The sequence below is a fragment of the Xanthomonas sp. WHRI 6106 genome (genome assembly GCF_040202405.1).
In the GTDB taxonomy this organism is placed as follows: domain Bacteria; phylum Pseudomonadota; class Gammaproteobacteria; order Xanthomonadales; family Xanthomonadaceae; genus Xanthomonas; species Xanthomonas cannabis.
Genome location: NZ_JBEGFC010000004.1, coordinates 104,136 through 161,806, shown reverse-complemented (window position 1 = coordinate 161,806; position 57,671 = coordinate 104,136). Strand labels below are relative to the sequence as shown.

Genomic DNA, 57,671 nt, shown 5'->3' with positions numbered 1-57,671 from the left:
CGGGCGCGCATCCGGCGCGGCACGCGCATGCGGCCCAGGCGGGTGTCGCGGCGGCTCCACATGCTCGACCACATGCCGCGCAGCGCCAGCGCAATCACCGGCACGTTGCGGCGCGCCAGGATTTTTTCGACGCCGGATTTGAACGGGGCGATCTCGCCGTCCTTGGTCAACGCGCCTTCCGGGAAGATGCACACCAGTTCGCCATCGGCCAATGCGGCATCGATGCGGTTGAAGGCCTGCTGCATCAACGCAGGGTCTTCGCGCGCGCCGGCGATCGGGATGGCCTTGGCGATGCGGAAGATCCAGCGCATCACCGGGATGCGGAAGATCTTGTAGTACATGACAAAGCGCACCGGGCGCGGAATCACCGCCGACAGGATCAGTGCGTCCATGTAGCTGACGTGGTTGCACACCAGCAACGCGGCCCCGTCGTCGGGCACGTGCGCGTCGATGTCGCGCGCACGCAGGCGGTACAACACGCTCACCAGCACCCAGCTGAGGAAGCGCATCAAGAACTCAGGCACCAGGGTGAAGATCCACAGCGCCACCAGCGTATTGGCGATGGCCAGCGCCAGGAACACCTGCGGAATGCTCAGGCCGGGCAAGGGAATACGCACCCCGAACAGCACGACCTGCGGCAGCTGCAGTGCGATACCGATGACGGCCGCGGCCACGATGAACAACGAGTTCTGGATGTTGAGCCCGGCGATCACGCGCGACAGCTCGGCCTTGGGCGTGCGGCTCTGGATCAGCGCAAACAACGGCACCACGAACAGGCCGGTGAACAGGCCGATGCCGACCAGATCGACGATCAGCCGCACGCTGCCAGGCTGTTGCACGAACTGCCTGATCGACAGCCCGGTAACCGGCGCTTCACCGGGACGGGCGAAATACAGATCCAGCAGGAAGGCGCTGATGCCGAACGCGCCCAGCGGCACCAGACCGATCTCCACGGTGCGCCCGGACAGCCGCTCGCACAGCAACGAACCGACGCCGGTGCCGATCGAAAACAACGCCAGCGCAAACACGTACAGGTCCTGCTGGCCGCCCAGATTGAGCTGCGCGTAGGTGGGCAACTGCGCGGTGAGCACGGTGCCGACGAACCAGAACCACGACACGCCCAGCACCGAGTTGCGCACCGCCGGCGTGCGCCGGGTCAGGCGCATGATGGCGCGCGATTCGGGGATGGGGTTCCAGTTGATGGTCAGCTCGGGCGCGCCGGCATCGACCCTGGGCACCAGCCGCGCCACCAGGTTGCCGGTGACCGCGATTGCGATCACCGCGGTGGCCGCCGCCTCCGGGCCATGGCTGCCGGCAATCTGGAAGATCAGCCCGCCGAAGATCATGCCGCACAGGATCGAGATGGAGGTGCCCATCTCGACCAGGCCATTGCCACCGGTGAGTTCCTCCGGCTTGAGCACCGAAGGCAGGATCGAATATTTCACCGGCCCGAACAGGGTGGACTGCAGGCCGGTGCAGAACAGCGCAATCAGCAGGATCACCATGTTCTCGGTGATGAAGCCCACCGCGGCCAGCGACATGATGGCGATCTCCATCGTGGTGGTGATCACGATGAGCTTCTGTTTTTCCAGTTTTTCGGCGATCTGGCCGGCCAGCGCGGAGAACAGGAAGTACGGCAGGATGAACAGTGCCGGCGCCAGATTGGTGTAGAGCGTGCGCTGCGCGGCATCGATGCCGAGATAGAACAACAGCCCGATGATGGCCTGCCGATAGACGTTGTCGTTGAACGCGCCCAGCGCCTGGACAGCGAAGAACGGCAAGAAGCGGCGCTGCCTGAGCAGGGCGAACTGACTGTGACCGGACATGCAGTTTCCTTTGCGAACGCGCGCAGCCTAGCAGGCTTCCACGGTGCGCTGGTGGATGCCGCCTCGCTCAGCGCGCTGCACGTGCTGCTGGCGTGCGGGGCGCGCGTTGGGCGCGCAGCAAGGCGACGAAGGCGCGCGCGGCCGGGGTGGGGTCGGGCCGCCACACGGCGTAGGTGAGAAAGCGGAAACGCTCCTTGAGTGCGATCGTGACCACACCGCGCATGGCGCCGGCCATGGTGTGCGGCACGATGCCCACGCCCAGGTTGGCGGCGACCAGTTCGCGCACCAGATCGGCATGGGTGACCTCGTACTGCTGGCGCTGCCGCAGGCCAGCCTGCGCGAAGGCGGCATCGATGATGCCGCGCACGCCGGCACCGGGAATCAGCCCGGCCATCGGTTCGTCGTCGAGCTCGGCCAGCGCCACCCGTTTGCGCGCGGCAAAGCGGTGGCCGGGGGCCACGATCAAGGCCAGCGTCTCTTCATGCAGCAGCAGGCGCTGCGCTGGCACCGCGACCTGCGGGCCAACGCCGACCAGGGCCACATCCAGCCGGCCTTCGCCCAGATCGAGCAGCAAGGCCTCGCTCATGGCAGTGCGCAGGTGCACGTCCACCCGCGCGTACGCACTGCGGAACTGATGCAGCAACGCCGGCAGCTGCACGGTGGTGAGCGAGGAAATCTGCCCCAGCGTGAGCCGCCCGCGCACCGTGCCCAGCGCCTGGGCCATTTCCTCGTGCAGGCGCTCGGCCGCGCGCAGGGTTTCGCGGGCGTTGTGCAGAAAGACCTCGCCGGCGGCGGTAGGCCGCACCTGGCGGGAGCCGCGTTCGAACAGGCGTGCGCCGAAGGCCTCTTCGATCTTGGCGACCTGGTGGCTGAGCGCCGATTGCACGGTGTTGCAGCGGCGCGCGGCCGCGGTGAAGCCGCCTTCTTCGGCCACGGCGACGGCAAATTCCAGTTGGCGCAAGGTCAGCATGCAATCTCGAAACGCGATGGACACGGTGAAAACAATACATTGGAAAGATGCATCGCCGCCGCCCACACTGCGCCCATCCTTTCGCCAGGCACACGCCATGACCCCCGAGCCGACGTTCCATCCGCCCTTGCCGCGCCGTCTGGTGCTACTGATGGCCGCCGCCACCGGTCTGGCGGTGGCGAGCAACTACTACGCCCAGCCCTTGCTGGAAACACTGGCGCAGGCGTTCGGAATCCAGGTGCGCAGCGCCGGTGCGGTGGTGACCGCCGCGCAGCTGGCCTACGCGGCCGGCTTGCTGTTGCTGGTGCCGCTGGGCGACCGGCTGGAGCGGCGCAGCCTGATCGTGGGCCTGTTCGTGCTGAGCGCGCTGGGCCTGCTGGTGAGCGCCAGTTCGCACAGTTTTGCGATGTTGCTGGTGGGCACGATCGTGACCGGCGCCAGCTCGGTGGCGGCGCAGATCCTGGTGCCGTTCGCTGCCACCCTGGCCGCACCGCACGAGCGCGGCCGGGTGATCGGCACGGTGATGAGCGGGCTGCTGCTGGGCATCCTGCTGGCGCGTACCGCGGCCGGCGTGCTGGCCGGTGTGGGCGGCTGGCATACGGTGTACTGGATCGCGTCCGGGTTGCTACTGGTCACCGCCTGGCTGCTGTGGCGTGGGCTGCCGCGGCATCCGGGCAATGCGCAATTGTCCTATCCGAAGCTGGTGGGCTCGGTGCTGACGCTGCTGCGCGACGATGCGGTGCTGCGCTCGCGTTCGGTGTTGGGCGGGTTGATCTTTGCCGGCTTCAGCATGTTCTGGACCACGCTGGCGTTTCTGTTGTCCGGGCCGAGCTATGGCTATGGCACCGTGGTGATCGGGCTGTTCGGCCTGATCGGTGCGGCCGGTGCGCTGGCGGCCAATCGCTCCGGGCATTGGTCCGATCACGGCCATGGCGACCGCGTGAGCTGGGGCGGGCTGGTGATGTTGCTGGTGTCATGGGGCCTGCTGGCGTTTGCGCCGCAGTCGATCGCGCTGCTGATCGTGGGCGTGCTATTGCTGGATATCGCGGTGCAGGGCGTGCATATCGCCAACCAGAGCGTGATTTATCAGCGCAACCCCACTGCACGTAATCGCATCACCTCGGCCTACATCACCTGCTATTTCATCGGTGGTGCGGTGGGCTCGACGTTGGGCACTGCGGCGTATGCACAGGCCGGCTGGATGGGGGTGGTGATCGGTGGCGTGGTGCTTGCTGCAGCGGCGCTGGGTTGGGTGGGGTTGAGCGTGGCGCGTGGGCAGTGGAAGTAGGCGTGGCTGATGAGGCGACGACGTGGCGATTGCACGAATGTGGCAGTTGCGCGGCATTGCATGGCTCGGTGTCGCCTTGCACAGGGACGCTGCGTTGGCTGCACGGCCACCGCACCTGTGCACAACACGCCGCTAAGCCTTGTTGATCGCCAGGCACGCCGTGTTCTCTGCCGGCGCGGTGGTCACCGCCAGCGCCGCAGCGCGCAGTTTGGGCAATAAGCGCAGCGTCAACGCCAGCTGGTCGCGCACCAGGCGCTGCTTGGGTGGCAATTGCACGGCGTGGTGTTCCAATGCGTCGGCGGTGGCGAGCTCTTCGCTTTCGTCGTGTACCGGCAGCGGATGGCGTTCGCGCAAGGCGGTGGCGATCTCGCCCAGCGCGCGCTGCAGGTAGTCGCCGGCCTGCGCGATGGCGGGATCGTGTTCGCCTTCCAGCGCGGCGCGGTGCGCGCCCAGTGCGGAGAGATAGCCGAGCAAGGTGTTGGACAGCGCCAGGAAGCGGAAACCCGCGTCCAGATTGCGCCGGTAACGGCCCGGTTCGCGCAGCATGTTGGACAGGGCCACCGACAACGCGGCATCGGCGTTGTGCATGTCGCGGCGTGCGATGCGGTAGGGCAGATCGTCGCGCATGCCGCTGGCGTACTGCTCCAGCACCTGGGTCAGGTAGCGCGCGCAACTGGCCAGCACCGTGGCCATCACCTGGTTGAGGCGGCGGCCCTGCCAGTCCGGCAGGATCAGGAACGAGGCCGCCGCGGCAATCGCGCAGCCGATCAGGGTGTCGATCAGGCGCGGCCAGATCAGCACGAAACCATCGCCGAGCAGGTTGAAGCAGAACAGCGCCATCACGGTGATGCCGGCGGTGGCGAGCATGTAGCGATCGGTGCGGGTGACGAAGAAGATCAGCGCAGCGGCCAGGGCCAGCAGCAATTGCACTTCAGTGCCAGGGAACAGCTGCATCAGCGCCCAGGTGGCGACCAGGCCGATCAGGGTGCCGGCGATGCGTTGCACCAGCCGGAGGCGGGTGGCGCCGTAGTTGGGGCGGCACACGAACGCGGTGGTGAGCAGGATCCAGTAGCCGTTGTCGGCATGGATGGACTGCATCACCGCATAGCCCACCACCAGCGCGATGGCCATGCGCAGGCCATGGCGGAACAGCACCGAGCCGGGCGTGAGCTGCTGGCCGAGCCGGGCGGCCATCTCGCGCAAGGTATGCGGCGAGGAATCGCGCAGGCGGGTGTCGAGGTTGTCACTGGTGGAATCGAATTGCGCCGCTTCGGACAACTTGCGCTCGATGCTCTGCAGGTTGGTGACCAGCAGTTCCAGCGCGCCGAGCAGGCGCGCCAGCGCCGGGTCGGCGCGCGCATGCAGGTAATCCAGCGACTGGCGCAGGTCTTCGGTGGCCAGGCGGCTGTTGTCGCCGTAGTCGAACGGCTGGCGCAGCCGGATCGCCTCGCCCAGCGCGGCGCAGGCCTTGCCCTGCAGCGCGAGCAGGCGCTGGCAGCGGTACAGCACATCGCTGTGGAAGAACGCGTCGGTCAGCGCTTCATACGGGTAATGCGAGGAGCTGGCGCGCTCGTGGAATTCCTGCGCCATGTAATACAGCCGGAAATACAGGCCCGATTGCACGCCCGGCCGCCCCGAGCGGCCGAAGCGGCTCATGATCGCGGTCTTGGCGGCGTTGAGCGCGCCGACCACCCTGGCATTCTGTTCGGCCAGCGCCAGCCGGCGCGCATGCAGGTCGCTCTGGCGCACCGGTTCGAACAGATCGGCCTTGAGCCTGAGGTAGCGGCCCAGTTCGAAGAACAGCCGCGACAGCCGCTCGCGCACCGGGCGATTGGCAAACAGGATGGTCCACAGGATCGACAGCACGCCATACCAGGTGGCCCCGATCATCAGCAGCGCTGCGCCATGCCAGGCAATACGCGGATCGTGGCTGCCATGCTGGTCCATGCCGATCATGGCGTAGATCGACAAGGCCACCGTGGCCTGCGCGATGGACGCGTAGCGCTCGCCCAGCGCGCCCAGCAGGGTGAGCGAAAAGGTCGCCAGGGCCATGCCGATCACGAACGCCAGCGGATACGGGAACAGCAGCGTCACTGCAGCCGCGGCGGCGGCAAAACACAGCAACGACAGCAGCACCGATTTGATGCGGCCCAGCCAGTTGTCGTCGGTCTCGGCGATGGCGCTGGCGATGGCGCCCAGGAACAGCGCCGGTACCGCGGTGAGTTGATGCCAGTGCCAGCACACGCCCATCGCCACCGCCAGTGCGATGAACACGCGCAGGCCATAGCTGGCCTTTTCATGGGCCCACAGGCGGCTGAGGCGGGTTTCGAAGGTAGTGGCGGCCACGGTCTCTGAAGGGCAAGCGTGCCCGGGCATTATTGCCGCAGCCACGCGCCGCCGGTGTGCAGGGCGGCTAGTCCTTTGTCAGTAGCCGGCATGGGTGCGGACTGGAGCGACATGCGCGATTGCACCGCAGCCCCGCTGCACGACCGCTTACCGCGCTTGGTGGCCTTGCAACCTGTTGAACACTGCCTTCTCGACGACCACAAGCGAGCTGTTGCTCTATTCGGCCGACAACCAGCGGATGTCTGTGCTTGCCCCCATCCGCCCTTCGGGCACCTTCCCCCGCCGGCGGGGGAAGGACGCTGCTCAGCCCTGCGCGTCGCGCTCGCGGGCGATCGCGCGCCAGCCGATGTCGCTGCGCTGGAAGGCGTTGGGCCAGTGGATCGGCCGCAGGCCGGCGTAGGCGTTGCGCTGCGCTTCCAGCACGCTGTCGCCGAGCGCGGCAACGCACAGCACGCGGCCGCCGGCGCTGATCACCTGGCCATCGGCGTTCAACGTGGTGCCGGCATGGAAGACCTTGGCGGTGGCTGGCACTGCGTCCAGACCGGTGATGACCTCGCCGGTGACCGGGGTCTCGGGGTACGGCCTGGCGGCGATGACCACGCCCAGCGACGGGCGCGGGTCCCACTGCACCTGCGCGCCGTCGAGCGTGCCGTCGATGGCCGCGTCGAGCAGATCGACCAGATCCGACTGCAGGCGCAGCATCACCGGCTGGGTTTCCGGGTCGCCGAAGCGCACGTTGAACTCGATCACCTTGGGCGCGCCATGCGCATCGATCATCAGCCCGGCATACAGGAATCCGGTAAACGGCACGCCGTCGGCGATCATGCCCTGCACGGTCGGCTCGACCACTTCGCGCATCACCCGCGCATGCACCTCGGGTGTGACCACCGGGGCTGGCGAGTAGGCGCCCATGCCGCCGGTGTTGGGGCCGGTGTCGCCGTCGCCCACACGCTTGTGGTCCTGGCTGGTGGCCATCGGCAGGGCATGTGTGCCATCGACCATGGAGATGAAGCTGGCTTCTTCGCCGTCGAGAAATTCCTCGATCACCACGCGCGCACCAGCGTCGCCGAACGCATTGCCCGAGAGCATGTCGCGCACCGCGTCTTCGGCTTCGGCCAAGGTCATCGCCACGATCACGCCCTTGCCGGCCGCCAGGCCATCGGCCTTGACCACGATCGGTGCGCCTTTCTCGCGCACGTAGGCCAGTGCAGCGTCTATGTCGGTGTGCACGGCGTAATACGCGGTGGGAATGCCATGACGCGCAAGAAAATCCTTGGCGAAGGCCTTGCTGCCTTCCAGCTGCGCGGCCTTGGCGGTGGGCCCGAAGATGCGCAACCCGGCGGCGTGGAAGCGGTCGACCACGCCCAGCACCAGCGGCACTTCCGGCCCGACCACGGTGAGCGCGACATCCTCGCGCTGCGCCAGGGCGAGCAGGCCGTCCAGGTCGTCGACCTTGATCGCGACATTGCGACATTTGGCTTCCGTAGCAGTGCCGGCATTGCCGGGTGCCACCAGCACCTCGCTGACGCGCGCGGACTGCGCGATCTTCCAGGCCAGGGCATGTTCACGGCCGCCGGAGCCGATGACGAGGATTTTCAAAGGGGCTGCTCGCTAGTACGGGGGAAAGGGGGCGCTACCTGCAGCCTTCGCGCTGCAGTGCGTTGGGGAATGGGTAGGTCCAGGTCTTGGTGTCGAGCGCGAACACGTGCGTCTTATCCAGGGCAACACCGCAATCGCTGCCGTGCTCGTGGATGCGCAGCGGCCAGGTGCGCGCCTGCGGCTTGCTGTTGTCCACCTCCAGCGCGAAATCCACATCGAAGGCTTCGGCAAGGCATTGCGCCTGCGTCTGTTCCGGCTCGCGCGCGTCGTCGTCGCAAGCCAGTGCGCCGCTATTGTCGATGTGCGCACGCAGCGAGCCGGCATTGACCAAGCCTTTGGGGCCGGGCACGACCAGATCCTGCGATTCCAGCATCAGGCCCTGACCCATCCAGAAACTGTGCACGGCAAAGCCGTAGAAATCGCTGCCCAGCCGCAGGATGTCCACACTGCCGGGTTGGCCATCGCTGCCGTAGCCATCGGCGAGCCGTTCGACCACGACCTTGAAGCCGTCGCCATCGCCACGCAGCACGAAGAAATCGACCAGGCCGGGGTTGCCGTGGCCGCCATCGAGGAGGCTATGGCAGACCGCCAGCAGTTGCTGCACCTGGTCGCCCACCACCACTGGCTGTTCGGCGCAGACCTGGCTGTCGGCCTTGAATCCGTCCGCCTCGCCACTCCATTGCGCGGCCAGGCCGGCTTTGGCGCCATAGCGCGTACGCAGAAACCCATCCAGCCGCTCGGTGCGGCTCAGGTGAGCGCTGTTGGCGGGCGCTGCAGGGGCCGCTGCAACCGGCGCCGCAGCCGGCGCAGGCGCCTGCTTGCAGGCGCTCAACAGCACGGCGGCGGAAATAAACGCAGCAAGACAACGCAAACGGTGCATCGACCTATCCCTGTGCCGGTGACATCAGTGCCGGAAGTGACGCACGCCGGTGAACACCATCGCGATGCCGTGTTCGTCGGCGGCGGCGATCACTTCGCCATCGCGCATCGAGCCGCCGGGCTGGATCACTGCCTTGATGCCGGCCGCGGCCGCAGCGTCGATGCCGTCGCGGAACGGGAAGAACGCGTCCGAGGCCATCACCGAGCCGGCCACGGTGAGCTTGGCCTCTTCGGCCTTGAGCGCGGCGATCTTGGCGCTGACCACGCGGCTCATCTGCCCGGCGCCCACGCCAATGGTGCGGCTGTCCTTGGCATACACAATCGCGTTGGACTTGACGTACTTGGCCACGCGCCAGGCGAACAGCAGATCGCCCAGCTCCGCCTCGCTGGGCGCACGCTGGGTGACCACGCTCAATTCGCCCAGCGACATGCCGCGGTTGTCGGCCGACTGCATCAGCAGGCCCGAGCCGATGCGCTTGGTGTCGTAATTGTTCAAGCCGTTGCCATGCGGAATCTTGAGCACGCGCACGTTGGCTTTCTTGGTGGCGTAGTCGAGCGCGCCGGCCTCGTAGTCGGGCGCGATCAGCACCTCGACGAACTGGCGATCCAGAATGGCCTTCGCCGTCGCGGCATCCAGGGTCTTGTTGAAGGCCAGGATGCCGCCGAAGGCGCTGGTCGGGTCGGTGGCGTAGGCCAGTTCGTAGGCATCGCCGCAGGCCGCGCCCACCGCCACGCCGCAGGGGTTGGCGTGCTTGACGATCACGCAGGCCGGCGCATCGAACTGACGCACGCATTCCCACGCTGCATCGGCATCGGCCAGGTTGTTGTAGCTGAGCTCCTTGCCCTGCAACTGCTGGAAGGTGGCCAGCGTGCCTGGCACCGGATACAGGTCGCGGTAGAACGCGCCGGACTGGTGCGGGTTTTCGCCGTAGCGCAGGTCCATCACCTTGACGAAGTTGGAATTGATCTGCGCCGGGAACGGGCTGCGGGTGGGCACGCTCTCTGCACTGTCGGCCACCGCCGACAGATAGTTGCTGATCGCCGCGTCGTACTGCGCCACGCGGTTGAACGCAGCCACCGACAGCGCAAAGCGCTTGGCCGCCGAGAGCTGGCCATCGTTGGCGTCGAGTTCGGCCAGCAGCTCGGCGTACTGCGCCGGGTCGGTAGCCACTGCCACGCGCGCGAAGTTCTTGGCCGCGCTGCGCAGCATCGCCGGGCCGCCGATGTCGATGTTTTCCACTGCGTCGGCCAGCGTGCAATCGGCGTTGGCGGTGACCGACTCGAACGGGTACAGGTTGAGCACCAGCAGGTCGATCGGCACGATGCCGTGTTCGGCCATCACCGCCTCATCGACGCCGGCGCGCCCGAGCAGGCCGCCGTGCACCAGCGGGTGCAGGGTCTTGACCCGGCCGTCCATCATTTCCGGGAACCCGGTGAGATCGGCCACGTCGGTGACCGGCAGGCCTGCCTCGCGGATCGCCTTGGCGGTGCCGCCGGTGGACAGCAGCGCGACGTTGCGCGCTGCCAGCGCGCGGGCCAGATCGATCAGGCCGGTCTTGTCGGAAACGGAGAGCAGGGCCCGGCGCACGGGCAGCAAATCAGTGGCCATCGGTGGGGGATGTCGTTGCGGAGCAGCCGATATTGTAGGCTGCGCCAGCGCTCGAATGGACTCAACACCCCGTATGGCCTCGATCTATGCTTTGAAAGGACGCTTCCAGGCGCTGCTGCGGCCGATGGTGGGCGCGCTGTACCGCGGCGGCATCACCGCCAACCAGGTGACGCTGAGCGCGGCGGCGGTGTCATTGCTAATGGCAGCGGTGGTCTACCGCGCCGGCGCCGGCTGGCCGCTACTGTATCTGTTGCTGCCGGTGTGGATGCTGCTGCGCATGGGGCTCAACGCCATCGACGGCATGCTGGCGCGCGAGTTCGGCCAGCAGTCGCGTCTGGGTGCCTACCTCAACGAACTGTGCGATGTGGTGGCCGACGCGGCGTTGTACTTGAGCCTGCTTGGCGTGCCCGGGGTGGGTGCGCATTGGCTATGGCTGTTCGCACTGCTGGCCGCGCTGACCGAATACGCCGGCGTGCTCGGCCTGATGGTCGGCGCCAGCCGCCGTTACGACGGGCCGATGGGCAAGAGCGACCGCGCGTTCGTCATTGGCGTTGTCGGCGTGGGGCTCGCCTGCGGGTTGCTGGGTGCGCGCGGCTTCACCTGGGTGGCCATTGCGCTGAGTCTGGCCTGCATCGCCACGGCGTGGCGGCGGGTGCGCGCCGGGCTGGCGGAGGCGCCGGCCGGCTAAGCGCGCTGCCTGCGCGCCGCAGTGCGCATGCGATGTCCGCTGCACTCTGTTTACTTTCTTCTTTTTCAGGATGATCCGATGCGTGATGTCGTCGAGCGCGAGTTCGCCAGTTTCGATGGTGTGCAGTTGTTCTATCGGCACTGGCCGGCCCCGGTGGCAGGTGGCGCGCCCAAGGCGGTGGTGCTGCTGCATCGCGGGCATGAGCACTCCGGCCGTGTGATGCATCTGGCCGAGGAGCTGGACCTGCCCGATGCGCAGTTTTTCGCCTGGGATGCGCGCGGCAATGGCCGCTCGCCCGGCGTGCGGGGCGATGCGCCGGGCTTCGAGGCGCTGGTGCGCGATCTGGACAGCTTCATCGCACACATTGGCACCACCCACGGCATCGCGGTGCAGGACATTGCGGTGGTGGCCCAAAGCGTGGGCGCGGTGGTGGCTGCTACCTGGGTGCACGACTATGCCCCGCCACTGCGCGCGCTGGTGCTGGCCTCGCCGGCGTTCAAGGTGAAGTTGTACGTGCCGTTCGCACGCGCCGGGCTGGCGCTGATGCATGCGCTGCGCGGCAACTTCTTCGTCAACAGCTACGTCAAGCCGCAGTGGCTCACCCACGATGCGCAGCGGGTGGAAAGCTATCGCACCGACCCGCTGATCACCCGTCCGATTTCGGTGCGCGTGTTGCTGGGCCTGTATGCGGCGGCCGCACGCGTGGTGGACGATGCGCAGGCGATCACCGTGCCGACCCAGTTGCTGGTCTCCGGCTCGGATTTCGTGGTGCATCGCGGCCCGCAGGACCGCTTCTACGAAAACCTGCGTTCGCCGATCAAGCAGCGGCTTTGGTTGCCGGGCTTCTTCCACGACACCCTGGGCGAGCGCGATCGTGCGCTTGCGATCGCGCCGATGCGCGCGTTCATCCAGGCGCGTTTCGCAGCGCCGCCGGTGCGCGCGCAGTTGCGCGACGCGCACCGCAGCGGCCCCAGTTTCGAAGAGGCCGAGCAGCTGGCCTGGCCGCCGCCGCGCAACAGCCTGCAGGACCTGCGCTGGCGCGGCGTGCGTGCCGGCCTGCGGCTGGGGGGCACGCTCTCCGAGGGCATCGCACTCGGCCTGCAGACCGGTTTCGACTCCGGCAGCACGCTGGACTACATCTACCGCAATCAGGCGCGTGGTCGTGGGCCGCTGGGCCGCATGATCGACCGCAATTATCTCAACGCGATCGGTTGGCGCGGCATCCGCATCCGCGGCGCGCATCTGGGTGAATTGCTGCGTGATGCCGCGACACGGTTGCGTGGTGCCGGCATGCCGGTGCGCGTGCTGGACGTTGCCGCAGGGCATGGGCGTTACGTGCTCGACGCCTTGGGCAGCGGCGCGCAACGTGCCGATGCGATCGTGCTGCGCGATTTCAGCCCGCTCAACGTCACCCAGGGCACCGCACTGATCCAGGCGCTGGGCGCGGGCGAGATCGCCCGGTTCGAGCAAGGCGATGCGTTCGACCCGGCGGCGTTGGCGGCGGTGCAACCGGCGCCGACGCTGGCAGTGGTGTCGGGCCTGTACGAGCTGTTTGCCGATAATGACCAGGTGGCGCGCTCGCTGGAAGGTCTTGCCGCCGCGGTGCAGCCGGGCGGCTATCTGCTCTACACCGGCCAGCCCTGGCATCCGCAGCTGGAATTCATTGCGCGCGCGCTCACCAGCCACCGCGATGGCGTGGCCTGGGTGATGCGTCGGCGGAGCCAGCAGGAAATGGATGGCCTGGTGGAAGCGGCGGGCTTTCGCAAGGTGGCGCAGCGCATCGATGCGTTCGGCATCTTCACCGTGTCGATGGCGCAGCGGATCCAGGCATGACGCACGGCGCACGCCCGACCGCTCGCGCTGCGCTGTGGCTGGCGTTGCTGGGGCCGTTCTTTTTCCTCAGCTATGGCTTGGCCAATACGTTGGCCGGGCGGGCCACGCAGGTGCCATCGGTGGTGTTCGGCTGGGAACATGGCATGCCGTTCTGGCCATGGACCATCGTGCCGTATTGGTCGATCGACCTGTTCTACGCGGCGTCGTTTTTTGTCTGCCGCACGCGACGCGAGCTGGACACGCACGCGTTGCGCCTGCTCAGCGCGCAGCTGCTGTGCGTGGCGTGTTTTTTGCTTTGGCCGTTGCGCTACAGCTTCGTCCGGCCCGATACCGATGGCGTGTTCGGCTGGTTGTTTGCCGTGCTGCTGGGTTTCGACAAGCCTTTCAATCAGGCGCCATCGCTGCACATCGTGCTGCTGGTGGTGTTGTGGGTGCGCTATGCGCAGCATCTTTCCGGCGTGTGGCGCTGGCTGTTGCATGGCTGGTTTGCGCTGATCGGCGTGTCGGTGCTGACCACCTATCAACATCACTTCCTGGATATCCCCACCGGCCTGGCGGCGGGTTGGCTGTGCGTGTGGCTGTGGCCGGAGCGCATCGCTGCACCGTTTGCGCAGGCACGGCTGACACGTGACGCGCGCCGTTGGCGATTGGCCGCTGCGTATCTGGCCGGCGCGCTGGTCAGTGGCGCGCTTGCGCTGCGGAGTGGTGGCAGCGGGCTGTGGCTGCTGTGGATCACCCTGGCCTTGTTGCTGGTGGCCATGAATTACGCGCTGCTCGGCCCGCTCGGATTCCAGAAGCGCAGCGATGGGCGCTTGAGTCTTGCCGCGCGCTGGTTGTATGCGCCGTATCTGCTGGCGGCATGGTGCAATTCGCGGCTATGGACACGGCGCGATCCATTGCCGCGCGTGGTGGCCGATGAGGTGTGGCTGGGGCGGATTCCGTTGCCCGGGCAACGCGGCACCATTGCTGCAGTCGTGGACGTGTCTGCAGAACTGTCGTTGTACGCCGCAGTTGCGCAGGACCAGGTGGTGCCGATGCTGGATCTGGTGGCACCGTCGCCAGCGCAGTTGCGCGCGGCGGCGCAGGCGATCGAACAGGCCCGTGCGCATGGCCCTGTGCTGGTGTGTTGCGCCCTGGGGTATTCGCGCAGTGCGGCCAGCATCGCAACCTGGCTGGTCCGCAGCGGGCGGGCTGCCGGCGTGGATGATGCCATTGCGCAACTTCGGGCGGCGCGGCCGGCGATCGTGCTGCGTGCGCATCACCGTGCGGCCATTGCGGCCGCCGGCGCAGTGGACAGCCACGATGCAGTCACCGGGCAGGTGCCCGCATGAGCGCGACCATGACACTTGCCAGCATGCGTGCGATGTTGCGCCAGGGCGCTGCACTGGACCGGTGTTCGCTGCTGCTGTTGGCCGCCGTGATCGTGCTGCTTGGCATCACCCATGCACCCGCGCCGATCCAGCTGTGCTACGCGCTCAGTGTGGCTGCCGGCGTCGTGCAGCGCGTGTGGGCGTTCCGGGTCGGCCTGGATGCGGACCTGCTGGAGGCCGTGCTGCAGCAGATTGCCATCGACAACAGCGACGAGCATCGCGCCGCGCAACAGCTCGATCAGGCGCTGCAGACGATCGGCTTGCTGCGCACGGCGCCGGCGCCACGCGACTGGCTGGCGCGCTGGGCCGGCATGCGCCGTCTGCTGTTGAGGCAAGTGGGTAGCGTGGTGGTGCAGGTGCTGGCACTGGGGGCCGCCCTGATCGGCAAGGCGCTGTGGTGACCGCTGCACACGCGGCACAGGCTCTCACCGCGCCGCTGGCACATTTGCAGCGGATGCAGTGCTTGCCAACGGTCACCGCGCCAGCCAGGGCATTGCAGTGCTCGCGCCATGCCATGTCCGCGGCGTGTCGTGTGTCGGGTGCCTTGGCTGCGGAAGTGGCGACGCCGCCCACCGCTGCAGCACTGATCGTGAAATTAGCGCTGCGCACACCCGTGCGCGCATGGGAGTGGACATGATTGCCCGTTTGATCGCGCGTGCCTGCAGCGGCGCCATTCGTACCCTGACCGGCGCGCGTGCGCTGTGGCGTGGGTGTGCGCCCTCCAACGAACGCCGCGTGTATTACGGCAATCACGCAAGCCACGGCGATTTCGTGCTGATCTGGTCGTCGCTGCCGGCCAGCCTACGGCATACCGTGCGTCCGGTCGCCGCTGCCGATTACTGGCAGCGCACGGCACTGCGCCGCTACCTGATCCACGCGGTGTTCAACGGTGTGTTGATCGAGCGCGATGCCGCGCAGCGCACCCGCGACCCGATCCAATGCCTGTGCGACGCAGTGGACGCCGGCGATTCGTTGATCCTGTTTCCCGAAGGCACCCGCAACCCGGACGAAGGCGTACTGCCGTTCAAGAGCGGGCTGTATCACCTGGCGCGGCAACGCCCGGAACTGGAGTTCGTGCCGGTGTGGATCGACAACCTCAAGCGCGTGATGCCCAAGGGCAAGTGGCTGCCGTTGCCGCTGCTGTGCACCACCACCTTCGGGGCGCCGTTGCGGTTGGGCGCCGATGAGGACAAGGATGCGTTTCTGGCACGCGCACGCGTGGCGCTGCTGGCGTTGTCGCCGGAGCAACTGGAGGCGCGCGCATGAATCCTTATGTGTTCAGCGGGCAGCTGCAGCAGTCCTCGATGCATCAGCAGACGCTGTGGTTGTTCAGCGGCATTGCGCTGGTACTGGTGATTGCCACGCTGATTTCCGAGACGCTGCGCTGGCGTGCGCGCGAACGCCCGAGTGCGGTGCTGGACAACCTGGTCGCACGCATCCGCGCGTGGTGGGTGATGGCGGCGGTGGTCGGCATTGCGTTCGTGTTTGGCCGCGCCGGCGTCATCGGGCTGTTCGCGCTGGTGTCGTTGTTTGCGCTGCGCGAGTTCATCACCCTGACCCCCACGCGGCGCGGCGATTACTACGCGCTGCTGGCCGCGTTCTACATCGTGCTGCCGTGGCAATACGGGCTGGTGTGGACCGGCTGGTACGGCATGTACACCTTGCTGATCCCTGTGTACGCGTTCCTGGTGCTGCCGATCCTGGCCACCATCGGTGGTGATACCACCGGCTATCTGGAACGCACTGCCAAGGTGCAGTGGGGGCTGATGATCTGCGTGTTCTGCATCTCGCACGTGCCGGCGTTGTTGAACCTGGACATTCCCGGGTACGCCGGGCGCAATCTGCTGCTGATCGCGTTCCTGGTCATCGTGGTGCAATCGTCGGACGTGCTGCAGTACGTCTGGGGCAAGCTGGCCGGCCGCCATCTGATCGCGCCGAAGCTGTCGCCGTCCAAGACGGTGGAAGGCTTCATCGGCGGCGTGCTGTCGGCCAGCCTGCTCGGCATGGCGCTGTGGTGGATCACCCCGTTTGCGCCGTGGCACGCGTTCGGGCTGGCGCTGGTGGCCAACCTGATGGGCTTTTTCGGCGGGCTGGTGATGTCGGCGATCAAGCGCGATCGCGGCATCAAGGACTGGGGCCACATGATCGAAGGCCATGGCGGCGTGCTCGATCGCCTGGACTCGGTGTGCTTCGCCGCGCCGGTGTTTTTCCACCTGATTCGCTATGGCTGGGCGTGATCGCCTGCAACATTGCTCGTCAGAAGATCGCAACATGTGCATCGCGTGCCGTTAGCGACCTGCAGCATCGGATCGGCGCAGCGCGTCGGTCGGCCGCCGCGTCTGGCCAACCGGAAGGCTGACCCGCACGAAACCACGCTGTGACCGGGAACCCGTGCCCGCACCGTCTGGCAGAAGCACGCTTTTACGAATCCCGAATCCCGAATCCCAGGCCTACGTCAGCCCGTACTCTTTCAGCTTCTTGCGCAATGTCGCCCGGTGAATGCCCAGCAGCGCCGCGGCGCGGCTCTGGTTGCCTTCGCAATGGTTGAGCACTTCGACGAACAACGGGATTTCCATTTCGCGCAGCACGATCTCGTACACATCGTCCGCGTCGCTGCCATCCAGGTCGCGCAGATAACGGCGCACGGACTGCGCCACGTGTTCGCGCAGGGGCGACTTGGGGGCGCCACGACTGGTGTCAGGACGGGAGGAGGCTGCGTTCAAAGGAAGTTCCCAGTGTCACGAAGCCGGGACGCGTGGCCGGCGAGGGGGAGTGAGTCTAGCGCGTGACCTCACCGCTCGCCACGCCCATGTGCGCGGCGAGTGCGGGTCGCGTCCGCTTAGCGGAAGTCGAAACTGAAGGCGGCCGTGCTCGCGGCCGGTTCGCGCACCGCGAACGCCACCTGCACCGCCTGGCCCGGCGCAAGCGTGTCCTGCGCGGCCGGCGCCTTGCCCAGATACTCCTGCGGTGTCAGCACGCGGGTGCCGATCACCCGCCCGTCGGCATCGGACAACGACAGCTGCAGCCACGGCCAGGCCTGCGCCCAGCGTGCATCGTTGCGGAAACTGGCCTGGACCTGCAGCACTCCGGCCGCGCCAGGCAGCGGGCGCACATCGCGGGTGAGCAGGGTCAGCGCGGCCGGCTCGCGCCAGGCCGGCAACGTGCAGCGCGCCAGCGTGCAGGCCACGCTGACCAGCGGCCGCCAGCGCGCGTTGCCGGCCAGCTGGGCGCGGTCGGCAACGACGATCTGCAGCCCCAGCAGCGCCACCAGGCCGATCAACACCGCCCACTGCCGGCCGCTGGCGCGCAGGCGCGGGCGGGCGAACCCCCGGCGTGCAAACGTGGGAGCGGCGACAGCGGGCAGTGGGTGGAACGGCGATGCAGGGGAGGCCGGATCGCCTGCGTCGCCGGTGGCCATGGCGGCCTGTGCGGTGGGGTCGGCCTCGGCAGCGGGGGGGCGCGGGAGATCGGCATCGCGCGCGCGTGCGTCGGGCCGGTCTGCGGCGGCGGCCGCGGCATCCGCAGCGCCGTGCATGCCTGGTGTGCCTGCGACATGGTCCGGTTCGGCGTCTGCACGTGCAGAGCTGGGTTCGTGCGGCGCTGCCGGCGCGCGGCTGGGCTGGTTGGCCGGCAGGCCGGTCACCGGCGCAGCCGGTGCGGAGATCACCGGTGCCGGCGGTGGCGGCACCACCGGCTGTGCGGGTGCGGGCGGCAGCGCCGGCGCTGGCACCGGCAACACCTGTTCCGGCGGCTCGGCGGCGGGCACCGTCGGCGTCGGAATCAAGGTCGGCGCGGCGGGCGGGGTTGCCCGCAGGAAGGTGGCCAGCGGGCGGCGCGGTGGCGGGGTCTGGGACATCGGCAGGCGTGCAGCGGGAAGAGCGCTATTCAACCACGCGCGCAGCGGCCGGCGAACCTGGATGCATCAGCCCGGGCGACGCCACGGTGCAGGTGGCAGCGCGCAGTCGCTGCCTGCAGCGATCCCACGCTGCCGCATCCGCGCCCTGGCCAACAAGCAGTGCGACAACCACGCTCCCGCTCCCGCTCCCGCTCCCGCCGAATCCCGAATCCCGAATCCCGAATCCCGAATCCCGAAACTCAGCGCCGCCGCCGCGTCTTGCCCTCGGCGAGCAACAGATCCAGCAGCCCGCTGCGCTGGCGCGGTGCCAGGGTGTCGAAGCGGGCCAGCAGCACGCGTTGCTGGTCATCCAGGCGGCGGTACTGGGCAGGCTCTTCGGCGATGGCCGGGACCGGCGGGCCGAACACGCGCTCGCCGCGGCCGGTGGCCAGGTATTCGAAGGCCATGCCGCTGCGCCTGGCCAGGCCGATCAGGTTCTCCACCGACGGCGCGGTGCCTTCGGCCATTTCCCACTGGGCCACCGCGCTGCGGGTGACGCCCAGCTCGCCGGCCAGGGCTTCCTGGGTCAGCTTGGTGAAGCTGCGGGCTTCGCGTACTCGTTCGTACAGCTTGCTCACACGGCACCGATGGAAGGCAGACGGGGCCGGGAGATATAGCCCTAGCAGCCCTCGGGGATAGTTCGTATAACTTTCATATAGGAATATGTTTGCGATACTGTCGGTGAGATGTCGATGAAGAGATCACAGCGAACTCAAGGAGGAAGTTCATGGTCGAGCCTGTCACTCCGAAATCCCGGCCCACCGGCGATCAACGCCCACCCGCCAGCACGCGGTGGCCCGCCGATTCGCCGCTGGATCCGTCGGTCCAACGCTTCCGCGGGGCGGCCGTCTACCAGGTCTGGCGGCGCGGGCAGGACTGGACCGCCGTCGCCGAGGGCGTGCACTGGTCAGCGGCGCTGGCACCACGGGGCTGGGCGCTGCGTTATCGGTATTGGCCGCTGCTGACGAGCGGGATGCTGCTGGCCACCATCGCCGTGGGAGTGGCGCTCGCTGGCGCGCCGCCGTGGGTGGCAGGCGGCTGGGCCGCGCTGCTGGTGGCTGAGCTCGCGCTGCGCGTGGTCGCCGGGCTGCAAGCCGGGCGCTGGCGCAAACAGGCATTGCAGCGCAGCGGCTGGCAGGCGGTGACCCGCCTGCGCGCGATCAGCGTGAACGATGCGCTGACCACCGCGCAGATCCGCGCCGGCCGGGCGCAGCGGTGAACCCGGCCGGCCGGCTCAGTGGCGGCGCATGCCGTCGATGCGGATCCAGTCTTCTTCGCGTTCGCAGCGCAGCTGCTCGAACCACGGCGCGTAGCGCTCCAGCAGTTCGTCTTCCTGCCCCTGCAGGATGCCGGACATCGCAAAGCGTCCACCCGGCGCCACGCGTGCGGCCAGCAGCTCGGCCAGTGCGTCCAGCGACGTCGCCAGGATGTTGGCCACCACCACCGAATAGGTCTGCACCGGCTCATCCTCCGGCATGCAGGCGGTCAGTTGCGCCTGAAGGCCATTGCGCTCGGCATTCTCGGCGGTGGCCAGCAGCGCCTGCGGGTCGTTGTCCACGCCCACCGCGCTGGCCGCGCCCAGCTTGAGCGCGGCCAGCGCCAGGATGCCCGAGCCGCAACCGAAATCGAGCACGCGCGCACCGTGCAGCACGCCACTGCTGCCCAGGCTGTCGAGCCAGCGCAGACACAGCGCGGTGGTCGGGCTGGCGCCCGAGCCGTAGGCCAGGCCCGGGTCCAGCCGCACCACGGCCGCTTCAGGCGTGCTGGCCGCTTCGGGCAACGCCTGATCCCAGGGCACGATGAAGGTGCGCGTGCCGAACTGCATCGGCTTGAACAGGTCCATCCACGCGCGGATCCAGTCGCTGTCTTCGACCATGCGAAACGACACCTGGCTCCAGTCCAGTTCCGGGTCGAACGCATCCAGCGCGGCCAGGACCTGCAGCGGGTCGCTCTCGCTGTCGAACAGCGCGGTCAACTCCAGCTCCTTCCACAACGGGGTTTCGCCGACGCCCGGTTCCAGGATGGCGTGGCTATTGCTGCCATCGTCGTTGCCGTCGAGCGAGGTCACCGCCAGCGCGCCGACTTCCTCCATGGCGGTCTGGAAACGGGGCTGATCGGCATCGGTGCAGGGCAGGGTCAGTTGAAGAAACGGCATCGTGGCAGTCGGTAACAATGAAGGCGTGCATCGTAGACCATTCGCGCAGGCCGGCTGCCGTGCAGTTGGTCATGCGCCGCCACTGGTGGGGGCGACCCAGCGCGGCGGTCGCGGCGATCTGGCCGCGTCTGCCGCTGCCATCTGCGTTGCATCTGCCTCCGGCACTGCGTGCGACCCAGTCATCTGCGCCCGGCGCTGTTCGTCGCCGCGCGAGCAGCCGTGGCAGCGTTCGCCTGGCCGCCATGGCCCGTGCAACCGGGTGCTAGACTCCGCGCCGTCGCTGCGGGCGTTTCCGCCGCTGGTTACCGCTGTCATGCCGCTTGCTCGTGCCCGCCATCTCTGGCTGTTGCTCGCTCCCGTCGCGCTTGCGGCGGCGGGCTGGTGGCATGTGCGTGCGCATCCGGCCACGCCAGCCACCACGACCACCGCGCCGGCCACGGCCGTCACGCAGCCGGCCGTCGCCACGCGGCTGGTGCATGCGGCCTTCGAACGTGGCACGGCATTGCAGTTGCGTGATCGCGATGCGGTGGATGCACAGCCGGATCTGTATCGCTACGCGCAGTACCTGCAGCAACGCGTGCAGGCCGGCGATGCGCAGGCAGGCTGGCGCTTGAGCCGGGTCTACGATTACTGCGCACCATATGCCGCCAGCCCGGCCGGCTATACCGCCGACAGCGCGTGGATCGCCGCGCACGCCACGCCGGGCGTGGCGGCCATGCATGCCGCGCGCGACCGGGTGGCGCAGCGCTGCGCCGGTTTCGCGCCCAGCGACGGGCTGAGCCCGCGGCTGGTGGCGCAGCAACGCCTGCGCGCGGCGCGCGCAGGCAGCCTGGCCGCCGAGGCCGCCCTGCTCGCGCTGGGCGAACCCCTGCAGGCCACCCCGGCCTACAAGCGCACGCTGGTGCGGCGTGTGCTGGCCTCGCGCGACCCGGAGGCCTACCTGGCCCTGGCACCGGCGATGGGCGCGCGCGCCAGCGGCGATGACAGTCTGGACGGTTATGTGGCCGGCGATCAGTTCGCCGAACTGGCCTGGCAGGTGGCGGCGTGTCGGCTGGGCCTGGACTGCAGTGCCGACAGCACGCTGGTCACCAGTTATTGCGCCAACGCGGGCATCTGCTCGCGCGCCGGCGCACAGGATTTCGTGTCGTTCGTATTCGACGCCGCGGTGCCGCGGCAGGGAGCAGACAGGGTGGATGAGATGGTCGATACATTGGTGTCCGATCCGGGAGCACAGTCATGAATTACCGTCGGTTGGCGCATGGCGCCAAGTTCTGGTTCTGGGTGGCCCTGTTCGTGGCGTATTCGGCCGCGGCGGTGGGCATCGTGATGATCGATACCGCCGATCACCGCTACCAGCCGCTGTCGGTGAAGTCCACCAGCGTCACCGCCGACGAACAGCAGCGACGGCACGGCGCAAGCCAGGTCGCCGCGCTGTACCGCGCTAGCAGCGCCATGCCGTTTTCCACCTTGCCGGCCGGCTCGACCTTTCAGGTGGTCTGGCCGGACGGTTCCACCGAAACCATGACCGTGGTCGACCCGTCATCGGCCAGCGGCATCGTGCCGGTACCCGGCAGCCAGCAGGCGCCTGCGCCGCGGCATTGAACGGTGCGTATCCGCGCGGACGACTGAAGAGCTGCGCAGCGGATCCGGTAGCACCCTGAATCCCGTAGGAGCGCACCTGGGCGCGACCTGATTCACCGATAAAGCCTGGTCGCGCCCGGGTGCGCTCCTACGTACAGGTCGACTGGTGACATGGGTTTGCCGGTGCGGGGTGTCGTCCAGCCGCGTGCCTGGCCTGCGTGAGGCAGTGCCGGCGCGATGCACCGCAACGCAACGCAACGAAAAAGCACATCGGATCCGGCAATGGCTTGCGCCTCCAGGCCTCGCATCCTCGGATTGCGTAGGAGCGCACCCGGGCGCGACCGGGTGCGCTCCTGCGCATGGACCGGCCGTCGGTGCGACGCAGTCGCGGCGCGATGCACCAGGGGGCAACGAAAAAGCCCGGTTTCCCGGGCTGTTTCGTTGCCATGGCGCTTGCGATCAGGTCAGCGCGATCGACTTGTTCTTGCGCTCGGCCAGGCGCTTTTCCAGGTAGTGGATGTTCTGCCCGCCGGCCTGGAAGCCCTTGTCGCGCATGATGCGCTGCTGCAGCGGGATATTGGTCTTGATGCCGTCCACCACCATCTCGCTCAACGCCACGCGCATGCGTGCGATCGCGGTTTCGCGATCGGGGCCATGCACGATCAGCTTGCCGATCATCGAATCGTAGTTCGGCGGCACCTTGTAGCCGGCGTAGATGTGCGTATCCACGCGCACACCCGGGCCACCGGGCGGATGGAAGGCGGTGATCAGGCCCGGGTTGGGCATGAAGGTTTCCGGATCCTCGGCGTTGATGCGGCACTCGATCGCATGCCCGCGCAGCACGATGTCGCTCTGCTTGATGCTGAGCTTGTGGCCGGCGGCGATGCGCAGCTGCTCGCACACCAGGTCGATGCCGGTGATGCGCTCGGTCACCGGGTGCTCCACCTGGATACGGGTGTTCATTTCAATGAAATAGAAGCGCCCGCCTTCGAACAGGAACTCGAAGGTGCCCGCGCCGCGGTAGCCGATGCGGATGCACGCATCCACGCAGACCTTGCCGATCTCGTTGCGCAGTTCTTCGGTGATGCCCGGTGCGGGCGCTTCTTCGACCACCTTCTGGTGACGGCGCTGCATCGAGCAATCGCGTTCGCCCAGATGGATCGCACCGCCCTGGCCGTCGGCCAGCACCTGGATTTCCACGTGACGTGGATTTTCCAGGAACTTCTCCATGTAGACCTGATCGTTGCTGAAAGCGGCCTTGGCTTCGGACTTGGTGGTTTCGATCGCGGCCTTGAGCGCCGCCTCCGAGTGCACCACGCGCATGCCGCGCCCGCCGCCGCCGCCGGCGGCCTTGATGATCACCGGGTAGCCGATCTCGCGCGCGATCTTGGTATTGGCGACGATGTCATCGCCGAGCGGGCCGCCCGAACCGGGCACGCATGGCACGCCGGCGGCCTTCATCGCGCGGATCGCTTCGACCTTGTCGCCCATCAGGCGGATGGTGTCGGCCTTGGGCCCGATGAAGATGAAGCCGGATTCTTCCACGCGCTCGGCAAAGTCGGCGTTTTCCGACAAAAAGCCGTACCCGGGATGGATGGCCTGCGCATCGGTCACCTCGGCCGCGGCGATCAACGCCGGGATGTTGAGGTAACTGTCGCTGGACGCGGCCGGGCCGATACACACCGACTCATCGGCCATGGCGACGTGCTTGAGGTTGCGGTCGACCGTGGAATGCACCGCGACCGTGCGGATGCCGAGCGTGTGGCACGCGCGCAGGATGCGCAGCGCGATTTCACCTCGGTTGGCGATGACGACTTTATCGAGCATGGGATTCGGGATTCGGGATTGGGGATTCGTAGAGGGCGCTGGGTTCGCGGAGAGAGCGCGACTGTTCCAACGTGCGGATCAATGCGTTGAGCTTGGCAAACGTGCGATTCAGCAGGTCGGCAATTGCCGCATCAGGCGAAGCGAACTGCAGCCATGTTGCGATCTGCAGCTGGGTGTCCAGCTCCGCCAACGAGCCGCGCGCCATCGACAGATAGCGCAGGCACTCGGCCGTGGAGCGGCGTGCAGCCCCTTCGGCGATGTTGGATGGAATGCTGATTGCGGCGCGGCGCATCTGTGCCGTCAGCCCGAAGCGTTCGGAATCAGGGAAGTCGTGGGTCAGGCGGTAGATCGCTTCGACAAGCGACATCGCATCGCGCCACACCGTCAGGCGCTCATGCGGTCGCTCGTGCGAATCCCGAATCACGATTCCCTAATCCCGGCGCTTCAGCCAATCACGAACAACGGCTGATCGAACTCCACCGGCTGGCCGGTTTCGCCGAGGATGGCGACGACGGTGCCGGAGACGTCGGCTTCGATCGGGTTGAACATCTTCATCGCCTCGATGATCGCCAGGGTGTCGCCGGCCTTGACCGCCTGGCCCACGGTGACGAACGCCGGCTTGTCTGGGGAAGGCGAGGTGTAGAACGTGCCGACCATCGGCGCGCGCAGCACGTGGCCCTCGGGCAGCGCGGCCGCCTGCTTGGCGCCGCCGGTGGAGGCCTCGGTGGGCGACTGCATCGGCATGCTGGCCGCCGCCGGCGCAGCGGCCGGGGCGGGTGCGTACTGCTGCACCGGTGCGCTCATCACCTGGGTGCCCTTGGGCACGCGCGCCAGGCGCACGCTTTCTTCGCCTTCCTTGATCTCGATTTCGGCGAGATTGGATTCTTCGAGCAGGTCGATCAGTTTCTTGATTTTGCGGAGATCCATAAGGGCCTCTTGAAGTGAATCGGTGGAGAGTGCCGGCGGATGCCGGCGGAATGGGGTCAGGCCGTTGGCGTGGTCGCCGAGCCCGGGACGGCAAGGGTCATGGCGCGCGCTCCAGCCGCGCGATCACCGCTTCCAGCGCCAGCCGGTAGCTGTCTGCGCCAAAGCCGCAGATGACGCCGTCGGCCTTGTCGCTGAGGTAGCTGTGGTGACGGAACGGCTCGCGCGCATGCGGATTGGACAGATGGATTTCCACGAACGGCAGGCCCACACCCAGCAGCGCGTCGCGCAGCGCCACCGAGGTGTGGGTGAAGGCGGCCGGGTTGATCAGGATGTAGGCAGTGCCGTCCTCGCGCGCGGCGTGGATGCGCTCCACCAGCACGTGCTCGGCGTTGGATTGCAGGCAGGCCAGCGCATGCCCGGCGGCCTGCGCACGGTCCACCAGGGCCGCATCGATCTGCGCCAGCGTGGTGCGCCCATAGACCTCCGGCTCGCGGGTACCGAGCAGGTTGAGGTTGGGGCCGTGCAACAGCAGCAGGTGGGCCATGACATCCAGCGCAGCGGAAAGGCCGGAAGTCTGCGCGATGCTGGCGATGCTGTCCAGATAGCAGAAGTTATAGCTGTTTTAAACGATCGATTGAATTTCCGCGGCGTGCGCGCGTTGCGCCAGTGGCGGCGGGCATGGGCGCCCGCAAGGGCAGTTGCAACGGGACCGACACCGCACCGGAGCGAGGCTGGCGGCGGCAGCCTGTATTCAGGATTGTCACGTCGTTGCGCGCTGACGACAGCCAGGCACTCGCACCGCGGCCGTCACACCCGCATCGTCCCCTGCAGCATGTCGGCGTTCTGTGTCCGTGCAGCAGTCCGCTCGTCTCCGGTGATGCGGCTACAAGCTCCGGTGTCCACGCAGGGCGTCGCTCTATCGCCCCCATCTTGCGCGCGTGCCCTGGGTGGACGCGGTCGTCGCGGGTGGAGGTTGCGATCATCGTGGGAGGGCAGGACGTGCCCGGATCGAACAGGTGGTAGGGAGAGAAGGTGCGGATGAACGCCCAGTCGGCAGTGTCCGGGTTGCCGTACTCTTCCATCCACGACGCGCCGGCCAGCAATTGGCTGTAGCGCCGCATGTCCAGCAGCGGCGACTCGATCACCACGGCGTCGAACAGCTGCGGGTACTGGACCAGCATGTTGCCGGCCATCAGTCCGCCGTTGCTGCCGCCGTGCACGGCCAGGTGGCTGGCGGACGTGACCTTGCGCGCGATCAGGTCCTGCGCAATCGCGGCCATGTCTTCGGCACTGCATCCGGCGTGCCGATGGCAAGAAGATGCGCTGCCATTGCAGGCGTCGCTGCGGCCAATGGCCAGCGACTCGCATGAGGCGCATCAACGCGGCAGGTGCGCATGGCGGTCGCAACGGCGCTGCGTGGTCGTCGGCAATCGGCAGTCGGCAATGCGTGTCAGCTGCCGGCAGCGGCCAGCGCGCTACGCACCGGCATCACGTGCCAACGTGCGCCGGGACGGCGCACGCAAACGCCACGTGTGTGCGCCCACGCCGTGGCACGCTCAGGCAGCGTGCCTGCGCAAGCCGCCGCCTCAGCGCGCTGCGCGCAGCAGCGCGTCCTCGGTGATCGCGCCGGTCAACACCGTGGGCAGGATCGCCGGTGGGGCACCGGGGCCGTACACCACGTAAAGCGGCACGCCCACGGCCTGGTGCTGGTCGAGGAAGGTGCTGATGGCCGGGTCGACGTTGGTCCAGTCGCCTTTCATGTAGACCGCATCGACGCGGCGCAGGGCGTCGCGGAATTCGGCACTGCTCAGCACGTTCTTTTCGTTGGCCTTGCAGGTCACGCACCAGTCGGCGGTCATGTTGACGAACACCACGCGGTTGTCGGCGCGCAGGCGGTCCAGCAATTGCGGCGAGAACGCCACCACGCCTTCGCTGGCGGCGGTGGCCGCCGGCAGCCGCAGGCGGGTGACGCCGACCACCGGCACGATGGCCAGCACCAGCATCACCGCCGCCAGCCGCATGCCGGTGCGATGGCTGTTCCAGCGGCTGCGCTCGAAGCACCACAGGCCCAGCGCCAGCAGGGTGGCGCCGACCAGCATCAACGCCAGCGCATCCACCCCGCGCTGCTTGCCCAGCACCCACAGCAGCCAGATCGCGGTGAGATACATCGGGAACGCCAGCACCTGCTTGAGCGTCTCCATCCATGCGCCGGGCGTGGGCAGGCGCCGCGCCAGCGACGGGACGAAGCCGATCAGCAGGAACGGCAGCGCCAGGCCCAGGCCCAGCGCCAGGAACACCAGCATCGCCAGCAGCGCCGGCGCGGTGAACGCATAGGCCAGCGCGGTGCCCATGAACGGGGCGATGCAGGGGCTGGCGACCACGCAGGCCAGCACGCCGGTAAAGAAGTCGCCCAGCGGCCCGTTGCGCGCGGCCAGCGACTGGCCGATGCCGCCCAGGTTGCTGCCCAGCGTGAACACCCCCGACAGGCTCAGGCCCACCGCGAACATCAGATACGCCAGCGCCGCCACGAACCAGGGCTGCTGCAGCTGGAAGCCCCAGCCGGCCGCCTGGCCGGCCGCGCGCAGGCCGATCACCAGCCCGCCGATGGCGGCAAACGACACCAGTACGCCCAGCGAATACCAGATGGCATGGCTGCGCGCATGGCTGCGGCTCTCGCCGCTGTGCGCCAGCCCCAGCACCTTCAGCGACAGGATCGGCAGCACGCAGGGCATGAGGTTCAGCACCAGCCCGCCGAGCAGGGCCAGCGCCAGCATCGCCAGCAGGCCCTTGTCCGTATGTGGCGGCTGGGTGCGTTGCGGATTGTCGGCCGCGGCACTGGCAGCCGGCGGCGCGGCGGCGGCGCTGGCTTGGGCGGGCGCGGGGTCGGCAGGCGCCTGCCCGGCGGCCAGCGGCGAGATCATCAGCGGCGCGGCCTGCGCCTGGTTTTGCGGCGAGACCGTGCCGGCAGGCAGGTCGAGCGCCACGCGGCGGGTCATCGGCGGGTAGCAGATGCCGTCGGTCTGGCAGCCCTGGAAGGTGGCCACCAGGGTCACGTGCGCCGGCTCGGCGCGTTCGCGCAACAGCGGCAGGGTGACTTCGGCCTGGTCGAAATACACCACCACGTCGCCGAAATGTTCGTCGCGGTGGGTCTTGCCCTGCGGCCAGCGCGGCAGCCCGGGGCGCACGCCGGTGCTGCCTTCCACGGCCAGCGAGGTGCGGTCGCGGTAGAGGTAATAGCCCGGCGCCGGGGTAAAGCGCAGCAGCAGGCTGTTGCCGTCGCCGACGATGGCCTCGAAGGTGAAGGCCTGCTCGGCCGGCAGCGGCAGCGCGTCCACGCCGGCGGCCTGGCCGGTGGCGCCGAACAGGCGCGGACTCGACGCGCCGCGCGGCACCAGCGCGCCCAGGTTTTCGCGTTGCGGTGCGGCGGTGGTCGCGCCAGCGGCCGCTGCCTCGGGCAGCGCGACGCGGATCTCGCGCCGCTGCGGCGGGTAGCACACTCCGGCATCGGCGCAGCCCTGGTATTGCACCTGCAGGACCGCCGTTTTCAGGGCCGGCTCGGCCCTGCCGGCCAGGGTGGCCTGCAACTGCTTGCGGTAGGTCTGGACCTGGCCGAAGAACTCGTCGTGCTTGCTCTCGCCTTCCGGCAGCGCCAGTTCGCCAACGGAAAAGCCCTGACCGGACTTGACGCTGATGCGATGGCGATACAGGTAGTAGCCCGGCGCGATCTTCCAGTTCAGAGCGATGCTGCCGCGGCTGTCGGCCTGGGCAGTCAGCGCGAAGGCCTGGTCCACCGGCAGCAGGTCGGCCTCGCTGACCGCCTGCGCGGGTGGCGCCACCAGCGCCAGCGGCGCGGCGAACAAGGGGGCGGCCAGCAGCGCGCAGCGGGCGATCCAGCGGGACAGAGACTTCATGGACGTCAGGATTCCTTGCGGGTGTCGGCCCGGACCCAATCGAGGTAGGCCGGCAACCCGGCGCTGGCTTGGACAGCAACCGCCTCCGGCAGTTCATACGGATGCAAGGCCTGAAGCCGCGCGATGGCGTCGGGCAGGCGGTCGTCCCAGGTCTTGATCAGCAACTGCACTTCCGTGCTGCGCTCGATGGCGCCGTTCCAGCGGTACAGCGATTGCGCGCCGGGCAACTGGGTGACGCAGGCCGCCAGGCGTTCGTCCAGCAAGGCGTGCGCGATGCGGTCGGCGCTGTCGGCATCCGGGCAGGTGCTGAACAACAGATGGAGGGAAGAGGCGCTCATTGCAGCTGCGCAGTGTAATGCCCCGCCTGCGGGGGATCGACCGCCGATTCCGGAACAGGGCGTCAACTTCGCTGCCTTCGCAGTGGCGGTGGGCAGGGCGGCCGTGCCCGGGTGCAGCTGCGCAGTGAGGCCGACAGAGCACCTGCCACACTGCGCCGGCCTTGCCGTGGCGCGGAGCGCGGGCCGGATGCGAAGCCCGGCCGACAACGGTTGGGAGAGCGTTGCGCCGGTGATCCGGCGGTCACCTCGCCCAGCGCGAGGAGGCCGGGGGCGTTGGCCAGGCGATCTTGAAAGCGTGCATGTCGGTGCGGAGGCGACGCACCGCCACGCCCGGCGGTAGTCAGCAGCGCCGGATCCGATCGAGGGCGTGTCGCCTGCTGCAAACCACGCCGTCGGCACCGGCGCCTGGCCGCCATCACGTGCCGTACGTTTTTCCGCGTGATCCAACCCCACCGGCCCGACGCATCACGCGCCGGGCCGGTGCAGCTCAGTTGGCCAGCTGGCAGCTGGCCGGCTTGGCCGAAGTGAACAGGCCGGCAGTGGCCCATTCGGGATGATCCACGAACGGGTTGCGGTTGCCCTGGAAGCTGAAGATCACCTGGTTGCGGGCACGTTCGGCATCGTCCGGCGGGTCGGCCTGGTGCCAGGCCAGCAGCGTGGACAGCAGCCCCATGTACGCGGGGGAAGAAGAGGTCTGCACGATCCGGCTGCGGTCGTCGGTGAGCTCCAGGTCCGGCTCGGACTGCCCGGTGGCTGCATCGGTGCCGCCTTCGTAGCGAATGGCCATGTACATCACCGCACGCGCCATGTCGCCCTTGCGCCGGCCCCACACTTCGAAGGTGCCACCGTTGCCGTCGGGCGTGCGCACCCAGTTGGAATTGCCCGGGTAGCGCCCGCTGCCGCCGCCACTGCCGTCGTTGACCTCGGTCACCCGCTCACCGCAGCTGCTGGTGCAGGTGGCGTAGGGCTTGTTGCCGCGATCGGCGTTGAAGGTGGTGTCGGTCAGGTACAGCATGTGGGTGTCGGTGTAGGGCGCATACGGCAGGCCGCGGTCGCCGGTGGCGCTGCCGAAGCCCAGCGAGTTGGGCCAGGTGTGCTCGCGGTTGTAGGTCAGCCCGCTGCCGGTACCGGCCCGGTCGCTGACCTTGGCGTAGCTGCGGTTGCGGTAGGCGTCCAGGATGCGGCCGCTGTCGTTGGGGTCTTCGTCGGCCATCTCCAGGATGGTCCAGGTGTTGGTGCCGGTGCCGCTGTAGGGGTAGACCGTGTGGCCGCGGATGGTGGCGTTGAGCGAGCAGCGCAGCTGGCTGGGGCTGGTGGTGTTCACCCGCGAGTAGTAGCCGGTGGCGCCGCCGCTGGCGGTGGCCACGGTGAAGGCGATGGACTGGCCGGCCGCCGGGCTCAGGCCGCTGGCATCGCGGATGGCGCTGGCGGTGATGGCCAGGGTGCAGCGCTCGCCGCCGACCAGGGCGGTGTTGGTGGACAGGGTGAAACGGCTGCCCGTCGTTGCGTAGCTCAGTGCCACGTTGCCGGAACTGGCGCAGCTCAGCGCAAAGGCGCCGCTGCTCAACGTCACCGCCTCGCTGAAGCCCACCGCCAGGTCGCCGGCCGCCGGGAAGCCGGTGGCACCCTGGCTCGGCGTGGTGCTGGTGATCGTCGGCGCACCGTTGGTGCCACCGCCACCGCCGCCGTTGAAGGTCTGGCCGCGGTTGCAGGCGCCGAAGGTCTGCGCCGCCGAGCCGGCCCAGCTGAAGTTGGCTGCCGCGCTGCCGGTGCCGGCGAGTTGCAGCGAACTGCCGACCGCGCTGCTGTTGCTCTCGCTGACCGGCAGGTTCTGGCTGGTGACCCCGGCCGCCGGGCCGCCGCTGCCGGTGATGGCCCCTTCGTAGCTGAGGAACTGCACCAGTTGCCCATTGGGGTCGACCAGCGCCACGCCGTCGTTGGGTCCGTTCTGCACGCCGTTGCTGGCGTAGCTCACGGTGGCCAGGCGGACCTGGCTGCCGCAGCTGACCAGGCTGCCGGCCGGCACCGCGGTGTTGGCGTAGACCGTCGCCGCACTCGGGGCGCTGCCGTTGTACAGATAGATGCGGTAGCCGCTCAGCGATTCGCCGGCGGTGGCCACCACTTCCACGCCTTCGCCGCTGTCGCCGGAGGCGCCTGCGTCGTCGTAGTGCAGCTCGTTGATGAAGACCGCCGCATTGGCGGCGGTGGCGCTCAGCGCGAACGCGCAGGCCAGGGGCAGGGTGCAACGCAGGGACACAACACGGGACGGCAACCTCATCGACAGCTCCTTGTGATCGGGGAATGCGATCCCGACTGTAGAGCGTGCGCATGACAAACGGTGGAACCTGGTTCCATTTCTAGCGGTTCCATTTCTAGCGTGTGGCTGGATGCGCGCCTGGTAGTGAGCGGGATGAGGTGGCCGCGGGGATCAGCGGCGCTGCTGCTCGCGCGGCGCGCCTGGGCACGGGCCGCCGGCATTGGTGGCTCTGTCGCTGCTGCCAAACGCGCACGGCCGGGATGCCCCGCAGGCCGTTCGCCGCAGTCGTCCTGGCCCCCGGATGAGACCGGGTGAACGAAAAAATTTTTACGCCCAGCCCTTGAAAGCCGCTCGCCCAGCACAATCTCTGGCCCGCACCCGCTCTGTCGGGTTTTTTCCGCGCGCTGTGCTGGCAGTCGTCATGTGCGAGTGCTAACATCGCCGATAATTTCCAGACCAATCAATCACTTAAGAGGGTCTTTCTCTATGAGCATCAAGCCGCTTCACGACCGCGTTGTAGTCAAGCCGATCGAAGCCGACGAAGTTTCCGCCGGCGGCATCGTGATCCCGGACTCCGCCAAGGAAAAGTCCACCAAGGGTGAAGTCGTCGCCATCGGCGCCGGCAAGCCCCTGGACAACGGCAGCCTGCGCGCGCCGGTGGTCAAGGTTGGCGACAAGGTCATCTACGGCCAGTACGCCGGCAGCAGCTACAAGTCCGAAGGCGTCGAGTACAAGGTGCTGCGCGAAGACGACATTCTGGCCGTCATCGGCTGAAGCCGTTGACGGCGGGATTCGGGAGTCGAGATTCGGGATTGGTCAGTGCGCTTCGCGCAGCTGATCCCGCATCCCCCGGAACCCGCTCTAGCCAATCCCCAATCCCCAATCTCAAATCCCGGAGTTTCAGACAATGGCTGCTAAAGACATTCGTTTCGGTGAAGACGCACGTACCCGCATGGTCCGTGGCGTCAACGTGCTTGCCAATGCCGTGAAGGCAACCCTCGGCCCGAAGGGCCGCAACGTCGTGCTCGAGAAGAGCTTCGGCGCGCCGACCATCACCAAGGACGGCGTCTCCGTCGCCAAGGAAATCGAACTAGCTGACAAGTTCGAGAACATGGGCGCGCAGATGGTCAAGGAAGTCGCTTCCAAGACCAACGACAACGCCGGCGACGGCACCACCACCGCCACCGTGCTGGCCCAGGCCCTGATCCGCGAAGGCGCCAAGGCTGTGGCCGCCGGCATGAACCCGATGGACCTCAAGCGCGGTATCGACCAGGCCGTCAAGGCCGCCGTCGCCGAGCTGAAGAACATCTCCAAGCCCACCACCGACGACAAGGCGATTGCCCAGGTCGGCACCATCTCGGCCAACTCGGACGAGTCGATCGGCAACATCATTGCCGAAGCGATGCAGAAGGTTGGCAAGGAAGGCGTGATCACCGTTGAAGAAGGCTCGGGCCTGGAAAACGAGCTGGACGTGGTCGAGGGCATGCAGTTCGATCGCGGCTACCTCTCCCCGTACTTCATCAACAACCAGCAGAGCCAGTCGGCCGACCTGGACGACCCGTTCATCCTGCTGCACGACAAGAAGATCTCCAACGTGCGTGACCTGCTGCCCGTGCTGGAAGGCGTGGCCAAGGCCGGCAAGCCGCTGCTGATCGTGGCTGAAGAAGTCGAAGGCGAAGCGCTGGCGACCCTGGTGGTCAACACCATCCGTGGCATCGTCAAGGTCGTGGCCGTCAAGGCACCGGGCTTCGGCGACCGTCGCAAGGCGATGCTGGAAGACATGGCCGTGCTGACTGGCGGCACCGTGATCTCCGAGGAAGTGGGCCTGGCGCTGGAGAAGGCGACCATCAAGGACCTGGGCCGCGCCAAGAAGGTGCAGGTCTCCAAGGAAAACACCACGATCATCGATGGCGCTGGCGATTCGGCCGCGATCGAGTCGCGCGTCGGCCAGATCAAGACCCAGATCGAAGACACCTCGTCCGATTACGACCGTGAGAAGCTGCAGGAGCGCGTGGCCAAGCTGGCCGGTGGCGTTGCAGTGATCAAGGTCGGCGCTTCGACCGAAATCGAAATGAAGGAAAAGAAGGCCCGCGTCGAAGACGCCCTGCACGCCACCCGTGCAGCCGTTGAAGAAGGCGTGGTCCCGGGCGGCGGCGTGGCCCTGGTGCGTGCGCTGGTGGCCGTCGGCAACCTGACCGGTGCCAACGAAGACCAGACCCACGGCATCCAGATCGCCCTGCGCGCCATGGAAGCCCCGCTGCGCGAAATCGTGGCCAATGCCGGCGAAGAGCCGTCCGTGATCCTGAACAAGGTCAAGGAAGGCACCGGCAACTACGGCTACAACGCGGCCAACGGCGAGTTCGGCGACATGGTGCAGTTCGGCATCCTGGACCCGACCAAGGTCACCCGTTCGGCGCTGCAGAACGCAGCCTCGATCGCCGGCCTGATGATCACCACCGAAGCCATGGTGGCCGATGCACCGAAGAAGGACGAGCCGGCGATGCCGGCCGGCGGTGGCATGGGCGGCATGGGCGGAATGGATTTCTAATCCACGCCACTCGGTTGTTGCAGTACAAAAGGACCCCGCCGCAAGGCGGGGTTTTTTGTGTCCGACGAGCTGGATGGCAGCATGCGATCGCTGGGATGATCGGCCCGAAGCAGGTGGCCGCCGCACGCATTCCACTGGTCACGCAAACCGCATGCGCGGTAGGAGCGCACCTGGGCGCGAACGGCTTCACCGATAACGCCCCAGTCGCGCCCGGGTGCGCTCCTACGCAAGGTCGATGCGGCCCGCGCAGCCAGCTTGCGGCCCCAACCGTGTCGAATCCAGCGCAGGCATGACCACCCAGTCCCCCATGACCCCGTAGGAGCGCACCTGGGCGCGAACGGCTTCACCGATAACGCCCCCGTCACGCCCGGGTGCGCTCCTACGTGGGGTCGACGCGGCCCGCGCAGCCAGCTCCCGGCCCCAACCGTGTCGAATCCTGCGCAGGCATGACCACACAGTCCCCCATGACCCGTAGGAGCGTACCTGGGCGCGAACGGCTTCACCGATAACGCCCCAGTCGCGCCCGGGTGCGCTCCCACGCAAGGTCGATGCGGCCCGCGCAGCCAGCTCGCGGCCCCAACCGTGTTCACCATCGCAAAAGCCCGCAGATTGCGACGCCAATCACACTTGCATGGCAACCTGTTGACACCGATGTCATCGCAGTTCTAGCGTCGTTGGGCAGGCGTTTGCGCCGAGCGGTCGGGGGGCCATCGGACAAGGGGCAGCGGTGCATGCATCGCTGGCGGACGTCGTTGCAGTGCACTGCCACGCCGGCCACGTCCGGCTTCTCCCGGGGATCTTATGAACTGCCGCAGTCATCGTCTTGCCTTGTCGATTTCCGTGTCCTTAGCGCTGACGGCTGCCGTCGCGCCACCGCTCATGGCCCAGCAAACCGAGCCGGATACACCGCGCGCCACCTCCACCCTGGATGCGGTCAGCGTCACCGGTTCGCGCATCAAGCGCGCGCAGGTCGAGGGCGCCCAGCCGGTGGTCACCATCTCGGCGCAGCAGATCCAGCAGGAAGGGTTTGCCACTGTCTACGACGTGCTCAACAGCATGAATCAGCAAGGCTCGGTGGAAGCCGATACGCAGTGGGGTTCGCACACGCCCAATGCTTCGCCGATCAATCTGCGCGACCTCGGCCCGGGCCGCACCCTGCTGCTGGTCAATGGCCACCGCGTGGCCGATTACCCGCTGCCGTACGGCGGCGAAAGCAACTTTTCCAACTACAGCAATATTCCCTCCGCAGCGGTGGAGCGCATCGACATCCTCACCGGTGGCGCATCGGCCATTTACGGCTCCGACGCGGTGGCCGGCGTGATCAACGTAATCCTCAAGCGCGACTACCAGGGCGACCAGGTGCGCCTGCGCGGCGGCACCGCCACCGAAGGGGGGCGCGACAGTTTCGACGTGTCCTGGGCAGGCGGGCGCACCGGCGAGAACTGGAGCCTGACCTACGCGCTGCAGGCCACCCGGCGCGATCCGCTGAACGGGCGCGATCGCCCGCAGATGGACGACTCCGACGACATGTCCTATTCCAACTGGACCGGCCAGAACCGCCGCTACGGCTTCAACCCGTTCACCGGCCTGAGCCTGGTCGATGCCAATACCAATGAACGCCTGGCGCCACCTGCCGGCACCTGCGCGCGCTTCGGCGGCGAGTTCATCGACGGGCAACGGTTGAGCTACGACCAGAACACCGGGGTCGTCACCAATGCGGGCGATTACTGCGGCGTGGCGCGCGACTACGGCGACTGGGGGCTGGTGACCGGCAGCGAGGATTATTCGGCCTATCTCTACGGCACCTGGAAGTTCGGCGAGGCCACCGAGGCCTGGGCCACGCTCTCGGCCAACCGCAGCATCGGCCGCTGGACCTACGACCCGCCGTACGCCTATCTGGGCCCGTTTCAGGATGCGGCCACCGGTCGCTCATTGAACCTGATCCGTCAGCTCACCCGCCGCGAAGCCGGCGGCTGGGACCGGCTGGCCAACTACAACAAAGAGCAGTCCTGGGATCTGAGCGCCGGTTTGCGCGGCGTGTGGGCCGACCGCTTCGATTGGGAGCTGAGCGTAGGCCGCTCGCGCTACACGGTGGACGAATACGTACGCACCGTGGATACCGCACGTGCCACTGACTATTTCCTCGGCAGCCCCACCGGCACCGCTGCCGATGGCACGCCGATCTATGCGATCAACGAAGCGCGGCTGTACTCGCCGCTGTCGTCGAACCAGTACGACGACCTGGTGGCCAAGTCGCACAACTCGGCGTATTCGTGGGTCAATCAAGCCAGTTTCAGCTTGAGCGGCGATGTGGTGCAGGGCTGGGCCGGGCCGATCCGCTTTGCCACCGTGGCCGAAGTCGCCAAGCAGGGCTATCAACTTTCACCGGACCCATGCGCCAACGAGTGCTACCCGGTGGACGTGGTGGACAGCGGCGGCGGCGAACGCATGCGTAGCTCGGCCGGGCTGGAATTTCAGATTCCATTACTTTCCACATTGAGCGCGAATGTGGCCGGCCGCTACGACCGCTACGGCAACTACCGCTCGTCTGCCGCGATTCCGACCGATGTCGGTACGCAAAGCGACACCACCTGGAGCGCGGGCCTGGAATGGCGGCCGGTGGAGAGCCTGCTGGTGCGCAGCACCGTGGCCACCAGCTTCCGCGCACCGGACATGCACTACGTGCTGGGCGAACCCAGTTCCACCAATCAAACGGTGATCGATCAGTACCGCTGCATTTCCTCCGGCGCCTACCTCACCGGCGGCTGCAACGACGAGAACAACAACATCTTCTACACCGTGGATGTGAACCGTCGCGGCACCCCGGATCTGCGCTCGGAAACCGGCCGCTCGTTCACCGGTGGCGTGGTGTGGGACATCGCACAAGGGCTGTCGTTGAGCGTGGATTACTACCGCATCCAGCTGGAGGAAATGATCAAGGACCTGGATCGCGACGAGATCCTGTCGGCCGAAGCCGGTTGCCGCACCGGCACCACCATCAGCGGTGGCGCCTGGAATAATCCGGGCGGCGCGGGCTATTGCGACACCATCACCTCGCGGGTGACGCGCAATGCCGACGGCACCCTGGCCAGCATCGAGCGCGGCCCGATCAACCTGGCGCAGATGGAGACCTCCGGCATCGATGCCGCGTTGAAATACCGCCTGGCCACTGCAGGCTGGGGCAACTTCCAGTTGTCGCTGGACTACAACAACCTGATTGCCTACCGCGAGCAGATCTACCGCACCGACAGCAACGAGAACCGCCGCGACGAGCGCGTGCGCAGCCGTGTGCGCGGCAGCGTGCATTGGGACAACGGCGGCGCCTGGGACTGGACGGTGTACTTCCGCCGCCTCGGCTCGATGCGCGCCGTGAACTGGGGCACCTGCGCCCGTTTCGACGACGGCTATCAACCCAGCGCTTCCGACGAGTGCCTGGTGACCGATACCGCCAACGTGCATCTGGGCGAAACCAGCAAACGCTACTTCGGCCGCGTGGGCCCGGCGATCTACTGGAACCTGAGCACCGGCTACAAGATCACCGACCATGCCAAGGTCAATTTCTACGTCAACAATGTGTTCAACGAAGTGGGCTACGAAAACAAGGAGCGCTTCTACGGCTACGGCTTCTACAACACCACCTTGTTCAACCCCATCGGCCGCGAAGTGGCGGCGGAGTACGTGTTTACGTTTTGAGTGAGGTTTGCCGCGTGGCACGCCACGGCCTCGTCGCCGTGGCGTGCAGCGGTGCGTTGCGGTGGCACGCTTGGCGCAAACGCGTCATCAGGCAAGACGCGCCGCGGTGCGGCGCAGGCTCGCCAAGGCGCGCGTGGCGATGCCATGCATCTGATCGCTCAAGGCGTCGTCGTCGATGCAGCGCTGCCAGAACTGTTCGGCCATCTCTGCGGCGCGCCGCCACTGCGCAAACTGCCCGACCGTGGGCGCCGGAATCTCGATGTCCCTGGGCACGATTTCGCCACTGGATGCCGGCCGCAGCACCATCGGCAACATGTCGTACACCGGCGCAAGCCGCAACGGCAGCGTGTCGGCAAGGATCAGCGCGGCGTTGCCCAGATGCATGTCGGTGTTGCCGATGAGCGCGCCGAACCAGCTGATCACCTCCAGGTGCTCGGCATCTTCCGGACTCAGCCAACCATCGCGCTTGAGCATCGGCGCGAGCGCGCGCCAGGTGCCGAGCTCCGACTGCCTATAGAACGCGGCGTAGATCGCCATCAACGAAACAAAACCGCGTCGGCCCAACGTCGGTGTGCGATCGAAGCGTGTGGATTCGAGAAAGACGCGCTCGCCTGCCTGCAGCCGCTGCGTCGTTGCCGCAGCAATGCCACCGGCAAGCAGCACCTGGCTGGCCAGGTGCTCCATCTGCAGAAGGTCCGCCCAGCGCCGCCCGGCCGGCTGATCGATGCGGTCGGAAAACTTCACGATGACCGGGCGGTACACGCCATTTTCGCGCAGCACCGCAGTGAACTTCGGCTGCTCGCCTGCAGCGGACGAGCCGACGTCTTCACCACGCAGTGCGGCATCGGCCTGCTTAAGATAGGCCTGCGGGCGCGCGTGGATGTCGATGTCATCAGGCTGGTCGATCGACGACAGTGCGCGCGCCAGCGCCTGCTCGCCCACGAGCAGGTCGCCGAGCTGGTCGTGACCATCGGACAGCAGTGCGATGAGCGCGTCACTGGGCGACCACAGCGTGAGATTTTCGGGCAGCCGCAATGGCCCGGAGATGCGATGTGCCAGGTTGCGCCCAAGAAATCCCTGCGGGCGTTGGTCATCCAGAAACCAGGGCAGCGACGCGAACTCGCCCAGATGCAGCGGCGGATGCAGGAGCACGGGGTTGTCCTGCAGCAGCTCCACGAAGAAGTGGTCGCGATGGAGCGCATGCAGCTGGCCCAACGCCACCACGCGGGCATGGCTGTCGATGCGGTAGAGCGGCCAGGCGCGCTGACCGCGCACCTCGCCCGCGGCGATGTAACTGGTGGCGCGTGCGCTGCCGTAGCGCCGCACCGCCGTTCCTGCAGCGGCAACGAGACGCGAAAGGGTTGCCTTGCTCACGCCCAACCGCGCCGCGAGTTCGGCGCCGCGCAGCGGGCCGTCGATGCGCAGCGTGGTGACCAGGCGTTCTACGGCATCGGGCTGTGGCATGCGGGTCAGCGATGAAACGATTTATGAAACGATACATTAGGACGGATGGCGCTGCAAATAACTGACTTATATTGATAATTTGAAATTTAAGGGGAAGATGGTGCATTACAAATGAAACGATACGTTCGGTGCTCCTGAGCTGGCCTCGGGGGCCGGACCGCAACGCCTGCACGGCGCTGGAAAGCGCCAGAAACGCCAGGTGAGTCACGCGCATGCAGCGGCGAAAACGGCGAGACCGGTGTGCGTCTCCGCTTGCCGCAGGGAGCTGATCTGGAACGTCGCGGGGGGCTGCCGTGCGTCGGCGCAGCCTGACTTCATCGCGTCCGGTTTGAGCAGGTGCACCTCCATCCCGGCGCAACGATTGCATTGCGCCGGGCACGCAGCACACCAGCGCATGACACGGCTGCTCCGCGGAAGGTACGACCGCCGCACCCTCGATTGGTTTGCGCCACGCGGCCCTGACCAGCACGTTGGCGCCATGCGTCCGCCCCTCTGTTGCGCCAGCTGTCGATTGCGTCGGCGCGCCCGTCCGTTGCCGATGAAACAGTGGCAACGCGCAAAAGTGCGTGGTATCAATGCATCCCATGAACGCACCCCGCAGCCCGTTTTATTTTTGGTACTACGGTTTTCCGATGCCGCTGGCGGAGGAAGGAGTGCGCTCACCCTGAAGGACACTTCAGCAGCATTCCCGAAAAGCCGCCAGCGCACACTGGCGGCTTTTTTGTTGCCGCAACGCCTGGCTCCCTGATGCAACACCGCCCAACGAGACACTGTTATGCCGCCTGTGACCGATGACCTGCGTATCCGCAAGATCGAAGCCCTTGCACCGCCTTCGCAGCTGCTGTCGCTGCTGCCATGCGACGAGCGCGCCTCCGACACCGTGACCAACTCGCGTGCCGCGCTGCACGAGATCCTGCACGGGCGCGACGACCGCCTGGCGGTGGTGATCGGGCCATGCTCGATCCACGACCCGGTGGCGGCCATGGAGTACGCGCAGCGCCTGCGCCCGTTACGCGACCAGTTCGGCGATGCGCTGGAAATCGTGATGCGGGTGTACTTCGAGAAGCCACGCACCACCATCGGCTGGAAAGGGCTGATCAACGACCCGGAGATGGACGGCAGCTTCCAGATCAACAAGGGGTTACGGGTGGCGCGCGGATTGCTGCGCGATATCAACAACCTCGGCCTGCCGGCGGGTGTGGAATTTCTGGACATCATTTCGCCGCAATACATCGCCGACCTGGTGGCCTGGGGCGCGATCGGCGCACGCACCACCGAAAGCCAGGTGCATCGCGAAATGGCCTCTGGGCTCTCGTGCCCGGTGGGCTTCAAGAACGGCACCGGCGGCGACGTCAAGATTGCGGTGGACGCCGTGGGCGCGGCCTCGCATCCGCATCATTTCCTGGCGGTGACCAAGGACGGCCACACCGCGGTGGCGGCAACGGCCGGTAATCCGGACTGCCATGTGATCCTGCGTGGCGGCAAGGTGCCCAACTTCGATGCGGCAAGCGTGGATGCGGCCAGCCAGGTGCTCAACAAGTCGGGGTTGCCGGCGCGGCTGATGATCGATGCCAGCCACGCCAACAGCGGCAAGAATCCGGACAACCAGCCTAAGGTGGTTGACGACATCGCGCTGCAGCTGGAAGGTGGCGAGACGCGCATCGTCGGGGTGATGGTGGAGAGCCACCTGGTTGGCGGCCGCCAGGAGCTGGTCCCCGGCTGCGCACTGACCTACGGCCAGAGCATCACCGACGGCTGCCTGGGCTGGGACGCATCGGTGCAGGTGCTCGAACGCCTGGCAACGGCAGTGCGCGCACGCCGCGCAAGGCGGATTGCCGAGGCTGCGTGAGCCGGGTGCTGGCGAACGGGCCGATGCTGATGGAGTGCGCTGCCGCCCAACGACGTGGCGGGGTTACCCATCCAATCCCGTGCGACCAGACCCACAAAAAAAACGCCGGGCCGGCGCAGGAAGCCGGCCCGGCGTGGTGAACAACACCACCCACTGGTGACCCGTCGCTGCGGCAGCCAGGTGCCAGAGCACCGTTCTGCACCGCCAGCGAGCGGGTGCAGCTGTTATCGCCCACGCGCGTGGCCTGCGAATGTCGCTGCGTAGCGCAGGCAGACATGAAGTGTCGAAAGCGCTGACCGGCCGCAACGACACCACCGCAGGCAATGACGTCCAGGCAGGCGTTAGACCGCCGCCCGCATTCGTCGCGCGGGCCGCGGCCGTGGCGCTTTTCGCTGCCCAGACCAACGACCGCAGCGCACGTCGAGGCGGCCGCATCGATCTCCGTGGCGAACAGGCTCTGGCCCCGCGGCACTGCGCGTTACCTCGTCTATCGACGTGCAACCTCTCAGCCCAGCATGTCGCCGCTGTCCAGCCAGCGCTGGTGCCACGCCAATGCCTCGGGCAACAGGTGCGGGGTGTGCTTGCCGTAGCTGTCCCGGTTGGCGCGTGCCACATAGTCTTCCAATGCATCGCGATAGCGCGGGTGAACGCAGTGATCGAGCAGCTGGCGCGCGCGTTGCTTGGGGGTCAGGCCGCGCAGGTCGGCCAGGCCCTGCTCGGTGACGATCACCGAGACATCGTGTTCGGTGTGATCGACATGGCTGACCATCGGCACGATCGACGAGATGCTGCCGGCCTTGGCGATGCTGGGGCTCAGGAAGATCGACAGAAATCCATTGCGCGCAAAATCGCCCGAACCGCCAATGCCGTTCATGATGCGGCTGCCCATCACGTGGGTGGAATTGACGTTGCCGTACAGGTCGGCCTCGATCATGCCGTTCATGCCGATGCAGCCGAGCCGGCGCACCAGCTCCGGATGATTGGAAATCTCCTGCGTGCGCATGATGATGCGCTGCCGGTAGAAATCGATATTGCGCTTGAACTCTTCGTTGCCTTCCGGGCTGAGCGCAAAGCCGGTGCAGGAGGCATACCGCAGCACGCCATCGCGCAGCAGCGCGAGCATGCCGTCCTGGATCACTTCGGTGAATGCTTCCAGATCGCGGAAGCCGCTGCGTGCAAGCCCCGCCAGCACCGCGTTGGGGATATTGCCCACGCCCGACTGCAGCGGCAGCAGGTTGGCCGGCAGCCGGCCCTTGCGCACTTCATGGCGCAAAAACGCGATCAGGTGCTCGGCAATGCGTTCGCTGTTGTCGTCGGCCGCGGCAAACGGGCTGTTGCGGTCAGGCCCATGCGTGCGCACCACCGCCACGATCTTGGCCGGGTCGCAGCGCAGGCTCGGCTCGCCGATGCGGTCGTCGCCATGCAGCAGCGGGATCGGTTTGCGCTGCGGCGGCAGGGCGGTGCCGTAGTAGATGTCGTGCATGCCGTCCAGGCCGGCCGGCTGCCAATCGTTGACCTCGACGATGACCTTGCTGGCCAGGTCCAGCCAGGTCTTGTTGTTGCCGATCGAGGTGGACGGCACCAGGCTGCCATCGGCGCGGATGCCCGACACTTCCACCACCGCGGTATCGATCTGCCCGTAAAAACCGAACCACACGTGCTGGGCCACGTGGCTGAGATGGATGTCGATGTAATCCAGCGTGCCGGCGTTGATGCGCTGGCGAGCGTCCGGGTCGGACTGGAACGGCATGCGCATGGCGATGCCATCGGCCTTGGCCAACGCACCGTCGAGCTCGGGCGCGGTGGAGGCGCCGGTCATCAACTTGATCTGGAACGGTTGGCCCTGCAGGTGCGCCGCCTCGATGCGCTGCGCCAGCGCCATCGGCACGGCCTTGGGATAGCCGGAGCCGGTGAAACCGCTCATGGCCACGGTTTCGCCAGGCTGGATCAGCGCGGCGGCCGCGTCGGCAGACACCAGTCGGTCGCGCAGCGGCGCGTACAGGATGCGTTCGTCGGACATAGGGCAGGCACGGCGGCAACAGGGGGAGCGCGATTATCGCCGCTGCAGGCAGCGGCCGGGGTGCGACCTTGGTGCAATGGCCAAGCGCACGGCGCAGTCCCCGTGATCGCTTCAGGAGGGGGGAGCGCCGGCGAGCGCGACCGCTGTCGGCGCCTGGCGCCGCTCGCTGTGGAGCATCCATCCGCTGCGCCGCTCACCCTGCCGGCACGCGTCGCGTCCAGTGTTCACGCTTCGCCGCCGGCCCAACCGCGATAGTGGCGACAGATTCCTGCCTGCCTGCGCCCATGCCCTCTGTTCGCGATCGCTTCCAGCGCTGGCCCCGGCCGTGGCGTGTTGCAGTGTGCGTGTTGCTGGTGCTTTACGCGCTGTATCTGCTGGCCGGTAACGTGTTTCTCAACACGCCGTTGTTCGATGCCACCACCAACCGGCAGCCGCACAAGTTCACCATGCAGACCGGCCCGGCGCTGACGCTGTTTCCGGGCCAGGTGATGGCCTGGAACGTGCGCATGCGCGGGCAGGCCAATCGCACCGTGTACGTCTTCCACGCCGACCGCGCACATGCGCGCGTGGCGCTGCTGGCGCTGTTCCGGCGCGAGGTGCGCCTGCCGTGGCTGCACGCCACCGGCCTGAGCGCCGAGGTGGAGACCGCCGACACGCCCATCCCGCCGCCGCCGCGCGGCGATACCGGCTGGACGCTGCGCTTCGATGCGATCACCAGCAACAGCATCCGCAGTGCGCGCCTGGGTAAGCTACTGATCGCCGGCAACGGCCACGGCACGGTCGGCTTCCTGAAGCAACTCAAGGGCGGGCCGTCGGAGCTGTTTCCGTCCGAGGCGGGCTTCCGCGATGCGGTGGTCAGCTACGACGGTGTGCAGGTGTTCAACGGTGCCGAGGTAGACGCGCAGTTCCAGTTTCCGCGCCACTACCGCGACCAGGCGCCGGGCCTGCGCAAGCTCGGGATCACCCACGCACGCCTGCAGTTGAAGGCCGCGACGGTGGCGCTGAAGATCGATACCGGTGCGCCGCACGTGGATATCCGCAGCGGGCCGTCTGCTGCGCGCGTGGAGGCCGACATCACCCTGGACCGCGGTGCCCTGCAGCCGGGCAGCCACGCAGTGTGGCGGCTGCCGTTGCTGGCCGGCGTCGGTGCCACCGACCGCGGCATGCTGGCATTGCAGCTGGATGTGGCGCGCGACATCCGCGTGCAGGCACGGCTGCCGCGCGACGACACGACCGGTAGCGAACTGCAGGCCGATCTACGGATCGCCGGGCGCAGCATTCCGTTCGAGCAACCCGCGCAGGTGTTGCCGCGTCTGTCGGGGCAGGTGCGCGGGCGCTGGAAGTTCGAATCCTTGAACTGGATCGCCGAGCTGTTCGTGCGCAAGCCGTGGTTTCAGCTGCAAGGCGGTGGTCTGGTCGAAGCGGATCTGCGTCTTGCGCAGGGCCGGCTGACCAGTGGCAGCACCCTGGACATCCCGCGTGTCGAGGCCGTGGCACAGGTGTTCGATACGCGCCTGGCAGGCATCGCCAAGGCGCACGGGCGCATCGACGATGCCGCCACGCCGCAGGCGCATCTGGACGTCAGCATTCCCACGTTCAAGGCGGCGCCGCGCGACGCGCCGAAACAGATCTTGCTGGATGGCCGCGATCTGCAGCTGGCGATGCATGGCGATGCCGAACTGGCCCGCTTGAGTGAGACGCTCAAGGCGCAGCTGCGTTTCAGCGATGCGCGTGTGCCCGACCTGACCGTCTACAACCGCTATCTGCCCGGCAACAACGTGCGCCTGCTCGGTGGCAGCGGCAGCCTGACCGGCGATGTGGCGCTCAATGCATCTGGCGACGTTGGCAACGGGCATGCGAATCTGCGGGGGCAGGGCGCGCATCTGGCAGTGGCTGGCGTGCAGATGCGTGGCGATGCGCAGTTGCAGGCAAGGCTGCAACGCGCCGATTTCAAGAACAAGTTCTTCGACCTCAGCGGTACGCGGGTACGTCTGCGCAATATGCGCGTGGGCGACGACGGTGGCGATGCCAACTGGTGGGGCGAACTGCAGGTCGGTGCCGGCACCATCCAGGCCGAGGCACCGTTCCAGGTGGACGCCGATGCGGCCATTCGCATGCGCGATATCGCGCCGTTGCTCTCGGTGTTCGCGCAGCGCGCGGACTACCCGCGCTGGGTGCTGGGCTTGCTGGATTCCGGCGAACTGGATGCCACCGGGCGCGTGCGCTGGCGCAAGCAGCAACTGACGGTGGACGACCTTCATGCGGAAAACGCGCGTCTGTCCTTGCGGGCACGGCTGGCGCTGGAGGATGACCAGCGCCGCGGCGATCTGTATCTGCGCTGGGGCGTGCTGGGTGCCGGCATCGAGCTCGATGGCAAGCAGCGGCAATGGCATCTGGCCGGCGCACGCGAGTGGTACGACAAGCAGCCGGGCTTGTTGCCACCGGTGTCCAAGCGCACGTCAGGCACGCGCTGACAGGCGCGGTGAGCGCTGTCGGGTAAGCCACGCCGCAGCGATGCAGAAGGGTGCGCGGATGCATGGTGTTGGGTCGCGGGATTGGCGCCCGGCACGCTGCACACGCTGGTCGGCCGACGATGGATCCGGACGTTCTGCGCGCCGTTGCAAGGCGTGCCCGCTGACAGTCGTACCTGCTGGTACATCCAGCACATCGAGCATCGGGCACACCCAGTACACCCAGCACACCCAGCACACCCAGCACACCCAGCACACCCAGCACACCCAGCACACCCAGCACACCCAGCACACCCAGCACATAAGGCGCACGAGGCGGTTGCGCGCCGTGCTCACGGCCGGCTTGGCACACTGCGCGGCGCCGCGTGCGCGGCCTTCAGGAGCCTGCCGTCATGACGATGCCCGTCCGCGCCCGTTGGCGCGCAGCGCCCGCCGTACTGCGTTGGCCGATCCTGGTGGTCATCGCGTTGTATGCCAGCTACCTGGTGCTCGGCAATCTGCTGCTCAACACGCCGCTCGGTCCGGCAGCGCTCAATCGCACGCCGGAAAAGTTCGCGATGCATTGGGGGCCCGCAGTCACCTGGTGGCCTGGGCGGCTCGTGCTCTGGGACGTGGCGCTGCACGGCCAGTCCACGCGCAACCGCTGGGATGTCAGCGCCCGCCGCATGAGCGGGCAGGTCCGGCTGCTGCCGCTGCTGAGACGGCAATTGCTGGTACCACACCTGCAGGTGCAAGGTGTGCGCGCCGGCCTGCAGGCGACGACGGCCGTTCCGGATGCAGCCAGTGCCACGCGGCCGGCCGCGCCGTCGCAGGCGCAGGCAGGCAGGGCGCAAGGCCCCAGATCAGGCCCGGCCGTGGCGGGCACCGCTGACCCTGGCGCCCTGGCCGCAGCAGCAACAACAACCGCAACAACCACTTCGTCGCACGCGACTGCGGGCCCGTCGCACGCTGCAGTGCCATCAGCAAGCGCGACGCCGGTCGCGACATCGGCATCGGCCAAGGTGCCAGCAGCAACTGCATCAGCACCACCAACACCCACCACCTCAGCCAGCAGTTCGCCAGCCGTCAGCCAAGGGGCCAGGCCTGCCTGGACCCTGCAATTCGACCGCATCGAGGCGCAGCAGGTGCACGCGCTGTCGCTGCGGCAATGGCAGATCGAGGGCGATGGCCAGTTGCAGCTTGGCCTGTTCAAGCAATTGCGCGGCGGGCCGCTGGAAGTGTTTCCGTCGCACGCTGCCTTCGACAAGGCGCAGGTGCGCTGGGCCGAGACCGAAGTGCTGCGCAATGGTCAGCTGCGGCTCGAAGCCAGCGTTGCGCGGCATGCAGCCGATCAGGCGCGCGGGCTTGCGCTGTTGCAACTGACAGACGCATTGGTGGTCGTGCATGGCGACACTGCGGCGCTGGAGGTCACGCGCACGGCACAGGGCCGCCACACGGTTGCCACGCGCCCCGGCAAGGGACGTGCCGATGGCGAACTACGCTGGACACGCGGCGCATTGCAGCCGGGTAGCCAGCTGCATTGGCGGGCGCCATTGCATGACAGCACGCGCACTCCGGCAGCAGTGCTGGGCGAGCTGGCTGCGCAGCTGCAGGTGGACGACAACATGCGTCTGAGCATCCGGATGCCCGAGCCGGCCGATGCCGGGCTCACGCTGGATGCGGACCTGCGTGTGCAGGGCCGCCAATTGTCCTTGCAATCCATGCGTAGCCTGCTGCCGCGCACCTCCGGGCATGCGCGGCTGCATTGGCAGCTGGCCTCGCTCAGCTGGATCCCTGCGCTGTTTCCCGATGTGGACTGGCTCACGCTGGAAGGCGATGGCCTGGTGGATGCGGATTTGCGCATCGCGCGTGGCCAGCTCGGTGCCGGTAGCCGCCTGCAGGTGCCGCATGTGCGCGCGCATGTCGGGGTGATGGGGCATGCGATCGACGGGCAAGCCAGTGCCGATCTGCGTGTGGATGCCGATGCAAACGGTCAACTGCTGCCTGCACTCGCGTTGCAGATGCAGCAGTTTTCAATCGCTCATGGCGAGTCACCAACGCGTCCGTTCGTGCAGGGGCGCGATCTGCGTCTGGACCTGCAGACGCGCGCCGACGCCCGCAACCTGACCACCCTGCGCGATGCCACGCGCGCGCACCTGACCTTCGCCAATGCGCGCGTGCCGGACCTGCGTGCCTATAACCGCTATTTGCCGCGGCAGCAATTGCGTTTCGACGGTGGCAACGGCGTGCTCAGCGGCGATCTGCAGATCGAGCCGGGTGGCCGCATCGGCAAGGGCGGCCTGCGCATCGGCGCGCGTGCGGCGCGCCTGCAGTTTGCCGGGCTGGCGCTGCGTGGCGATGTGGATGCCGATCTGCGCCTGCAACGCGGCGATCTGCGTGCGGAGCAATTCAGTCTCGATGCCAGCACCATCCAATTGCGCAATGTCGGCTTCACCGGCCCCGATGGACAACGGCGCGATGGCTGGTGGGCGCGCATCGCGTTGGAGAACACGCGCATGCAATGGCGGCAGCCGATCGGCGTGGATGGACGCGTGCGCATCCAGGTGCGCGATCTGGCGTTTCTAATGGCGCTGTACGCACGCGATCGCTCGATCCCGAACTGGATGTTGCGCCTGGTGGATGCAGGGCAGGCACAAGTGACTGCCCGTGCGCAGTGGCAAGGCGAGACCGTGGTGATCGATCGCTTGCAGGCACGCAACGATCGCTTCCAGGTGGATGCGCGTTTGCGCCTGCAGGGCAACCAGCGCAGCGGCAGCCTGCTCGCGCGCTGGGGTGTGTTGAGTGCGGCAGTGGGGCTGCGCAACGACACGCCGGAATGGCATCTGCTGCACGCCCCGCAGTGGTATCAGGCCCAGCCCGATCTGCTGCGGTGACCGCCGCGGCGCCATCACCGCGTGAAGGAATTCCTGCTAGTTCTGTACTGTCTGGTGTTGTTTTGCAGTGCAGCGTGCAAGTCGGATTCGGGGCGCGCACTATGATCCTGCATCCCGACGTGGGGGAGGGAGCAAAGCCCGCTGGCAGTTCGCTGCAAGCGGGCTTTTTTATTGCCTGAACGTTGCCGGGTCAAGCGCTGACCCGCGGGTGGCCAACCCGGCAAGCCCTCGCGACGCCACAAGGGGCTGCGGCCCGCGCGCAGTGCAATCGCCAGACTCGCATGGCTTACTGGGGCAGCTCCAGTAACCACAGCGCGCTGCCGCCGGTAATGAATAGCCGCCGCTGTTCCAGATCGAACGTGCAATTGGAGGCCGTTGCCGGCGTCGGCACCAGGCCGAGCCATTGCCCATCGCGGTTGAAGATGCACACGCCGGCGCCGGAGCTGCTCCATAGCCAACCGTGGCGGTCCACGTAGAAGCCGTCCGCCAGGCCGTCTGGCACCACCGCAAACCGACGCTGGTTGTGCAGTGCGCCATCGTGCCAGTCGAAGGCGGTGATCTCCGGCTCGCCCTGGCCGCCTTCGGGGGTCTGAGAGACATACAGCACGCGTTCGTCGGGCGAGAACGCCAGCCCGTTGGGGTGGTCCAGCGTGGTCATGCATTGCAATGCGCCGCCATCGGGCGGCAGCCGGTAGACGCCGTGATGGTCCAGTTCCTGCGGGGCCGGGCAGCCCTGGCTGGGCTTGAGCAGGCCGAAGGGTGGGTCGGTGAACCAGATCGCGCCATCGCGCGCCACGATCAGATCGTTCGGCGAATTGAGCCGCTTGCCTTCGAAGCGGCTCACCAGCACGTGCGCCTGGCCGTCGCCGTCGCTGCGGGTGATGGCGCGGCGCCCGTGTTCGCAATGCACCAGCCGTTGCTGCGTATCTACGGCATTGCCGTTGGTGAACGCGGTCGCATCCAGCAGCACATCCACCGCGCCGTCCTCGCGCCAGCCCAGCACGCGGCGGCCGACCACATCGCTCCATACCAGGGTGCGCTGGGCCTGCCACCAGGCCGGCCCCTCGCTCCACGTGGCCTGGTCGTAGAGGGTCTGCAGCCGCGAGTCACCCAGCCGCGCAGCTAGGGCTGCGTGCTGTGTGGTGGGTGGCGGGCAATCGGCTGGCTGGGCAGGGCCGGGTGCGCGAACGCGGCAGTAGCTATCCATCAACGTGGCGCCGGATGACCGAACGGATGCGCAGTGGCGGCCCCAGGCGATTGCGCAAATTGCACCAGCATCTGCAGGCAAGGCTCATCGCCCAGTTGGCCGGAGCGGTGGCCCCGCTGATCGGTGGTGCCCTGATCCTGGCCGAAGTGGATGTCGCCAGGCCCCATTTCCACGCGTGTGCCGTCGTCGGTTTCGATAAACCAGCGGCCGCGCAGCGGGATCACCCATTGCGGGTGCGGGCTCTCGTGCCAGTCGCCCACCCAGCCCACCGGCAGCACCGCAAACTGGATGCCGAGCACCTCGCCCGGGAACGGCCGCAGCCATTGTGGCGCCGCCCCGCCACCCACGCTCTTGCTGCCGAAGCCGGGCAACTGCGAGGGATTGAGGCGGCTGTTGCCGTCAGCGCCGGTCCAAAGATGCAGGAAGGGCAGGGTAGGCGGCAGTGCAGGATCGTTGCCGTCGGTGTCGAGCGGGATCTGCGAGGGCAGCAATGCGGCGGGCAGCAAGGTGGGGGACATTGGCAATGCCTCATGCGAAAACCGCAGTGCAGCATGGCCCTTGTCAGGGTTCCGTAAGGGAGATGTTCAAGGCCGCAAACGTCGTCACATGCGGGGCCTTGCGGGTGCCGCATCAATGTTCGGTGCGGCAGGTGGCGGCTGCGACATTGCTGATGCCTTGCCTGGCAAGGCGCATGCGCGGGACGCGTTGTGTGGTCTCGGGTCGCGCATGGAGTGAGGTGCTCACGTCCAGGTGCCCACGTGTGCTCGTCTGCCGTGGCAGCACTGCTGCGCAGTGCAACGACGCAGACGCATGCGGTGGCATCGACATGCCGGCATCGCACAGGAATGCCAGAATCCGTGCATGTCATCGCCTCCCACATCCCCATCTGCCGCACTCGCCGCCTTGATCGAGCGGGCTGTCGCACGTGTCCGTCATGCACTGCCTGCCGATCAGCCGTGGCCTGGTGGCGATGTCGATCGACACCTGGAGCAGGTCGCGCTCGCCAGCGAGTTTGCGCTGGAGACGCTGGCGCGCCAGCCGGCGCTGCTGCAGTACCTGACTCAGGCCGATCCGCCGCCGCTGCCGGTGCCGGTGCTCGACCCGGCGCAGCCGCAGGCCTGGCCTGCGCAGTTGCGGCGCTACCGCGCGGCAGAATCCACGCGCCTGGTGTGGCGCGATGTGCTGGGCCTGGACAGCGTGGATGCCACGCTGGCCGGCGCGACCCGGCTGGCCGAAAACTGCCTGCAATGCGGCCTGCGGGCGTTGCAGCAGCAATTCGACGCCCGCCATGGCCAGGTCATTGCCGAGGACGGCAGCGTGCAGCGGCTGGTGGTGTTCGGGCTGGGCAAGCTGGGCGGTGGCGAGCTGAATTTTTCCTCGGACGTGGACCTGGTCTACGCCTATCCGCAGGGCGGCCAATCCGATGGCGCGCGCCCATTGGCGGCAGAAGAATACTTCGCGCGGTTGGGGCAGCAGCTGGCCAAGTTGCTCGACGAAACCACGGCCGATGGTTTCAGCCATCGGGTGGATCTGCGCCTGCGTCCGTTCGGCACTGCCGGCCGCGTGGCGTTGTCGTTCACCGGCATGGACCAGTATTTCCAGCGCGAAGGCCGCGATTGGGAACGCTACGCCTGGCTCAAGGCGCGCGCGGTGGCCGGCGATATCGCCGCCGGCGAAGCCTGGCTGGAAACGCTGCGGCCGTTCGTCTACCGGCGCTATCTGGATTTCACCGCGCTGGATGGCCTGCGCGAGATGAAGGCGGCAATCACCGCCGAGGTGGCACGGCACGACCGGCTGGACGACATCAAGCGCGGGCCCGGTGGCATCCGCGAGATCGAGTTCCTCGCCCAATCGCTGCAGCTGATCCGCGCCGGCCGCGAGCCGGCCCTGCGCGAGCGGCGCTTGTTGCCCGCGCTGCAGGCGCTGGTCGCCGCCGGCCAGATCGAAGCCGACAACGGCGCCGCGCTCACCGCGGCCTACCGCTTCTTGCGCCGGCTGGAAAACCGCCTGCAAATGCTGCGCGATGCACAGACCCACGCCTTGCCGCAGGCGGAGATGGATCGCGAACGCATCGCGCTGGGCCTGGGGTATGCCGACTGGCCCGCCCTGCTGGACGCGCTGGCCCCGCACCGCCGGCGTGTGGCCGCCGAATTTGCCGAGTTGCTGGCGCCACGCGTGCGGGCCACCGCGCCGGACGCGCTGGCCGACTACTGGCGCGCGCTGCCCGATGGCGATGCAACGCCGCTGCTGGGCATTGGCCTGCACGACCCAGATACCGCGCATCAGGTGCTGGGCGATTTTGCGCAGTCGGCCGGTGTGCACGCGCTGTCGGACACGGCGCGCGCGCGGCTGGATCGCGTGGTGCCGGCACTGCTGCACGCCGCCACGCGGGCCAGCCAATCCGATGCCGCCGTGCGCCGCATGCTGGGCCTGTTGCAGGCCACCTTGCGCCGCACCAGCTATCTGGCCTTGCTGGACGAGCAGCCCAGCGCGCTGGCCCGCCTGGTCGATGTGCTCTCGCGCAGCGCCTTGCTGGCCGAGCGGCTGGCGGCGCACCCGTTGTTGCTGGACGAGTTGCTGGATACGCGCATCGGCGGCCCGTTGCCGGATCGCGCGGCGCTGCAGGCTGCCTGCGTGGAGACCTTGCAGATCGCAGACACCGAGGCGGCCTTGCGCGAGCTCAACGAGCGCCGGCTTGCGCTGAGTTTCCGGATCGCCCTGGCCACGCTCGACGGCCGCCAGCACGCGGTGCAGAGCACCCGGCAACTGGCCTGGCTGGCCGAGGCCGTGGTGCAGGTGGTGCTGCAGCTGGCACGCACCGAGCTGCTTGCCGCGCACGGACAGGTGCCGGGTGGCCTGTTCGCCATCATCGGCTACGGCAGCCTGGGCGGGCTGGAGCTGGGGTTCGGTTCGGATCTGGATCTGGTGTTTCTCTACGACCACCCGCGCACGGTGGACAGCTCCGACGGCAAGCGGCCACTGGATGCGGCGCGCTGGTTCGCCCGTCTGGCGCAGAAGGTGATGGCCTTGCTCGGCGCCGAAACCGGTGCCGGCCGCCTCTACGACATCGATGTGCGGCTGCGCCCGGACGGTGGCCAGGGCGCGCTGGTGTCGTCGCTGGCCAGCTACCGCGAGTACCAGCGCGAGCGCGCCTGGACCTGGGAGCATCAGGCGCTGGTGCGTGCCCGCGCGGTTGCCGGCGATGCCGCGCTGTGCGAGGCCTTTGCGCAGGTGCGCCACGACACGCTGACCCGCACACGCGACCCCGCGCTGCTGCACGACGACGTGCGCAAGATGCGCACGCGCATGCGCGCCGAACTCGATCGCAGCGATGCCGGCCGTCTGGATCTCAAGCAAGGTGCCGGCGGCCTGGTGGACCTGGAATTCGTGCTGCAGGCCGGCGTGCTGGGGCAGGCCGCGCAGCATGGGCCGTTGCTGGCATGTTGCGATACGCCTGGCGTGATCGATGCGCTGGTGCAGGCGCAGTGGTTGCCCGTCGAGATGGCGCAGCCGCTGCATGAGGCGCATGCCGCGCTGGTGGAGGCCGGGCTGGCGTGCACACTGGACCGGCGTCCACGGTTGATCGCACCGACACCTGCCATCCAGCAGGCGCGCAGCGTCATCTTCAACGCAGCGCGTGCACAGGGGCTGGCATTTCCGGCCGGCAAGGACGCGGCCACGCTCTAGCGGGGCGGCGGGTGCCGGCTGTCCGCAGCCGCCGGTCGTGCATGCCAGGCCGATGCCGCCGGTGCGCGCAGGCGAGGCAACGGCGCAGGTCAGGCTGTGCACTCGGCGCGTCCGGTTGCGCATCGGTCTGCGGGAGGCGGGCAGGGGCGGTGGGTGGTTGCCCGACGCGTCTTGGTAGCGACAGCGCACCGCGCTTCAGACAGGGCGGCGTGGTGCGCTCCGCCACAGCAACGCGCGAAACGGCCCGAGCAGAAACACGCCCATGCCCAGCTTCACCGCCAGATCGCCGGCCGCCCAGCTCACCCACGGCAGCGCCGCACCGGCGAAGGCGATGCTCCAGAAGATCGCCGTATCCAGCGTGGCGCTGCAGGTGGTGGCCACGATCGGCGCACGCCACCAGCTGCCATTGCGCAGGCGGTCGAACACGGTGATGTCGAGCAGCTGGGCGGCGATGAAGGCGGTGCACGAGGCCGCCGCAATGCGCGGCGTCGCCAGCCACACCGACAGCACCACCGCCAGTGCAAAGCCGCACCACGCCACCGTGCGTGCCGCACGCGGTCCGAAGCGACGGTTGATCAGGTTGCTGACCAGAAACGCCAATGGATACGAAAACGCACCCCAGGTCAGCCAATCGTTGATCGGGTACTGCACCAGGACGTTGGACAACAGCACCACCGCCCCCATTGCCAGCACCGCCCAGGTCAAGGCACGGGCGGTGAGCGGAGCAAACAGCGGGGCGGGGGCAGCGGACATGACGGCAGGGCAGAGGCGTTACGCGGATTATCCGCGGGTCGGTGGCAGTGGGCCAGTACACAAGGCCGCAGCAACTCACCGGCGCGCGCCGTGGCGAGGGCGTGTTCCCCGTGCCATCGCTGCCCGATGGCGCCGCGAAGCAGCCGACACGACCACGGTGGCACGTGCACGCAACCCGGACGCGATCGCCAACGTGCATGTAGCAGATGGCCGCCGTGCATCGGCATGCTCATCAGTGCGCCGTTGCGCGGTGGTGGCGTGCACATCGCGTGTCGTGTGCCACCGTCGGGCGCATGGTCATGCCGACAGGCGCGCGCGCACCTGCAGGGCGATGCGCTCGGTTTCGCGCACTGGAGTGATATCGACAGCGGGCGCGAGCACTTCATCGGCTGCCTGCAAGCGCTGGCGTTGCCGCAAGGTCTGCAGGTAGCTGCCTACGCGCCCGCTCGCGCGCTCGCCGAACGCGGCGGCCACCGGCACGCGTGTGGCGCAGGCTTCGGAGAGCAGGTTGACCGAGTCGGCAGTGGCGATCAGCGCATCGGCCCAGCCCAGCAGGCCGGCATACGGATTGGGCCCGTCGCGCGCGTCGCACCACAGCAGGTGCGGCAGGCCGGCGCAGGCCGCACGCAGCGGAGCGATGGCCGCGGGCGGGGTACGCCGGGAAACGGTGACCAGCAGGCTGCCGCCGGCCGCATGCAGCTGGTCGCGCAGCGCCGCGCACAGTGCCGCCAGGTCCTGCATGGTCCAGGGCACCTGGTCGGTCGGGCCGCCGATCAGCAGCGCCAGGCGCAGGCCGGGCAGGGCGCCCAGCTCCGGGAAGGTGGCCCGCCCGGCGGCCAGCCAGGCATCGTCCACCGGGTGCAGGCTGCCCAGCAGGGTCAGCACGTTGGCGCCGCGCAACCCATCGTGCTCGGGCACGATCAGCAGGTCCCAGTGGCGCGGGTCCAGGCGCGGGTCCAGGATCTGCACGCTGCGGCTGCCGCGTGCACGCAGCAACCGCGTGGCCAGCGCGGCCTGACGCCCGCAGCCGATCGCCAGGGCCGGTGGGTGCAGCAACTGCTGCGCAAATGCAGCGCCGAAGGCGGCCCGTGCTCCGGGTAACCGGCGCGGCGCCGCCCAGCGCCAGGGCGCCTGTGCGTGCAGATGCATCGGCTGGAAGGCGCCAGGCTGCAGTGCCCGCGCCAGCGCTTCGGCCTGGCGCGCGTTGCCGGCGCGGCCGTCGCTCAGCGCCCAGGTCAGCCTCATCGTTTCAGATCCGACATAGATTTGTTTCAGATTGAACGCGTGTGACGGCAATCGCACCACTCTACACTGCGGGTCTTCACACTGACGCCGATGCCGCCCGGCCTGGCGCCTTTCCCCTCTTCTGGAGTGCTCATGTCCGACTCGCTCAACGCCGCCGCACTGGACCAGCTGTTCCGTACCGCCCGCACGCAAAACGCGTTTGCCGACACGCCGGTCAGCCAGGACGTTCTGCGCGAGCTCTATGAGCTGGTGAAGTGGGGCCCGACTGCCGCCAACAGCTCGCCGGCGCGGTTCGTGTTCGTGACCAGCGCCGAAGGCAAGGCCAAGCTCAAGCCGGCCCTGTCCGAGGGCAACGCGGCCAAGACCCTGGCCGCACCGGTGACGGTGATCGTGGCGCACGATGAGGATTTCCACGAGAAGCTGCCGTACCTGTTTCCGCATGCCGATGCCAAGAGCTGGTTCGACGGCCCGCGTGAGGGCCGCGCCGAGTCCGCACTCCGCAACAGCTCGCTGCAGGGTGCGTATCTGATCCTGGCCGCGCGCGCGCTGGGGCTGGATGCCGGCCCGATGTCCGGCTTCGACAATGCCAAGGTCGATGCGGCGTTCTTTGCCGGCACGCCGATCAAGTCCAATTTCCTGGTCAATCTCGGCTACGGCGATCCGGCCGGGCTGTTCCCGCGGTCGCCGCGCCTGAGCTTCGACGAAGCCGCGCGCTTCGAGTGAGCGTGGCAGCGCAGTGCGGCCTGTGATGCAACATCGGCGCTGCATGCGGGCTGCCGGTGATCGCACGCACGGGGTGTGTGCTTTTGAAGCGTGAGTGCTGCGTTGTTTTGCCTGCGTGTGGAATGTTGTGATCAGCACGTGCGCTCGTGTCCGCATGAGCGCAGTCGGTGGCCGCAGGCGGTCAGGTCGTGCGGTCAACTCGCCATCGAGCCTGCCGCGCATCCGCGCTGATCACTGCATGCAAGAAGTGTGTTTTGCCCGGTTTCCTGCAGTCCTCGTCTGTCTGCGTTTCGCCCCATCCGCGTTGACCCAACGCGTCTCTCATCACATGGAGTTCCAATGAAGATCACCCACAAGCTGTTGCTGCCGCTCGCCCTCACCGTGGCCATCGCCGCCTGCTCCAAGCCGGCCGACAACACCGCCGCACCGGCGGCCGACGCCCCGGCCGCGACCACTGCACCGGCGGATGCCGCTGCTGCCCCGGCCGCTGACGCGGCCGCTTCGACCGCCCCGGCCGTGCAGGTTGCCTCCGGCACCTACACCCTGGACCCGAGCCACACCGACGTGATTGCGCAATGGAGCCACTTCGGCTTCTCCAACCCGAGCGCGCATTTCGGCAATGTCGACGGCACCCTGGTGTACGACGCAGCCGACGTGACCAAGTCCACCGTGCAGGTCACCCTGCCGCTGTCGGGCTTGAACAGCTTTACCGCCAAGTTCGACGAGCACCTGAAGAGCGGTGACTTCTTCGACGCGGCCAAGTTCCCGACCGCCACCTTCAAGAGCACCAAGGTCGAAGCGGCCGGCACCAACAAGCTGACCGTTACTGGCGATCTGACCATCAAGGACCAGACCAAGCCGGTCGTGCTGGACGTCACCCTCAACGGTGCCGGCGAGCACCCGATGAAGAAGGTGCCGGCAGCCGGTTTCGATGCCACCACCACCATCAAGCGCAGCGACTTCGGCGTGGGCCAGTACGCCCCGAACGTCAGCGACGAAGTAAAGATCCGCATCACCACCGAAGCGCTGCAGGCCAAGGCCGGCGACGCCGCTACCGCGAAGTAAGAGCAGCTAGCAAAACTACTGCGCGGCCGCCAGGCGGGCGCGGTCGGTGCTCGGAATCCTCATGTACCACTCGTACATTGCGGTTCCTCCGCGCCGCCCGCACCCACCTGACGACCGCTCGCTACGTGTTGTTAGCCGCTCCAAGCCCGCGCAGATCGCGGCATCGGTGCGCGCAGCCGCCCGATGCCGCAATCCAAAAGCCCGCCAATCGGCGGGCTTTTGCTTGTGCATGCAAACGCGTTGCCACTCCGGACGCTCGCTTGCGTAGGAGCGGACCTGGCCGCGACCGCGTTGCCGACATCCTCTCCGACAACGCGCGACCATCTCGGGCAAGCCCCGTCGCGCCCGGGTGCGCTCCTACGCGAGGATGCTGCACCCCATCCGTGGCAAGCGAGCACGCCAGCCCTATGTAGGAGCGGACCTGGCCGCGACCGCGTTACCGACACACTCTCCGACAAGGTGCGGCAATTTCGAGCAAGCCCCGTCGCGCCCGGGTGCGCTCCTACGCGAGGATGCTGCACCCCATCCGCGACAGCGAGCACGCCAGCCTACGTAGGAGCGGACCTGGCCGCGACTGCGTTACCGACACCTTCTCCGACAACGCGCGACCATCTCGGGCAAGCCCGTCGCGCCCAGGTGCGCTCCTATGCGAGGATGCTGCACCCCATCCGTGGCAAGCGAGCACGCCAGCCTACGTAGGAGCGGACCTGGCCGCGACCGCGTTACCGACACACTCTCCGACAAGGTGCGGCAATTTCGAGCAAGCCCCGTCGC

Annotated in this window: 42 protein-coding genes, 1 other RNA gene and 1 pseudogene (1 of these 44 only partly in view); 20 read left to right on the top strand and 24 right to left on the bottom strand. The window is 67.7% G+C overall.

Annotated elements, in window-relative coordinates:
* Together ABQZ09_RS08285 and ABQZ09_RS08280 are read right to left on the bottom strand one after the other, a co-directional pair.
* Positions 1 to 1,826 carry the 5' portion of an MFS transporter gene (locus tag ABQZ09_RS08285; protein ID WP_349776639.1) on the bottom strand. Its footprint begins 97 nt before the window's first position, so the window shows 1,826 of its 1,923 coding nt (coding positions 1–1,826); its start codon is at positions 1,824 to 1,826; the stop codon falls past the left edge of the window.
* 67 nt (positions 1,827 to 1,893) lie between these two features.
* Positions 1,894 to 2,796: a LysR family transcriptional regulator gene (locus ABQZ09_RS08280; RefSeq protein WP_349776638.1), complete on the bottom strand. Its 903-nt coding sequence runs from the start codon at positions 2,794 to 2,796 to the stop codon at positions 1,894 to 1,896.
* Between the two features lie 97 nt (positions 2,797 to 2,893).
* On the opposite strand from ABQZ09_RS08280, the gene ABQZ09_RS08275 reads away from it, so the two are divergent.
* Positions 2,894 to 4,084 carry an MFS transporter gene (locus tag ABQZ09_RS08275; protein ID WP_349776637.1) on the top strand — a complete coding sequence of 397 codons (1,191 nt, stop codon included), beginning with the start codon at positions 2,894 to 2,896 and terminating at the stop codon, positions 4,082 to 4,084.
* A 132-nt stretch (positions 4,085 to 4,216) separates the two neighbouring features.
* Here the strand turns inward: ABQZ09_RS08275 and yccS are convergent, their stop codons facing one another.
* The 4 genes from yccS to purH form a co-directional block, all read right to left on the bottom strand.
* Positions 4,217 to 6,430 (bottom strand): YccS family putative transporter, encoded by a 2,214-nt coding sequence (yccS, locus tag ABQZ09_RS08270; RefSeq protein ID WP_349776636.1) that lies wholly within the window; start codon positions 6,428 to 6,430, stop codon positions 4,217 to 4,219.
* 303 nt (positions 6,431 to 6,733) lie between these two features.
* Positions 6,734 to 8,029: a phosphoribosylamine--glycine ligase gene (gene purD, locus ABQZ09_RS08265; protein WP_349776635.1), complete on the bottom strand. Its 1,296-nt coding sequence runs from the start codon at positions 8,027 to 8,029 to the stop codon at positions 6,734 to 6,736.
* Between the two features lie 34 nt (positions 8,030 to 8,063).
* On the bottom strand, positions 8,064 to 8,909 hold the full coding sequence (locus ABQZ09_RS08260) for a hypothetical protein (protein ID WP_349776634.1): 846 nt from the start codon (positions 8,907 to 8,909) through the stop codon (positions 8,064 to 8,066).
* 24 nt (positions 8,910 to 8,933) lie between these two features.
* Positions 8,934 to 10,517 (bottom strand): bifunctional phosphoribosylaminoimidazolecarboxamide formyltransferase/IMP cyclohydrolase, encoded by a 1,584-nt coding sequence (gene purH / locus ABQZ09_RS08255; protein ID WP_349776633.1) that lies wholly within the window; start codon positions 10,515 to 10,517, stop codon positions 8,934 to 8,936.
* A 73-nt stretch (positions 10,518 to 10,590) separates the two neighbouring features.
* Here purH and ABQZ09_RS08250 point away from each other — a divergent pair, with 73 nt between their 5' ends.
* The 6 genes from ABQZ09_RS08250 to ABQZ09_RS08225 all read left to right on the top strand — a co-directional run bounded on the left by ABQZ09_RS08250 (position 10,591) and on the right by ABQZ09_RS08225 (position 16,645).
* Positions 10,591 to 11,205 carry a CDP-alcohol phosphatidyltransferase family protein gene (locus ABQZ09_RS08250; protein ID WP_349776632.1) on the top strand — a complete coding sequence of 205 codons (615 nt, stop codon included), beginning with the start codon at positions 10,591 to 10,593 and terminating at the stop codon, positions 11,203 to 11,205.
* 78 nt (positions 11,206 to 11,283) lie between these two features.
* Positions 11,284 to 13,038, top strand: coding sequence for a bifunctional alpha/beta hydrolase/class I SAM-dependent methyltransferase (locus ABQZ09_RS08245; protein ID WP_349776631.1), 1,755 nt, complete (start codon positions 11,284 to 11,286; stop codon positions 13,036 to 13,038).
* Positions 13,035 to 14,369 carry a phosphatase PAP2/dual specificity phosphatase family protein gene (locus ABQZ09_RS08240; protein ID WP_349776630.1) on the top strand — a complete coding sequence of 445 codons (1,335 nt, stop codon included), beginning with the start codon at positions 13,035 to 13,037 and terminating at the stop codon, positions 14,367 to 14,369. The genes ABQZ09_RS08245 and ABQZ09_RS08240 overlap by 4 nt, the downstream gene beginning before the upstream one ends.
* Entirely contained in the window at positions 14,366 to 14,809 is a 444-nt protein-coding gene (locus tag ABQZ09_RS08235) for a hypothetical protein (RefSeq protein ID WP_349776629.1), read from the top strand. The genes ABQZ09_RS08240 and ABQZ09_RS08235 overlap by 4 nt, the downstream gene beginning before the upstream one ends.
* A gap of 232 nt (positions 14,810 to 15,041) precedes the next feature.
* On the top strand, positions 15,042 to 15,674 hold the full coding sequence (locus tag ABQZ09_RS08230; RefSeq protein WP_047693385.1) for a lysophospholipid acyltransferase family protein: 633 nt from the start codon (positions 15,042 to 15,044) through the stop codon (positions 15,672 to 15,674).
* On the top strand, positions 15,671 to 16,645 hold the full coding sequence (locus ABQZ09_RS08225) for a phosphatidate cytidylyltransferase (protein ID WP_047693384.1): 975 nt from the start codon (positions 15,671 to 15,673) through the stop codon (positions 16,643 to 16,645). The genes ABQZ09_RS08230 and ABQZ09_RS08225 overlap by 4 nt, the downstream gene beginning before the upstream one ends.
* Before the next feature lie 213 nt (positions 16,646 to 16,858).
* On the opposite strand, the gene fis is transcribed toward ABQZ09_RS08225, so the two are convergent.
* The 3 genes from fis to ABQZ09_RS08210 all read right to left on the bottom strand — a co-directional run bounded on the left by fis (position 16,859) and on the right by ABQZ09_RS08210 (position 18,881).
* On the bottom strand, positions 16,859 to 17,131 hold the full coding sequence (fis, locus tag ABQZ09_RS08220) for a DNA-binding transcriptional regulator Fis (RefSeq protein WP_039408095.1): 273 nt from the start codon (positions 17,129 to 17,131) through the stop codon (positions 16,859 to 16,861).
* A 116-nt stretch (positions 17,132 to 17,247) separates the two neighbouring features.
* Positions 17,248 to 18,264, bottom strand: coding sequence for a DUF3426 domain-containing protein (locus tag ABQZ09_RS08215; RefSeq protein WP_349776628.1), 1,017 nt, complete (start codon positions 18,262 to 18,264; stop codon positions 17,248 to 17,250).
* A 239-nt stretch (positions 18,265 to 18,503) separates the two neighbouring features.
* Positions 18,504 to 18,881 carry a helix-turn-helix transcriptional regulator gene (locus tag ABQZ09_RS08210; protein ID WP_039564907.1) on the bottom strand — a complete coding sequence of 126 codons (378 nt, stop codon included), beginning with the start codon at positions 18,879 to 18,881 and terminating at the stop codon, positions 18,504 to 18,506.
* Positions 18,882 to 19,030: 149 nt separating this feature from the next.
* On the opposite strand from ABQZ09_RS08210, the gene ABQZ09_RS08205 reads away from it, so the two are divergent.
* Complete coding sequence (locus ABQZ09_RS08205; protein WP_349776627.1) at positions 19,031 to 19,522, top strand: hypothetical protein; 492 nt, start codon at positions 19,031 to 19,033, stop codon at positions 19,520 to 19,522.
* A gap of 15 nt (positions 19,523 to 19,537) precedes the next feature.
* Here the strand turns inward: ABQZ09_RS08205 and prmA are convergent, their stop codons facing one another.
* Positions 19,538 to 20,458, bottom strand: coding sequence for a 50S ribosomal protein L11 methyltransferase (gene prmA, locus ABQZ09_RS08200; RefSeq protein WP_349776626.1), 921 nt, complete (start codon positions 20,456 to 20,458; stop codon positions 19,538 to 19,540).
* 313 nt (positions 20,459 to 20,771) lie between these two features.
* On the opposite strand from prmA, the gene ABQZ09_RS08195 reads away from it, so the two are divergent.
* Entirely contained in the window at positions 20,772 to 21,698 is a 927-nt protein-coding gene (locus tag ABQZ09_RS08195) for a hypothetical protein (protein WP_349776625.1), read from the top strand.
* Complete coding sequence (locus tag ABQZ09_RS08190) at positions 21,695 to 22,060, top strand: hypothetical protein (RefSeq protein WP_184553207.1); 366 nt, start codon at positions 21,695 to 21,697, stop codon at positions 22,058 to 22,060. The genes ABQZ09_RS08195 and ABQZ09_RS08190 overlap by 4 nt, the downstream gene beginning before the upstream one ends.
* Before the next feature lie 438 nt (positions 22,061 to 22,498).
* On the opposite strand, the gene accC is transcribed toward ABQZ09_RS08190, so the two are convergent.
* The 8 genes and pseudogenes from accC to ABQZ09_RS08150 form a co-directional block, all read right to left on the bottom strand.
* A complete protein-coding gene (gene accC / locus ABQZ09_RS08185) occupies positions 22,499 to 23,866 on the bottom strand; it encodes an acetyl-CoA carboxylase biotin carboxylase subunit (protein ID WP_039405052.1) in 1,368 nt (455 codons plus the stop codon).
* Positions 23,856 to 24,290 (bottom strand): four helix bundle protein, encoded by a 435-nt coding sequence (locus tag ABQZ09_RS08180; RefSeq protein ID WP_349776624.1) that lies wholly within the window; start codon positions 24,288 to 24,290, stop codon positions 23,856 to 23,858. The genes accC and ABQZ09_RS08180 overlap by 11 nt, the downstream gene beginning before the upstream one ends.
* 20 nt (positions 24,291 to 24,310) lie before the next feature.
* Complete coding sequence (gene accB / locus ABQZ09_RS08175) at positions 24,311 to 24,793, bottom strand: acetyl-CoA carboxylase biotin carboxyl carrier protein (RefSeq protein ID WP_166751793.1); 483 nt, start codon at positions 24,791 to 24,793, stop codon at positions 24,311 to 24,313.
* Positions 24,794 to 24,890: 97 nt separating this feature from the next.
* Entirely contained in the window at positions 24,891 to 25,337 is a 447-nt protein-coding gene (gene aroQ / locus ABQZ09_RS08170) for a type II 3-dehydroquinate dehydratase (RefSeq protein WP_349776623.1), read from the bottom strand.
* 376 nt (positions 25,338 to 25,713) lie between these two features.
* A pseudogene (locus ABQZ09_RS08165) lies at positions 25,714 to 26,079 on the bottom strand (prolyl oligopeptidase family serine peptidase); the annotation flags it as partial.
* Between the two features lie 300 nt (positions 26,080 to 26,379).
* Entirely contained in the window at positions 26,380 to 28,704 is a 2,325-nt protein-coding gene (locus ABQZ09_RS08160; RefSeq protein ID WP_349776622.1) for a protein-disulfide reductase DsbD family protein, read from the bottom strand.
* 5 nt (positions 28,705 to 28,709) lie between these two features.
* Positions 28,710 to 29,042, bottom strand: coding sequence for a divalent-cation tolerance protein CutA (gene cutA / locus ABQZ09_RS08155; protein WP_349776621.1), 333 nt, complete (start codon positions 29,040 to 29,042; stop codon positions 28,710 to 28,712).
* A 487-nt stretch (positions 29,043 to 29,529) separates the two neighbouring features.
* Positions 29,530 to 31,320, bottom strand: coding sequence for an endonuclease (locus ABQZ09_RS08150; RefSeq protein ID WP_349776620.1), 1,791 nt, complete (start codon positions 31,318 to 31,320; stop codon positions 29,530 to 29,532).
* A gap of 465 nt (positions 31,321 to 31,785) precedes the next feature.
* On the opposite strand from ABQZ09_RS08150, the gene ABQZ09_RS08145 reads away from it, so the two are divergent.
* From ABQZ09_RS08145 to ABQZ09_RS08135, 3 genes are all read left to right on the top strand, one after another.
* The gene (locus ABQZ09_RS08145; RefSeq protein ID WP_003483210.1) at positions 31,786 to 32,073 is read left to right on the top strand and encodes a co-chaperone GroES; all 288 of its coding nucleotides are present in this window, start codon (positions 31,786 to 31,788) and stop codon (positions 32,071 to 32,073) included.
* 133 nt (positions 32,074 to 32,206) lie between these two features.
* The gene (gene groL / locus ABQZ09_RS08140) at positions 32,207 to 33,847 is read left to right on the top strand and encodes a chaperonin GroEL (RefSeq protein WP_039405128.1); all 1,641 of its coding nucleotides are present in this window, start codon (positions 32,207 to 32,209) and stop codon (positions 33,845 to 33,847) included.
* 879 nt (positions 33,848 to 34,726) lie between these two features.
* A complete protein-coding gene (locus ABQZ09_RS08135) occupies positions 34,727 to 37,540 on the top strand; it encodes a TonB-dependent receptor plug domain-containing protein (protein WP_349776619.1) in 2,814 nt (937 codons plus the stop codon).
* A gap of 87 nt (positions 37,541 to 37,627) precedes the next feature.
* Here ABQZ09_RS08135 and yjjJ read toward each other — a convergent pair whose 3' ends face one another.
* A complete protein-coding gene (gene yjjJ, locus ABQZ09_RS08130) occupies positions 37,628 to 39,013 on the bottom strand; it encodes a type II toxin-antitoxin system HipA family toxin YjjJ (protein ID WP_349776716.1) in 1,386 nt (461 codons plus the stop codon).
* A gap of 766 nt (positions 39,014 to 39,779) precedes the next feature.
* On the opposite strand from yjjJ, the gene ABQZ09_RS08125 reads away from it, so the two are divergent.
* On the top strand, positions 39,780 to 40,853 hold the full coding sequence (locus tag ABQZ09_RS08125; RefSeq protein WP_039405138.1) for a 3-deoxy-7-phosphoheptulonate synthase: 1,074 nt from the start codon (positions 39,780 to 39,782) through the stop codon (positions 40,851 to 40,853).
* Positions 40,854 to 41,358: 505 nt separating this feature from the next.
* Here ABQZ09_RS08125 and scpC read toward each other — a convergent pair.
* Positions 41,359 to 42,873 (bottom strand): succinyl-CoA:acetate CoA-transferase ScpC, encoded by a 1,515-nt coding sequence (gene scpC, locus ABQZ09_RS08120; protein WP_349776618.1) that lies wholly within the window; start codon positions 42,871 to 42,873, stop codon positions 41,359 to 41,361.
* A 284-nt stretch (positions 42,874 to 43,157) separates the two neighbouring features.
* On the opposite strand from scpC, the gene ABQZ09_RS08115 reads away from it, so the two are divergent.
* On the top strand, positions 43,158 to 45,347 hold the full coding sequence (locus ABQZ09_RS08115) for a translocation/assembly module TamB domain-containing protein (RefSeq protein ID WP_349776617.1): 2,190 nt from the start codon (positions 43,158 to 43,160) through the stop codon (positions 45,345 to 45,347).
* 389 nt (positions 45,348 to 45,736) lie between these two features.
* Positions 45,737 to 48,217 carry a hypothetical protein gene (locus tag ABQZ09_RS08110; protein ID WP_349776616.1) on the top strand — a complete coding sequence of 827 codons (2,481 nt, stop codon included), beginning with the start codon at positions 45,737 to 45,739 and terminating at the stop codon, positions 48,215 to 48,217.
* A 286-nt stretch (positions 48,218 to 48,503) separates the two neighbouring features.
* On the opposite strand, the gene ABQZ09_RS08105 is transcribed toward ABQZ09_RS08110, so the two are convergent.
* Together ABQZ09_RS08105 and ABQZ09_RS08100 are read right to left on the bottom strand one after the other, a co-directional pair.
* Positions 48,504 to 49,424, bottom strand: coding sequence for an SMP-30/gluconolactonase/LRE family protein (locus ABQZ09_RS08105; protein WP_349776615.1), 921 nt, complete (start codon positions 49,422 to 49,424; stop codon positions 48,504 to 48,506).
* On the bottom strand, positions 49,424 to 49,942 hold the full coding sequence (locus tag ABQZ09_RS08100) for a cupin domain-containing protein (protein ID WP_349776614.1): 519 nt from the start codon (positions 49,940 to 49,942) through the stop codon (positions 49,424 to 49,426). The genes ABQZ09_RS08105 and ABQZ09_RS08100 overlap by 1 nt, the downstream gene beginning before the upstream one ends.
* A 343-nt stretch (positions 49,943 to 50,285) precedes the next feature.
* On the opposite strand from ABQZ09_RS08100, the gene glnE reads away from it, so the two are divergent.
* Positions 50,286 to 53,111, top strand: a complete 2,826-nt coding sequence (glnE, locus tag ABQZ09_RS08095; RefSeq protein WP_349776613.1) for a bifunctional [glutamate--ammonia ligase]-adenylyl-L-tyrosine phosphorylase/[glutamate--ammonia-ligase] adenylyltransferase — start codon at positions 50,286 to 50,288, stop codon at positions 53,109 to 53,111.
* Positions 53,112 to 53,306: 195 nt separating this feature from the next.
* On the opposite strand, the gene ABQZ09_RS08090 is transcribed toward glnE, so the two are convergent.
* Entirely contained in the window at positions 53,307 to 53,864 is a 558-nt protein-coding gene (locus tag ABQZ09_RS08090) for a VUT family protein (protein WP_184553183.1), read from the bottom strand.
* A gap of 297 nt (positions 53,865 to 54,161) precedes the next feature.
* Positions 54,162 to 55,109, bottom strand: a complete 948-nt coding sequence (locus tag ABQZ09_RS08085; protein WP_349776612.1) for a mitochondrial fission ELM1 family protein — start codon at positions 55,107 to 55,109, stop codon at positions 54,162 to 54,164.
* A 132-nt stretch (positions 55,110 to 55,241) separates the two neighbouring features.
* On the opposite strand from ABQZ09_RS08085, the gene ABQZ09_RS08080 reads away from it, so the two are divergent.
* The 3 genes from ABQZ09_RS08080 to ABQZ09_RS08070 all read left to right on the top strand — a co-directional run bounded on the left by ABQZ09_RS08080 (position 55,242) and on the right by ABQZ09_RS08070 (position 57,034).
* Positions 55,242 to 55,832, top strand: coding sequence for a malonic semialdehyde reductase (locus tag ABQZ09_RS08080; RefSeq protein ID WP_349776611.1), 591 nt, complete (start codon positions 55,242 to 55,244; stop codon positions 55,830 to 55,832).
* Between the two features lie 339 nt (positions 55,833 to 56,171).
* Positions 56,172 to 56,897: a YceI family protein gene (locus ABQZ09_RS08075; protein WP_081419468.1), complete on the top strand. Its 726-nt coding sequence runs from the start codon at positions 56,172 to 56,174 to the stop codon at positions 56,895 to 56,897.
* A 61-nt stretch (positions 56,898 to 56,958) separates the two neighbouring features.
* Positions 56,959 to 57,034, top strand: a non-coding RNA gene (locus ABQZ09_RS08070) — sX9 sRNA.
* Positions 57,035 to 57,671: the final 637 nt, after the last annotated feature.

Excerpts from the sequence above, each read along its gene's own strand:
- ABQZ09_RS08235 (WP_349776629.1), top strand. The coding sequence starts at position 14,366 with ATGAGCGCGACCATGACACTTGCCAGCATGCGTGCGATGTTGCGCCAG.
- ABQZ09_RS08160 (WP_349776622.1), bottom strand. The coding sequence starts at position 28,704 with ATGAAGTCTCTGTCCCGCTGGATCGCCCGCTGCGCGCTGCTGGCCGCC.
- ABQZ09_RS08115 (WP_349776617.1), top strand. The coding sequence starts at position 43,158 with ATGCCCTCTGTTCGCGATCGCTTCCAGCGCTGGCCCCGGCCGTGGCGT.
- ABQZ09_RS08225 (WP_047693384.1), top strand. The coding sequence starts at position 15,671 with ATGAATCCTTATGTGTTCAGCGGGCAGCTGCAGCAGTCCTCGATGCAT.
- ABQZ09_RS08215 (WP_349776628.1), bottom strand. The coding sequence starts at position 18,264 with ATGTCCCAGACCCCGCCACCGCGCCGCCCGCTGGCCACCTTCCTGCGG.
- scpC (WP_349776618.1), bottom strand. The coding sequence starts at position 42,873 with ATGTCCGACGAACGCATCCTGTACGCGCCGCTGCGCGACCGACTGGTG.
- ABQZ09_RS08280 (WP_349776638.1), bottom strand. The coding sequence starts at position 2,796 with ATGCTGACCTTGCGCCAACTGGAATTTGCCGTCGCCGTGGCCGAAGAA.
- ABQZ09_RS08075 (WP_081419468.1), top strand. The coding sequence starts at position 56,172 with ATGAAGATCACCCACAAGCTGTTGCTGCCGCTCGCCCTCACCGTGGCC.
- ABQZ09_RS08100 (WP_349776614.1), bottom strand. The coding sequence starts at position 49,942 with ATGTCCCCCACCTTGCTGCCCGCCGCATTGCTGCCCTCGCAGATCCCG.
- ABQZ09_RS08110 (WP_349776616.1), top strand. The coding sequence starts at position 45,737 with ATGACGATGCCCGTCCGCGCCCGTTGGCGCGCAGCGCCCGCCGTACTG.
- ABQZ09_RS08240 (WP_349776630.1), top strand. The coding sequence starts at position 13,035 with ATGACGCACGGCGCACGCCCGACCGCTCGCGCTGCGCTGTGGCTGGCG.
- ABQZ09_RS08085 (WP_349776612.1), bottom strand. The coding sequence starts at position 55,109 with ATGAGGCTGACCTGGGCGCTGAGCGACGGCCGCGCCGGCAACGCGCGC.
- ABQZ09_RS08105 (WP_349776615.1), bottom strand. The coding sequence starts at position 49,424 with ATGGATAGCTACTGCCGCGTTCGCGCACCCGGCCCTGCCCAGCCAGCC.
- ABQZ09_RS08080 (WP_349776611.1), top strand. The coding sequence starts at position 55,242 with ATGTCCGACTCGCTCAACGCCGCCGCACTGGACCAGCTGTTCCGTACC.
- ABQZ09_RS08205 (WP_349776627.1), top strand. The coding sequence starts at position 19,031 with ATGGTCGAGCCTGTCACTCCGAAATCCCGGCCCACCGGCGATCAACGC.
- ABQZ09_RS08125 (WP_039405138.1), top strand. The coding sequence starts at position 39,780 with ATGCCGCCTGTGACCGATGACCTGCGTATCCGCAAGATCGAAGCCCTT.
- ABQZ09_RS08190 (WP_184553207.1), top strand. The coding sequence starts at position 21,695 with ATGAATTACCGTCGGTTGGCGCATGGCGCCAAGTTCTGGTTCTGGGTG.
- ABQZ09_RS08245 (WP_349776631.1), top strand. The coding sequence starts at position 11,284 with ATGCGTGATGTCGTCGAGCGCGAGTTCGCCAGTTTCGATGGTGTGCAG.
- prmA (WP_349776626.1), bottom strand. The coding sequence starts at position 20,458 with ATGCCGTTTCTTCAACTGACCCTGCCCTGCACCGATGCCGATCAGCCC.
- ABQZ09_RS08275 (WP_349776637.1), top strand. The coding sequence starts at position 2,894 with ATGACCCCCGAGCCGACGTTCCATCCGCCCTTGCCGCGCCGTCTGGTG.
- ABQZ09_RS08230 (WP_047693385.1), top strand. The coding sequence starts at position 15,042 with ATGATTGCCCGTTTGATCGCGCGTGCCTGCAGCGGCGCCATTCGTACC.
- aroQ (WP_349776623.1), bottom strand. The coding sequence starts at position 25,337 with ATGGCCCACCTGCTGCTGTTGCACGGCCCCAACCTCAACCTGCTCGGT.
- accB (WP_166751793.1), bottom strand. The coding sequence starts at position 24,793 with ATGGATCTCCGCAAAATCAAGAAACTGATCGACCTGCTCGAAGAATCC.
- cutA (WP_349776621.1), bottom strand. The coding sequence starts at position 29,042 with ATGAGCGCCTCTTCCCTCCATCTGTTGTTCAGCACCTGCCCGGATGCC.
- groL (WP_039405128.1), top strand. The coding sequence starts at position 32,207 with ATGGCTGCTAAAGACATTCGTTTCGGTGAAGACGCACGTACCCGCATG.
- ABQZ09_RS08090 (WP_184553183.1), bottom strand. The coding sequence starts at position 53,864 with ATGTCCGCTGCCCCCGCCCCGCTGTTTGCTCCGCTCACCGCCCGTGCC.
- ABQZ09_RS08135 (WP_349776619.1), top strand. The coding sequence starts at position 34,727 with ATGGCCCAGCAAACCGAGCCGGATACACCGCGCGCCACCTCCACCCTG.
- ABQZ09_RS08260 (WP_349776634.1), bottom strand. The coding sequence starts at position 8,909 with ATGCACCGTTTGCGTTGTCTTGCTGCGTTTATTTCCGCCGCCGTGCTG.
- ABQZ09_RS08250 (WP_349776632.1), top strand. The coding sequence starts at position 10,591 with ATGGCCTCGATCTATGCTTTGAAAGGACGCTTCCAGGCGCTGCTGCGG.
- purH (WP_349776633.1), bottom strand. The coding sequence starts at position 10,517 with ATGGCCACTGATTTGCTGCCCGTGCGCCGGGCCCTGCTCTCCGTTTCC.
- accC (WP_039405052.1), bottom strand. The coding sequence starts at position 23,866 with ATGCTCGATAAAGTCGTCATCGCCAACCGAGGTGAAATCGCGCTGCGC.
- glnE (WP_349776613.1), top strand. The coding sequence starts at position 50,286 with ATGTCATCGCCTCCCACATCCCCATCTGCCGCACTCGCCGCCTTGATC.
- ABQZ09_RS08195 (WP_349776625.1), top strand. The coding sequence starts at position 20,772 with ATGCCGCTTGCTCGTGCCCGCCATCTCTGGCTGTTGCTCGCTCCCGTC.
- ABQZ09_RS08145 (WP_003483210.1), top strand. The coding sequence starts at position 31,786 with ATGAGCATCAAGCCGCTTCACGACCGCGTTGTAGTCAAGCCGATCGAA.
- ABQZ09_RS08150 (WP_349776620.1), bottom strand. The coding sequence starts at position 31,320 with ATGAGGTTGCCGTCCCGTGTTGTGTCCCTGCGTTGCACCCTGCCCCTG.